Source organism: Streptomyces melanogenes, from assembly GCF_014649795.1.
GTDB lineage: Bacteria > Actinomycetota > Actinomycetes > Streptomycetales > Streptomycetaceae > Streptomyces > Streptomyces noboritoensis.
This window is the reverse complement of the sequence record NZ_BMTS01000010.1, coordinates 1-56,638: the sequence shown is the minus strand read 5'-3', so window position 1 is coordinate 56,638 and position 56,638 is coordinate 1. Positions and strand designations below refer to the sequence as shown.

At 72.4% G+C, this 56,638-nt stretch carries 51 protein-coding genes (1 of these 51 cut by a window edge); 23 read left to right on the top strand and 28 right to left on the bottom strand.

All coding sequences use genetic code 11. From position 1 onward, the window contains the following. The 5 genes from IE252_RS22045 to IE252_RS22025 form a co-directional block, all read right to left on the bottom strand. A protein-coding gene (locus IE252_RS22045; protein WP_229848710.1) for an STAS domain-containing protein crosses the window boundary here: on the bottom strand, positions 1-192 show its 5' portion. Its footprint begins 246 nt before the window's first position; only the first 192 of its 438 coding nucleotides appear in the window; it begins with the start codon at positions 190-192; its stop codon lies off the left edge, out of view. Between the two features lie 119 nt (positions 193-311). Next, on the bottom strand, positions 312-1,037 hold the full coding sequence (locus tag IE252_RS22040) for a GNAT family N-acetyltransferase (RefSeq protein WP_190091172.1): 726 nt from the start codon (positions 1,035-1,037) through the stop codon (positions 312-314). Then, positions 1,034-1,957, bottom strand: coding sequence for an NADP-dependent oxidoreductase (locus tag IE252_RS22035; RefSeq protein ID WP_190091171.1), 924 nt, complete (start codon positions 1,955-1,957; stop codon positions 1,034-1,036). The genes IE252_RS22040 and IE252_RS22035 overlap by 4 nt, the downstream gene beginning before the upstream one ends. A 104-nt stretch (positions 1,958-2,061) precedes the next feature. Then, positions 2,062-2,565 (bottom strand): hypothetical protein, encoded by a 504-nt coding sequence (locus tag IE252_RS22030; RefSeq protein WP_190091170.1) that lies wholly within the window; start codon positions 2,563-2,565, stop codon positions 2,062-2,064. 164 nt (positions 2,566-2,729) lie between these two features. Then, on the bottom strand, positions 2,730-3,515 hold the full coding sequence (locus tag IE252_RS22025; protein ID WP_190091169.1) for a uracil-DNA glycosylase: 786 nt from the start codon (positions 3,513-3,515) through the stop codon (positions 2,730-2,732). Between the two features lie 295 nt (positions 3,516-3,810). Here IE252_RS22025 and IE252_RS22020 point away from each other — a divergent pair, with 295 nt between their 5' ends. After that, a complete protein-coding gene (locus IE252_RS22020) occupies positions 3,811-4,317 on the top strand; it encodes a response regulator (RefSeq protein WP_229848707.1) in 507 nt (168 codons plus the stop codon). Between the two features lie 55 nt (positions 4,318-4,372). On the opposite strand, the gene IE252_RS22015 is transcribed toward IE252_RS22020, so the two are convergent. From IE252_RS22015 to IE252_RS22005, 3 genes are all read right to left on the bottom strand, one after another. Next, positions 4,373-5,770, bottom strand: a complete 1,398-nt coding sequence (locus IE252_RS22015) for a cysteine desulfurase (RefSeq protein WP_190091167.1) — start codon at positions 5,768-5,770, stop codon at positions 4,373-4,375. Then, the gene (locus IE252_RS22010; protein WP_190091408.1) at positions 5,757-7,142 is read right to left on the bottom strand and encodes a family 2B encapsulin nanocompartment shell protein; all 1,386 of its coding nucleotides are present in this window, start codon (positions 7,140-7,142) and stop codon (positions 5,757-5,759) included. Before IE252_RS22010 ends, IE252_RS22015 begins: the two co-directional genes overlap by 14 nt. Before the next feature lie 329 nt (positions 7,143-7,471). Beyond that, entirely contained in the window at positions 7,472-8,581 is a 1,110-nt protein-coding gene (locus IE252_RS22005; protein ID WP_190091166.1) for an alpha/beta hydrolase, read from the bottom strand. Positions 8,582-8,792: 211 nt separating this feature from the next. Between IE252_RS22005 and IE252_RS22000 the strand changes: the two genes are divergently transcribed. Beyond that, on the top strand, positions 8,793-9,413 hold the full coding sequence (locus IE252_RS22000; RefSeq protein ID WP_190091165.1) for an LAETG motif-containing sortase-dependent surface protein: 621 nt from the start codon (positions 8,793-8,795) through the stop codon (positions 9,411-9,413). A 78-nt stretch (positions 9,414-9,491) separates the two neighbouring features. Here the strand turns inward: IE252_RS22000 and IE252_RS21995 are convergent, their stop codons facing one another. Together IE252_RS21995 and IE252_RS21990 are read right to left on the bottom strand one after the other, a co-directional pair. Further along, positions 9,492-11,681 carry a discoidin domain-containing protein gene (locus tag IE252_RS21995; RefSeq protein WP_190091164.1) on the bottom strand — a complete coding sequence of 730 codons (2,190 nt, stop codon included), beginning with the start codon at positions 11,679-11,681 and terminating at the stop codon, positions 9,492-9,494. Between the two features lie 185 nt (positions 11,682-11,866). Further along, positions 11,867-13,210, bottom strand: a complete 1,344-nt coding sequence (locus IE252_RS21990) for an ROK family protein (RefSeq protein WP_190091163.1) — start codon at positions 13,208-13,210, stop codon at positions 11,867-11,869. 199 nt (positions 13,211-13,409) lie between these two features. Here IE252_RS21990 and IE252_RS21985 point away from each other — a divergent pair, with 199 nt between their 5' ends. Genes IE252_RS21985 through IE252_RS21970 form a run of 4 tightly spaced genes read left to right on the top strand, consistent with a single transcriptional unit; the run spans position 13,410 to position 18,004 of the window. Beyond that, positions 13,410-14,726 (top strand): ABC transporter substrate-binding protein, encoded by a 1,317-nt coding sequence (locus tag IE252_RS21985; protein ID WP_190091162.1) that lies wholly within the window; start codon positions 13,410-13,412, stop codon positions 14,724-14,726. Then, positions 14,723-15,754 carry a carbohydrate ABC transporter permease gene (locus IE252_RS21980; RefSeq protein ID WP_373298590.1) on the top strand — a complete coding sequence of 344 codons (1,032 nt, stop codon included), beginning with the start codon at positions 14,723-14,725 and terminating at the stop codon, positions 15,752-15,754. Before IE252_RS21985 ends, IE252_RS21980 begins: the two co-directional genes overlap by 4 nt. Then, entirely contained in the window at positions 15,747-16,604 is an 858-nt protein-coding gene (locus IE252_RS21975) for a carbohydrate ABC transporter permease (protein WP_190091160.1), read from the top strand. The genes IE252_RS21980 and IE252_RS21975 overlap by 8 nt, the downstream gene beginning before the upstream one ends. 35 nt (positions 16,605-16,639) lie before the next feature. Further along, positions 16,640-18,004 carry a GH1 family beta-glucosidase gene (locus IE252_RS21970; RefSeq protein WP_190091159.1) on the top strand — a complete coding sequence of 455 codons (1,365 nt, stop codon included), beginning with the start codon at positions 16,640-16,642 and terminating at the stop codon, positions 18,002-18,004. A 4-nt stretch (positions 18,005-18,008) separates the two neighbouring features. On the opposite strand, the gene IE252_RS21965 is transcribed toward IE252_RS21970, so the two are convergent. Next, a complete protein-coding gene (locus IE252_RS21965) occupies positions 18,009-18,488 on the bottom strand; it encodes an NUDIX hydrolase (RefSeq protein WP_190091158.1) in 480 nt (159 codons plus the stop codon). A 117-nt stretch (positions 18,489-18,605) separates the two neighbouring features. On the opposite strand from IE252_RS21965, the gene IE252_RS21960 reads away from it, so the two are divergent. Next, complete coding sequence (locus tag IE252_RS21960) at positions 18,606-19,775, top strand: phosphodiester glycosidase family protein (RefSeq protein WP_190091157.1); 1,170 nt, start codon at positions 18,606-18,608, stop codon at positions 19,773-19,775. Positions 19,776-19,794: 19 nt separating this feature from the next. Here IE252_RS21960 and IE252_RS21955 read toward each other — a convergent pair whose 3' ends face one another. Then, on the bottom strand, positions 19,795-20,571 hold the full coding sequence (locus IE252_RS21955) for a GNAT family N-acetyltransferase (protein WP_190091156.1): 777 nt from the start codon (positions 20,569-20,571) through the stop codon (positions 19,795-19,797). Between the two features lie 146 nt (positions 20,572-20,717). Between IE252_RS21955 and IE252_RS21950 the strand changes: the two genes are divergently transcribed. Together IE252_RS21950 and IE252_RS21945 are read left to right on the top strand one after the other, a co-directional pair. Continuing rightward, positions 20,718-21,848 (top strand): sensor histidine kinase, encoded by a 1,131-nt coding sequence (locus IE252_RS21950; protein ID WP_190091155.1) that lies wholly within the window; start codon positions 20,718-20,720, stop codon positions 21,846-21,848. A 22-nt stretch (positions 21,849-21,870) separates the two neighbouring features. After that, a complete protein-coding gene (locus IE252_RS21945; protein ID WP_190091154.1) occupies positions 21,871-22,539 on the top strand; it encodes a response regulator in 669 nt (222 codons plus the stop codon). A gap of 11 nt (positions 22,540-22,550) precedes the next feature. Here the strand turns inward: IE252_RS21945 and IE252_RS21940 are convergent, their stop codons facing one another. From IE252_RS21940 to dhaK, 6 genes are all read right to left on the bottom strand, one after another. Next, positions 22,551-22,985, bottom strand: a complete 435-nt coding sequence (locus IE252_RS21940) for a MarR family winged helix-turn-helix transcriptional regulator (RefSeq protein ID WP_229848705.1) — start codon at positions 22,983-22,985, stop codon at positions 22,551-22,553. 91 nt (positions 22,986-23,076) lie between these two features. Beyond that, positions 23,077-23,613 carry a PadR family transcriptional regulator gene (locus IE252_RS21935; protein WP_101386853.1) on the bottom strand — a complete coding sequence of 179 codons (537 nt, stop codon included), beginning with the start codon at positions 23,611-23,613 and terminating at the stop codon, positions 23,077-23,079. Between the two features lie 49 nt (positions 23,614-23,662). Further along, a complete protein-coding gene (locus IE252_RS21930) occupies positions 23,663-25,684 on the bottom strand; it encodes an NADPH-dependent 2,4-dienoyl-CoA reductase (protein ID WP_190091406.1) in 2,022 nt (673 codons plus the stop codon). Between the two features lie 157 nt (positions 25,685-25,841). Further along, entirely contained in the window at positions 25,842-26,294 is a 453-nt protein-coding gene (locus IE252_RS21925; protein WP_190091153.1) for a PTS-dependent dihydroxyacetone kinase phosphotransferase subunit DhaM, read from the bottom strand. Next, on the bottom strand, positions 26,291-26,887 hold the full coding sequence (gene dhaL / locus IE252_RS21920; RefSeq protein WP_190091152.1) for a dihydroxyacetone kinase subunit DhaL: 597 nt from the start codon (positions 26,885-26,887) through the stop codon (positions 26,291-26,293). The genes IE252_RS21925 and dhaL overlap by 4 nt, the downstream gene beginning before the upstream one ends. A 62-nt stretch (positions 26,888-26,949) precedes the next feature. Then, positions 26,950-27,942 (bottom strand): dihydroxyacetone kinase subunit DhaK, encoded by a 993-nt coding sequence (gene dhaK / locus IE252_RS21915; protein ID WP_190091151.1) that lies wholly within the window; start codon positions 27,940-27,942, stop codon positions 26,950-26,952. A 200-nt stretch (positions 27,943-28,142) separates the two neighbouring features. Between dhaK and IE252_RS21910 the strand changes: the two genes are divergently transcribed. Together IE252_RS21910 and IE252_RS43380 are read left to right on the top strand one after the other, a co-directional pair. Beyond that, a complete protein-coding gene (locus tag IE252_RS21910) occupies positions 28,143-29,777 on the top strand; it encodes an amidohydrolase family protein (protein WP_190091150.1) in 1,635 nt (544 codons plus the stop codon). Positions 29,778-29,819: 42 nt separating this feature from the next. Then, on the top strand, positions 29,820-30,869 hold the full coding sequence (locus IE252_RS43380) for a trypsin-like serine peptidase (protein ID WP_229848703.1): 1,050 nt from the start codon (positions 29,820-29,822) through the stop codon (positions 30,867-30,869). Between the two features lie 196 nt (positions 30,870-31,065). Here IE252_RS43380 and IE252_RS21900 read toward each other — a convergent pair whose 3' ends face one another. Beyond that, entirely contained in the window at positions 31,066-32,517 is a 1,452-nt protein-coding gene (locus tag IE252_RS21900) for a multicopper oxidase family protein (RefSeq protein WP_190091149.1), read from the bottom strand. 509 nt (positions 32,518-33,026) lie between these two features. Here IE252_RS21900 and IE252_RS21895 point away from each other — a divergent pair. The 5 genes from IE252_RS21895 (at position 33,027) to IE252_RS21875 (ending at position 36,699) form a co-directional block, all read left to right on the top strand. Continuing rightward, positions 33,027-33,269 carry an NfeD C-terminal domain-containing protein gene (locus tag IE252_RS21895; RefSeq protein WP_190091148.1) on the top strand — a complete coding sequence of 81 codons (243 nt, stop codon included), beginning with the start codon at positions 33,027-33,029 and terminating at the stop codon, positions 33,267-33,269. Positions 33,270-33,330: 61 nt separating this feature from the next. After that, positions 33,331-34,575, top strand: a complete 1,245-nt coding sequence (locus tag IE252_RS21890; protein WP_229848701.1) for an SPFH domain-containing protein — start codon at positions 33,331-33,333, stop codon at positions 34,573-34,575. Between the two features lie 205 nt (positions 34,576-34,780). Further along, the gene (locus IE252_RS21885; RefSeq protein WP_444545956.1) at positions 34,781-35,155 is read left to right on the top strand and encodes a luciferase domain-containing protein; all 375 of its coding nucleotides are present in this window, start codon (positions 34,781-34,783) and stop codon (positions 35,153-35,155) included. A 156-nt stretch (positions 35,156-35,311) separates the two neighbouring features. Next, entirely contained in the window at positions 35,312-35,947 is a 636-nt protein-coding gene (locus IE252_RS21880; protein ID WP_190091146.1) for a hypothetical protein, read from the top strand. Between the two features lie 146 nt (positions 35,948-36,093). Continuing rightward, entirely contained in the window at positions 36,094-36,699 is a 606-nt protein-coding gene (locus tag IE252_RS21875) for a sigma-70 family RNA polymerase sigma factor (protein WP_190091145.1), read from the top strand. Positions 36,700-36,757: 58 nt separating this feature from the next. Here IE252_RS21875 and meaB read toward each other — a convergent pair whose 3' ends face one another. Genes meaB through IE252_RS21860 form a run of 3 tightly spaced genes read right to left on the bottom strand, consistent with a single transcriptional unit; the run spans position 36,758 to position 41,832 of the window. After that, positions 36,758-37,789, bottom strand: coding sequence for a methylmalonyl Co-A mutase-associated GTPase MeaB (gene meaB, locus IE252_RS21870; RefSeq protein ID WP_190091144.1), 1,032 nt, complete (start codon positions 37,787-37,789; stop codon positions 36,758-36,760). 6 nt (positions 37,790-37,795) lie between these two features. Further along, positions 37,796-39,985: a methylmalonyl-CoA mutase gene (gene scpA, locus IE252_RS21865; RefSeq protein ID WP_190091143.1), complete on the bottom strand. Its 2,190-nt coding sequence runs from the start codon at positions 39,983-39,985 to the stop codon at positions 37,796-37,798. Then, entirely contained in the window at positions 39,982-41,832 is a 1,851-nt protein-coding gene (locus IE252_RS21860) for a methylmalonyl-CoA mutase family protein (protein WP_190091142.1), read from the bottom strand. The genes scpA and IE252_RS21860 overlap by 4 nt, the downstream gene beginning before the upstream one ends. Before the next feature lie 274 nt (positions 41,833-42,106). Between IE252_RS21860 and IE252_RS21855 the strand changes: the two genes are divergently transcribed. Genes IE252_RS21855 through IE252_RS21845 form a run of 3 tightly spaced genes read left to right on the top strand, consistent with a single transcriptional unit; the run spans position 42,107 to position 46,004 of the window. Beyond that, positions 42,107-42,793: a FadR/GntR family transcriptional regulator gene (locus tag IE252_RS21855; RefSeq protein WP_190091141.1), complete on the top strand. Its 687-nt coding sequence runs from the start codon at positions 42,107-42,109 to the stop codon at positions 42,791-42,793. Then, positions 42,790-44,178, top strand: a complete 1,389-nt coding sequence (locus tag IE252_RS21850; protein WP_190091140.1) for a tocopherol cyclase family protein — start codon at positions 42,790-42,792, stop codon at positions 44,176-44,178. Before IE252_RS21855 ends, IE252_RS21850 begins: the two co-directional genes overlap by 4 nt. Continuing rightward, a complete protein-coding gene (locus IE252_RS21845) occupies positions 44,175-46,004 on the top strand; it encodes a GMC family oxidoreductase (RefSeq protein WP_190091139.1) in 1,830 nt (609 codons plus the stop codon). Before IE252_RS21850 ends, IE252_RS21845 begins: the two co-directional genes overlap by 4 nt. A 247-nt stretch (positions 46,005-46,251) precedes the next feature. Here the strand turns inward: IE252_RS21845 and IE252_RS21840 are convergent, their stop codons facing one another. From IE252_RS21840 to IE252_RS21825, 4 genes are all read right to left on the bottom strand, one after another. Further along, positions 46,252-47,652, bottom strand: coding sequence for a pyridoxal-phosphate dependent enzyme (locus tag IE252_RS21840; RefSeq protein WP_190091138.1), 1,401 nt, complete (start codon positions 47,650-47,652; stop codon positions 46,252-46,254). Between the two features lie 85 nt (positions 47,653-47,737). Continuing rightward, positions 47,738-48,565 carry a tyrosinase MelC2 gene (gene melC2, locus IE252_RS21835; protein WP_190091137.1) on the bottom strand — a complete coding sequence of 276 codons (828 nt, stop codon included), beginning with the start codon at positions 48,563-48,565 and terminating at the stop codon, positions 47,738-47,740. Positions 48,566-48,618: 53 nt separating this feature from the next. Next, positions 48,619-49,047, bottom strand: a complete 429-nt coding sequence (gene melC1 / locus IE252_RS21830; protein ID WP_190091136.1) for an apotyrosinase chaperone MelC1 — start codon at positions 49,045-49,047, stop codon at positions 48,619-48,621. A gap of 582 nt (positions 49,048-49,629) precedes the next feature. Further along, positions 49,630-50,673 (bottom strand): zinc-binding dehydrogenase, encoded by a 1,044-nt coding sequence (locus IE252_RS21825; RefSeq protein ID WP_190091135.1) that lies wholly within the window; start codon positions 50,671-50,673, stop codon positions 49,630-49,632. 239 nt (positions 50,674-50,912) lie between these two features. On the opposite strand from IE252_RS21825, the gene IE252_RS21820 reads away from it, so the two are divergent. Next, entirely contained in the window at positions 50,913-51,554 is a 642-nt protein-coding gene (locus IE252_RS21820; RefSeq protein ID WP_190091134.1) for a TetR/AcrR family transcriptional regulator, read from the top strand. A 40-nt stretch (positions 51,555-51,594) separates the two neighbouring features. Here IE252_RS21820 and IE252_RS21815 read toward each other — a convergent pair whose 3' ends face one another. Continuing rightward, positions 51,595-52,935 (bottom strand): CAP domain-containing protein, encoded by a 1,341-nt coding sequence (locus tag IE252_RS21815; RefSeq protein WP_190091133.1) that lies wholly within the window; start codon positions 52,933-52,935, stop codon positions 51,595-51,597. Between the two features lie 338 nt (positions 52,936-53,273). Here IE252_RS21815 and IE252_RS21810 point away from each other — a divergent pair, with 338 nt between their 5' ends. Together IE252_RS21810 and IE252_RS21805 are read left to right on the top strand one after the other, a co-directional pair. Beyond that, positions 53,274-54,314: a cytochrome c oxidase assembly protein gene (locus IE252_RS21810; protein ID WP_190091132.1), complete on the top strand. Its 1,041-nt coding sequence runs from the start codon at positions 53,274-53,276 to the stop codon at positions 54,312-54,314. Between the two features lie 101 nt (positions 54,315-54,415). Continuing rightward, entirely contained in the window at positions 54,416-54,616 is a 201-nt protein-coding gene (locus IE252_RS21805) for a hypothetical protein (RefSeq protein ID WP_101386832.1), read from the top strand. Between the two features lie 42 nt (positions 54,617-54,658). On the opposite strand, the gene IE252_RS21800 is transcribed toward IE252_RS21805, so the two are convergent. Further along, a complete protein-coding gene (locus IE252_RS21800; protein WP_190091131.1) occupies positions 54,659-55,078 on the bottom strand; it encodes a CBS domain-containing protein in 420 nt (139 codons plus the stop codon). Between the two features lie 261 nt (positions 55,079-55,339). Here IE252_RS21800 and IE252_RS21795 point away from each other — a divergent pair, with 261 nt between their 5' ends. Then, positions 55,340-56,518 carry an acyl-CoA dehydrogenase family protein gene (locus IE252_RS21795; protein WP_190091404.1) on the top strand — a complete coding sequence of 393 codons (1,179 nt, stop codon included), beginning with the start codon at positions 55,340-55,342 and terminating at the stop codon, positions 56,516-56,518. The last annotated feature ends 120 nt before the right edge of the window (positions 56,519-56,638 follow it).

Here is a 56,638-nt window from a genome sequence, read left to right as displayed (position 1 = left end):
CACCCCGTCCCCGGTGAGGGTGTCCAGGCGCGGCCGCAGCGCCTGGACGGCTTGGATGTCGATCTCGCCGTGCAGCTCGGCGACGGTCACTCCGGCCCGTGTGTGGACCCTCAGAAACGGCCGCTCGTAGTGCGGGCGGGAAGCCTGCACGAGCTCCAGCGGACCGTCGTCGACGTATTCGTCGCGGCGCACTATCTCTCCCCCAAAGGCAGCGTTTTGGTGTGAACGGCCGGGGGCTTGGGCCGCCGGGGGGAACGTTAGACGCTAGCCGGAGCGCGAAAAGTGCAGAAACAATTCACACGACCGTTTCATCACTCGATAGAGTGAAATGATGTTGCTAGGCTTGCCAGTTGGTCGTCCGGCACCCGGGCCTCCATGAACCGGGTGGTACGGCGGAGCCGGAAGCCCAGGGACTCGTAGAGGCGGATGGCGCCGGTGTTGCGCGCGCCCGTGTGCAGGAAGGGCCGCTCGCCGCGCTCCCGGATGTTCGCCGCGACCGCCAGGATCAGCCGGGTGCCCAGGCCCTGGCCCCGGAAGGCGTCGTCGGTGCAGACCGCGCTGATCTCCGTCCAGCCGGGCGGGTGCAGCCGCTCGCCCGCCATCGCCACGAGCACGCCGTCCCTGCGCACGCCCAGATAGGTGCCCAGCTCGATGGTGCGCGGCAGGAACGGGCCCGGCCGGGTCCGCTCCACCAGGTCCATCATCTCGGGCACGTCGGCGGCGGTCAGCGTGACGGCCTCGTCGAACGGACGGGCGGCCACCCCGTCGTCCACCAGCTGCACGCCGTCGGCGTTGAACGTCAACTCCCAGCCCGTGGGCGGCAGATGGCTCATTCCGAGCAGCGGAACCTCGTTGCCGGGCCCGGCCAGCGCGGCGACGTCCGCCCAGTCCTGCGGCCCGGGGTCGTCGGAGAGCGCCAGCCACGGCGTCACCTCGGGCGGATAGCGCAGCACCCGCCCGAACCGCTCGGCGAAGTGGGCGTGCGGCCCGGTGAGGGAGGCGCGGGCCGGGTTGTCCAGGGGGTGGGATGCGCTCACGGCGCCACCTCGATCACGACCTTGCCGCGTGCGTGGCCGTCCTCGACCGCGCGCAGCGCCTCGGGCGCGCGCTCCAGCGGGAACGTCGCCGTGACGAACGGGCGCAGCTCCCCGCCCACCACCAGCCGCGCCACCTCGTCGAGCACCGCGGCGGTGCGGGCCCGCAGCACCGCCGAGCCGCCGAGCCGGGCCGCCCCGGGCGGGTCGGCCGCGGTGATCAGCTTCGTACGGTCGTCGACGAGCGCGGCGACCGTCTCCAGGACCTCACCGCCGACCAGGTCGAAGACCGCGTCGACACCGTCCGGCGCCGCCGCCCGGACGCGCTCGGCCAGCCCGTCGCCCGCCGAGGACACGTGCACCGCGCCCAGCGACTCGACGAACTCCTTCTTGCCCTCGCTCGCCGTACCCACCACCTTGATCCCGAAGGCCTTGGCTATCTGGGCGACGGCCACGCCCACTCCGCCGCCGACGCCGGTGACCAGCAGCGTCGCCCCGGAGGGCAGATCCAGCTGGCGCACGCCGTCGTACGCGGTCGCCCCGGCCACCGGCAGGGTCGCCGCGTCCGCGAACGACAGACCGGCCGGCTTGTGGGCGGTCACCGGGACCGGCAGCAGCGCGTACTCCGCGTAACCGCCGCCCACCGGATTGCCGAAGACGGCGTCCCCGACGGCGAAGCCCGTCACCCCGGGGCCGAGCTCCGCGACCACGCCCGCGACCTCGTTGCCGAACACGGCGGGCAGCTCCGGCTCCGGCGCCCCTGGCCTGCGGAAGCCGTTGCGCAGCTTCCAGTCCACCGGGTTCACCCCGGCGGCCCGGACCGCGACCAGCAACTGGCCGGGGCCCGGGCGCGGCCGGTCCCGCTCGATGAACGTCTCGGTCTCGGGCCCGCCGTTGCGGGTGTACGCGTACGCCTTGGGCATCTGCTGACTCCTCGCTCTCAGCAGCTCCAAGGTCGATCCCGGTGTCGCTATTCCCGGGACTGCGCACTGTTCACACGAGCGCAACGAAGGCCGCGCCATCGCTCCTAGCAATTCGGTACGTCACCGCTGGCCTGCATGAACGCCGCGCTGGCCCAGCCGTGGGCGCCGCTCAGCCAGTACCAGGTGGAGGTTCCGTTCACGTTCGAGCCGTGGGTCCTGCACTCGATGCGGTCCTGGCTGCCCGGGCTCAGGGCGACGACGACCCCGGCGTTCAGGCTCGGGTTGTCGCGGACGTTGAGCTCGATGCGCGAGGTGACCGTGCCCCAGACCCGGCCGCCGTCGTGGTGGTCCCGGTCCCGGCCGTCGCGGTGGTCGTCCCAGCGCCAGTCGCCGCCGTGGTCGCCCCAGTCGCGACCGCTGTTGTGGTCGTCCCGGATCCAGCCGCTGATGTGGGCGTCCCACGACCAGCCGTTGCCCTGGCCGCGGTCGTGGCCGTCGCCCTGGTCGTGAGCCGGGGCCGCCGCTGCCGCGGTGGCGAGGCCGCCCATGGCGAGACCGCACGACAACAAGGTCGCGGCGGCCGCTCGACGTATCCGTCCGGTGTGCATACCGGCTCCTTTCGTCGCTCCCGCCCCTTGTGACCATCCCCTCCCATCACACACCCGGGTCGCGCGGGGTGCGATTTGGGCAGGTGGGAGCCGGTGAAGCGGCCGCCGGAGGCCAGGTTTTCGGTCAAAGTTCAACCAAAGCGGGCGGTTTCAGAGCCTCGACTTCAGAGCCCAGACAGGCGGGCAGCCTCGCCGAAGACCTCGACGAGCATGGGGAGCGTCAGCCGTCCCGTCGACGTGTTGCGCTGGCTCGGGTGGTAGCAGCCGAGCAGATGCAGCGGCGGGCGGCCTTCGTCCGACGCGGCCAGCGTCACCTGGACGCCGTGTCCGAACTTCGGCCGGGGGCGCGGCACTTGCCAGCCCGCCGCGCCCAGCACCGGCAGCAGCGCCTGCCAGCCGAACGCGCCGAGCACGACGACCGTACGCAACCCCGGGCTCAGCAGCTCCAGTTCGGCCGCCAGCCACGGGCGGCAGGTGTCGCGCTCCTGCGGCGTCGGCTTGTTGTCCGGCGGCGCGCAGTGCACGGGCGCGGCCAGCCGTACACCCCGCAGTGCGAGGCCGTCCCCGGCGTGCGTGGCCTCCGCCTGGGAGGCCAGGCCCACCGCGTGCAGCGCGGCGAAGAGGAAGTCGCCGGAGGCGTCCCCCGTGAACATCCGGCCGGTCCGGTTGCCGCCGTGCGCGGCCGGGGCGAGGCCGACGACCGCGAGCGCCGCGTCCGGCGGACCGAACCCGGGCACCGGCCGGCCCCAGTACTCCCAGTCCCGGAACGCCGCCCGTTTGGTCGCGGCGACCTCCTCGCGCCAGGCCACCAGGCGCGGACAGGCCCGGCAGCGGACCACCTGGGCGTCCAGCGCGTCGAGGCTGCGGCAGCGCGGGGCCCGCCGGGCGGGGAACGCGGGGTCGGGCTCCGCCGACGGCCCGCTCGCTTCCGTACCGCGTGCCTCGTCCATGTCCCCACGCTAGGGGAACCGGGCCCGGCCCGCCGTGCCGTCGAAGCACGCAGAAGAGCCAAAAGGGGGAGTCACAACCGGCCGAATTATTCGAACGCGGAGAGCTCCCGGACGCGCGCGGGCGTGGGCGGCGCTTCCGTTTGCGCTGGCGGACGCCCGTAGACGTCCGCCGCCCCGGCACCGGCCCCCTCGGGGGCGGGCGCAGATGCCGTTGGCAAGGTACCAAGGGCCTCCTGCGCTCGGCTCCGGGGCGCACTACTGTGAAAGTCCGGCTGCAGGGGAGTGTGGTTGGGACGTGGACAGTTCGTGGAAGATCCTCGTAGTGGACGACCGCGAGGACAACCTCTTCGCCATGGAGAGTGTGCTGCGTCCCGTGGGCCGCCCGATAGTGTGCGCCCGCAGTGGGGACGAGGCGCTGAAGACCGTGCTGCGCGGCGGCATAGCCGTGATCCTGCTCGATGTGCTGATGCCCCAGATGGACGGCCTCGAAGTGGTCGACTACCTCAAGCGCCTGGACCACACCCGCAGTCTGCCGGTCATCCTGGTCACCGGCCTCGGCCGCGACGACGACCTCGCGGCCCGCGCCTACCACCTCGGTGTCGCGGACTTCCTGGTGAAGCCGGTGGACCAGTGGGCGGTGCGCTCCAAGGTCCGCGTCCTGGCCGACCTCTATGTGGAGAACCAACTGCTGCGCCGCCGCCTCGACTCGGTGGGCGCGCCCCTGCCGCCGCTGCCGACCGTCCCGCCGCAGGCGCATCGACCGCCGTGGCGGTCGGTGCGGGTGACAGACGACAGACACTGAAATCTGTCGCCCGCCACCTGTGACCAGCTATCTGTCAGTTGTCGGCTGTCACCCGTCAGCCCGACGCCAGTTGCAGCTGACGCAACGACGCCACCAGCTGATCCACCTCCTCGGACGTGTTGTAGAGCGCCAGCGAGGCACGGGCCGCCGTCTCCAGTCCGTAGTGGGCGAGCGCGGGCTGTGCGCAGTGGTGGCCCGCGCGGATGGCGATGCCGTCGCGGTCCAGCCACTCGGCGACGCTCGCCGGGTCGTGGCCCGCCAGTGTGAAGGTCAGCACCGCGATCCGGTGGGGTGCGGCCCCGACCAGCTCCAGACCGGGCACCGTGGCCATGGCCTGCTGGGCGTACGCCATCAGCCCTTCCTCGTACGCCGTGATCGCGTCGCGGTCGAAGGAGCCCAGCCAGTCGAGGGCGGCGAGGAGTCCCACCACGCCGCCGATGTTGCCGGTGCCGGCCTCCATGCGGTGCGGGACCGGCGCGAAGGTGGTGAGACCGAAGTCCACCGAGTCGATCATGTTGCCGCCGCCCTGCCAGGGCCGCATGTCCGCGAGGACCTCCGGCTTGGCGTAGAGGGCGCCGATGCCGGTCGGGGCGAACAGCTTGTGCCCGGAGAACGCGTAGAAGTCCGCGTCCAGGTCCTGTACGTCGACCGGGAAGTGGGCGACCGCCTGGGCCCCGTCGACCAGCACCTTCGCCCCGTACCGATGGGCGAGCGCGGTCATCTCCTTCACCGGCGGGACGGTGCCCAGGACGTTGGAGGCGTGGCTGAGCGCCACCAGCTGGGTCCGTGAGGAGAGCAGGTCCGCGTACGCGAACTGGTCGATCTCCCCCTCCGGCGTCAGCGGAACCGGCACCACCCGGGCCCGTGTCTCCTTGGCGATCATCTGCCAGGGGACGATGTTGGAGTGGTGTTCCAGGACCGGTACGAGGATGTCGTCGCCGGGCCCGAGGTTGTCCCGGCCCCAGCTCTGGGCGACCAGGTTGACCGCCTCCGTGGTGCCGCGCACGAACACGATGCTGTCCGGGGCGGGCGCCCCCAGGAACCCGGCGACCGCCGCGCGCCCCGCCTCGTACATCTCGGTGGCCTCGCGGGCCATGGTGTGGGCGCCCCGGTGGATGTTGGAGTTGGCGGCGCTGTAGTACGCGCCGAGCGCCTCGATGACCTGGCGGGGCTTCTGCGTCGTCGCTCCGTTGTCCAGCCAGACCAGCGGGCGGCCGTTGACCGTGCGGTGCAGGATCGGGAAGTCCTGGCGGGCCGCCTCGGCCGAGTAGGCACCGGGCACCGAGGGCCGCCGGGGGAGCCCCGCCTGGCCGGGTGCGGCGGGCTGCTCGGGGACGCCCGCCGGCGCGGGCGCGGGCGGCTGCTCGGTCGGGGCGCCCTGCTGGGGCATCGAGGGCAGTCCCGTGACCGGCACCGACGGCACCTGCCGGGTGGTGAGGTCAGGAATAGTCATGGTAGTTGGACACCTCGACGTTCTGGAGCACGGCGACGGCGTCCTCGACCAGGACGGCCGTGTTGAAGTACGCGGTCATCAGGTACGAGGTGATGCCCTTCTGGTCGGTGCCCATGTTCCGCATCGCCAGACCGGGTTCGACCTCGTCCTGGACGCTCGACGGGCGCAGGCCCACCACGCCCTGCTCGGCCTCGCCCATCCGCATCAGCAGGATCTCGGTGGTGCCGGAGCCCATGCCGCCCGTGAACCGGACCTTGTCCGACGGCAGCAGCGGCACTCCGCGCCAGGTGATGAGCGGGCTGCCGAACCGGGTGTCGACGACCGGGGGCACGCCCCGCCGGGTACATTCACGGCCGAACGCGGCGATCGCCCGGGGGTGCGCGAGGAAGTACCCGGGCTGCTTCCAGACCTTGGCGAGCAGCTCGTCGAGGTCGTCCGGGGTGGGCGAGCCGGTGCGGGACTGGACGCGCTGCCCCGCCGAGACGTTGTTGAACAGGCCGAACTCCGGGTGGTTCAGGAGCGCCGCCTCCTGCCGCTCGCGCAGCGCCTGGACGGTGAGGTTGGACTGGGCGCGGGTCTGGTCGATGGGCCCGTTGTAGAGGTCCGCGACACGGGTGTGCACGCGCAGCACGGTCTGCGCGAGCGTCATGTGGTACTCGCGGGGCGCGTCCTCGTAGTCGACGAACGTCCCCGGCAGGTCCGGCTCGCCCACATGGCCGGAGGACAGGTCCACCGGCACCTCGGCGCCTGGCACCATGTGGTTCCCGGCGGCGTAGTCGTCCATGGCGGCCCGGACCCCCGCGTCCCGGTCGGTCAGGGCGGCGAGCGCGCTGCGCTCCGCGACCAGGGCCACGCCGGGCGTGAGCGCCTGCACGCGGTACGGCATCGGCTCGGACCGGGTCCAGCTGTCGAGGTCGAAGAACTGGCCGTCGCCGATGACTTCGAGCAGCGCCTCCTCGCCGTACCGGCCGGTCATGCGCTTCTCGGCGCGGCCGCGCACGATCACCCACAGCCGGTCGGCCGGGTCGCCGCTCTGCACCAGGACCTGCCCGGACTCGAAGGAGACCTCGGTGAAGGCGCCGGCCAGCTCGGTCAGGAGCGCGTCGTCGGCGTCGCGCAGATACGGCATCTCGCGCAGGTCGCCGGGGACGACGTGGTTGGTGCCGTCGTTGTCCGCGTACGTGGTGATCCGGTCGTCGCCCAGGACGAAGGTGCGGCGCCGGTTGACGCGGTACACCCCGGACTCGACGTCCACCCAGGGCAGGGCGCGTAACAGGTACCGGGGGGTGATGCCGCGCATCTGCGGCGTGGTCTTGGTGGCGTTCGCGAGTTGCCGTGCCGCATCCGGGCTGAGGGACATCCGGTCGTTCACCACAGGAACCTCCTCGAAGACATGAGCGTCGGCCGCTGGACGGCTGTCGCACAGGAACGAGGACCGATCGTCTGCTTGCCACGGGGCATCCACAAGGCGCCATTCACGGGGGCGTGCGGCCGCCGGGCCTGAAACCGTCCATTCAGTCAATGGATTCCTGAAATGGAATGGAGGATTCTCCCGAAGGCCTGCCTGGTGGGTACGGTCCGGGCGCGATCGGGATGCCTTTCCCCGGAATGTTTGAAAGAAATTCAACTCCCCTGGAAAAGGCGCGATATGGCCCAATGGTGACGCTATGAGCTCCTGAAAGGTCCACTTATGCTGGCCATTTACCGCGTAGGCGATCCCCAGCCATTCGGGCACTGCGCGGGTGCGGTTCCGTAGGCGAGCGCCACGAAGTCCTTGAGCTCTCCGGTCCAGTACTGATAGCTGTGTTCACCGGGTCCGGTGCAGTAACGGTGCTGGGTGGAGCGGCTGTCGAGGTTCTCGTGCAGGGTGCGGTTCCAGCCGTGGACATCGGTCTCGCCGGTCCCGTCCGCACCGCCCGCGTACAGGGCGAGTTTCCCGTCGTAGCCGTTGTAGGCATCGTTCAGGGCGAGGCTTACGGGAGTGACGGAGGGCCAGCCGTTCTGCGGGCCGAACACCGTCTCCATGCGGTACAGCGTGTCGCCGGTGACGCGGAAGAACGGATTCAGCAGTCCGCTCCAGCCGATCGCCGCACCCGCCTGCCACAGGGAATCCGCGATGGTCTTCTGGGCGTTGGCCTGATATAGATCCGTGCCCCCGGAAAAGGCGCCGACCGCCGAGAAGAGTTCGGGGTGGCGGCCGCCGTAGCGCAGCGCCCCGTACCCGCCCATGGAGGCCCCGGCGATCGCCCGGCCGGAACGGTCCCTCACCGTGGCGAAGTTGGCGTCGATCCACGGCAGCAGCTGCTCGACGTGGAAGGTCTCCCACCGCGGGGCGAAGTTCCCGTCGGTGTGCCCGGCCCAGTCGCTGTACCAGCCCGCCCGGCCGCCCTCCGGCATCACCACGATCCCGTCGAACGCCGTCCCGGCCAGCGTCGCCGCCACGTTCCCGGAGTCCGACCGCGACCACTGCTGGAAGTCGCCGCCCCCGCCGTGGAGCAGATACAGCACGGGGTACCGCCTCGCCGGATCGCTTCCGTATCCGACCGGCAGATGGATCCGCACCGTGACCGGCACCTGGACCGGGCTGATCCACGGGGTGCCGCCGCGCGGGGTGAAGGCCGCGCCGGTGGTGAAGGTCGCGTCGGCCATCCGGCCGCCGTACCCGGCGACGGCCCACCAGCTCTTGAGGGTCAAACCATGTGAATTCGGCTGCGGAAGCGCCGGGAGGGCGGTCGCGGCCGGTGCCGGTGCCGCGGCGTCCGCCCCGGCCGCCGGGACTCCCAGGGCGAGCGCGGCCGTCGCCGCGAGCACCCCAACTGCCCTGAGAAATAAGGACGTTCGTCTCATTCGGTCCCCCATGCGTGGTGGGTGTGACAACGGTGGCGCGTGTATAGCACGGGGCGACCCGTCGCGAACAGGACAGGTGAGGGGAGTGATGTGGGGGACCGCTGCTCGCCCCTGGGACGGGAGCGGTACTGTGCGCGCACCGTCAATCCGGCGGTGCGGAACAGTGGAGGATTCTGTGACCGTAATCAGAGGAACGGGGCGTCGTCGTGGAGCGCTGATAGGGGCAGCCGCTGCGGGCCTCATCGGCGTCGGCCTGAGCGCGGTGCCCGCGCAGGCCCACACCCCCGTGTGGAAGGTGACCTGCTCGACCGTCACGGTGGACCTGACCAGGTACTCCGACGAAGCCACCAACACGGTGACCATCAAGACGGCGGACGGCAAGGACCTGCTGCCCACCGAGCAGTTCAAGGGCGAGTTCCACAAGAACCTCAAGCTCCCCGCCCACGACAAGGAGCTCACGCTCCACCTCATCGTGAAGGCGGGCGACGGCGACCAGTACTCGCGCGACGAGACCAAGACGTCCCCCGTGTGCGACACGGCGCCGCCGACCAAGCCCACCCCGTCGAGCAAGCCGTCCAAGCCGTCGAAGCCGACCCCGTCGGCCAAGCCCAGCAAGCCCGCCCCCGCGCCCAGCACCTCGGCGCCGGCGGCCCCCGCCCCGGCGCCGAGCCCCAACCTGGCCGAGACCGGTTCGTCGAGCTCCACCCCGCTCGTCGCCGGTATGGGCGGTGCGGTGCTCGTCGCGGGCGCCGGCATCGTCTGGGCCGCGCGCCGGCGCCGCACGGCCCGGCACTGAACCACTCACCCCCGTGGCGGCTGCGCCGGAGACCCGACCGGTCTCCGGCGCAGCCGCGCGTCACGGGGGTAACAGGGTTCAGGGATACGAGACCAGCGTCGACGGCGTCGTCGAGGTGCCCGAGGTCGGCGCCCCGGTGCCGTTGACGACGTGCGCGTACTGCCCCTTGCCGCCGAGCGAGACCACCAGTACGTCGTGCAGCCGCACGCCCGGCCGGTCCGGCACCTGGAAGCCGTGGTCCTGGACGATCGTCGGATCCACGTTGTAGTAGCAGTAGCTGCCCAGCCCCCAGCCCTCGTGGGTGGTCACCGAGTCGGCGACCTTGTACGCGGCGAACCCGCGCACGCCGCCGTTCTGGATGGCGGCCTGGTTGGGCGCGTCGTACGCCTTCTCGTTCTGGAAGAAGACCGTCCGGCCGCGCTCGCCGTTCCACTGGACGTCGTACTTGTTGAAGTGCTCCACGAACAGGCCCGTGGCCAGCACGTCACTGCCGTTGACCGTCAGACCGTAGTCGGCCCGGTTGGTGTCCCAGCCGACGCCGCTGCCGTGGTCGGCGCGCCACAGCCAGGTGTGGTCGACGATCGTGTGGTTGCTGTTGATCTCCATGCCGGTGGTGGCCCGGCCCGCGCCCGCCCCGCCGACCCGGACGAACACGTCCTGGACGGTCGTCGGGTCGGCCGCGTGGTTCGCGCTCGCCCCGGGCGGCCCGACCTGGAGCAGTACGGGAGAGTTCACCGGTCCCGCGTCGATGAGGAGCCCGGCGAGCCGCACCCCGTCGACGTCGGCGACCCGCAGCGCGGTCACGCCGTTGTCCGGCACGATCGTGGCGAGCCCGAGGCCCAGGACCACGGTGTCGGGCCGGGTGACCTCGATCGGCCGGTCGACGTGGTAGATCCCGGGCGTGAACAGCAGGTTGAGGCCCTGGGCGAGCGCCTGGTTGATGATCGCCGCGCTCGCGCCGGGCTTCACCACGTAGAACTGGCTGAGCGGCACCGAACTGCCCGGCGTCGCCCCCGAGCCCCACGAGACATCGCGCGCGTTGGTGCGCTTCGCGGGCACGAACACCTTGTAGTCGTTGCCGTCGAGGTAGAGGAACGGCTTCTCGCGCGAGACCGGTGTGGTGTCGAGCGTCGTGTACGGAGGGTTGGGGAAGCTCTGTGCGGGCGCGCCCCGCACCCCGGAGAAGGTCATGTTCCACACGCCGTTGGTCCAGCCGCCCACCGAGCTGTCGCGGGTGTACCACTGCTGCTGCGAGTACGGGCCGACCGTGCCGTCGATCCTGCTGTCCGCGATGTAGCCGCCGCTGGCCCAGCCGTAGCCGTTCGGCGCCAGGTTCAGCCCGCCCTTCACGTGCATCCGCCGGAACGGCGCGGCCTGCGCGACCGCCCAGCGGTCGGTGCCGCTGACCGGGTTGAGCGCCAGGTTCTCGGCGGAGCGCCAGAAGTTCTGGGTGGCGTTGCCGTTGAACCAGCCCGCGTCCACGGTCACATCGCCGTTGAAGGTCGTGTCGTCGGGGTTGAGTCCGAGCCCCGCTATCGAGGTGTAGAAGCCGAGGTTGGCATTGATGCCGTTGTACGTTCCGGGCTTGAACAGAAGCGCGTAGCGGCCGTCGCCGAACTGCGCCGCCTCCTGCTGCCGGAACACCTGGTCCAGCTTGCCCTGGATGTCGGGCGTCGACGGGTCGAAGACCAGCACGTTGGGCCCCAGGTCCCCGCCGCCGGGCAGCGTGGAGCCGCCGCTGCCGAACACCTGGAACTCCCAGAGGGAGTACCCGTATCCGGTGGCGCGAGCCGTCCCGTACATCCGCACATAGCGCGCGGTGCCCGAGATGTTCAGCGTTTCGGTGCCACCGGGGCCGTTGGCCGTGGAGTACGCCGTGGTCCAGGCGGTGCCGTCGGTGGAGAGCTCGATGCGGTACGCCTTGGCGTACGCCGCCTCCCACTTGAGGACCACCTTGCCGAGCGCGGCCGGGGCGCCGAGGTCGACCTGGATCCACTGCGGATCGGAGAACGCGCTCGACCAGCGGGTTCCGTCGTTCCCGTCGACGGCGGCGGTGGCCGGGGTGCCGCCGTTCTCCTGGCTGGACGCGGTGACGGGCCGGCCCTGGGAGAGAGGCGGCGGATCGGCGTGGGCGGCGGGTGCGGGGGCGAAGAGGAGCAGCGCGGCCACCAGCGCGGCGGCCACGGCGGCGGCGAGTCGCCGGGGGTGGGCGAAGGGTCCGGGGGAGGGTCTGGGTGACACCGGGGAACCGGTGAGGGGAGCGGGCATCGCGCCTCGATCCTGAGTCGTGGGGGTGAGGGACGGGATATCTGAGAGCGCTCTCCGATTGCCACCCAGATGGTTCTCCCGCGTTACCGACACGTCAAGAGTTGTACGCAGAACGGTTGTTGGGGCCGAGGGCTCGGCTGTGCCCGCAGCCCCCCGGGGGGGCGCCCACCCCCCCCTCATAGCCGTCAGCGTGCGGCGCGCTCCTCCACCGAGGCCCGCCAGCCGGGCTGTTCGGGGACGGCGGGCGTCTCGTCGGCCGGTGCGCGGCGGCCGCCGCGCGCGAAGAAGTCGGCCAGTGGCAGGGTCGCGGCGCCGACCGTGACCGCGTCCGGACCGAGCCGCCCGAGCTCGATGGTGACGCGCTCGGCGGGGTGCCGCAGCGCGTAGGCGGTGGCGTGCGCGCGCACCGACTCCAGGATGTACGGGCCGAGTTGGAGCCCGGCCCAGCCGCCGATGAGGATGCGCTCGGGGTTGTAGAGGTTGATGAGGTCGGAGAGCCCGGCGCCGAGGTACTCGGCGGTCTCGTCGAGCACGGCCCGCGCGACGGGATCGGCGTCCGACTCGCCCGCACTCCCCGCCTCCGGGTCAACTCCCGCCGGATGCGCCGCCGCCACCAGCGCCGACACGGCCGCCTCCTCCTCGATGCCGTCCGGCAGGGTGGCGCCCGCCTCCCGCCAGCGCGCGACCAGCGCCTCCGCCCCCGCGTACGCCTCCAGGCAGCCGGGCGCCCCGCACCGGCAGCGGCGCCCCCGTACATGGACGGTGGTGTGGCCCCACTCCGCGGCGCTGCTGTGCGCACCCCCGTAGATCTGCCCGTCGGAGACGATGCACGCGCCGACGCCCGAGCCGAACAGCACGATCACCGCGTTCTCGGCGCCGCGCCCGCCGCCGAACCACATCTCGGCCTGGCCGAGCGTCTTGGCGCCGTTCTCCACGAAGAGGCGGACGCCCGGCGGGAGTTCGGCGGCGAGCGCGGTGCGCAGCAGGGCCTCCAGCGGGACCGCGTCCCAGCCGATGGTCTGCCCGTGCACCACGGCGCCCTCGGCGCCGCTGCGGTCGACGATGCCCGGGACCCCGACGCCGATGCCGAGCAGGCGCTCGGGCGCCGGGGCGGCGTCGCGCAGCACGGCGGCCACGCCGTCGCGGATGAGCCCGACGATGTGGTCCACGTCGTAGCCGCCGGTCTCCAACGGCAGCTCAGCGCGGGCCAGTTCACTCATCACCAGGTCGAACAGCTCGACGCGGACACGCGTCTCGCCCACGTCCACCCCGATGAGGTGACCGCTGTCGCGGGCGACCCGGAGCAGGGTGCGCGGGCGGCCGCCGTCCGAGTCGACGACCCCGGCGTCCTCCAGAACCCCCTCGGCGACGAGCTCGGTGACCACGTTGCTGATGGAACCTGAACTCAACCCGGTGGCGGGGCCGAGCGCCTGACGGCTCGTCGGACCGTCGAAATACAACCGTTGCAATACCGCGGTCCGGTTGTCGCGCCGCAGGTCACGAACGGTTCGTCTGTTCGGCATGGCCATATGGCTCCCTCCCTGCGTGCAACATACCGTCGCGCGGGGCCTTGACGCGACCTTCTCTCGGGTCTTAACTCACGTCCTAAATTAAGGCGTGAGTCTGTTCAGGACCTGAACTCGGCCTGCCCGGAAACCCACCACCTCTGCAACCCACCACCTTCGGCACCCGACCACCTCTGGAACCCCGGAAAGGGGCGATCCCGTCATGCGCAGACTCCGAGCCGCGGCTGCCTTCGCGACCGTCACCGCTCTCGCCGCCACCGCGAGCGCCTGCGGCGGCGGCTCCGACACGGGAGGATCGGGCGGCAACGACTCCCCGAAGTCCCTGACGTACTGGGCGTCCAACCAGGGTCCGAACATCGAGGCGGACAAGAAGATCCTGACCGCCGAGCTCAAGAAGTTCGAGCAGCAGAGCGGGATCAAGGTGAAGCTGGAGGTCATCCCCTGGTCCGACCTGCTCAACCGCATCCTCGCCGCCACCACCTCCGGCCAGGGACCCGACGTACTGAACATCGGCAACACCTGGTCCGCCTCGCTCCAGGCCACCGGCGCGCTCCTGCCGTGGGACCAGGCGGCGTTCGACGCGATAGGCGGCCGGGCCAGGTTCGCGGACTCCGCGGTCGCCGCGGCCGGCGCCCCGGGCAAGGACCCGGCGGCCGTCCCGCTGTACTCGCTGTCGTACGCGCTCTACTACAACAAGAAGATGTTCGCCGACGCGGGGATAGCGAAGCCGCCCGCGACCTGGGACGAGCTCGTCGCGGACGGCAAGAGGCTCTCCAAGGACGGCAAGTGGGCGCTGGGCGCAGAGGGCGCCAACCTCGCCAACAACATCCACCAGGTGTTCGTCCTCGGCAAGCAGCACGGCGCGGACTTCTTCGACTCCGCCGGGAAGCCCACCTTCACCTCGGAGGGCGCGGTCGCCGCGGTGAAGCAGTACGTCGACTTCATGGCCAAGGACAGGATCGTCGCGCCGGGCAACGCCGAGTACGCCCAGAACCAGTCGCTGCGCGACTTCTCCACCGGCAGGACCGCCATGGTGCTGTGGCAGGCCGCCGCCTCCACCTTCGCCGCGCAGGGCATGAAGCCCGAGGACTGGGGCGTCGCCCCGGTGCCCGTCCCGGCCGGGACCCCGGACGCCGTCAAGAACGTGAACTCGATGGTCGCGGGCATCAACATCTCCGTCTTCAAGAACACCCACAACCGCGATGGCGCGCTCCGGTTCGTGAAGTTCATGACCAGCGACGAGGAACAGAGGATCCTCAACAAGACGTACGGCTCGATCCCGCCGGTCAAGGCCGCGCAGCAGGACCCCGCCTTCGGCGCCCCCGACACCTCGGTGCTCAAGGAGACGCTGCTCAAGAGCGCCGCCCCGCTGCCACAGGTCCCCGAGGAGTCCCAGTTCGAGACGGCCGTCGGCACCGCCGTCAAGGGCCTGTGGGCCGACGCGGCGGCGGGCCGGGAGGTCACCACCGAATCCGTGAAGGAGGCCCTCACCAAGGCCCAGCAGCAGATGCCGAAGTGAGCGCCCCCGTGACCCCGCCGACCCCCGCGCCCACCGCCGTCGGCGCGCAGGCGCCACCGGAGCGCGCCGAGCGGTCCGGGCCACCGCGGGCCCGCCGCCGCAGTTCCCGCGCCCCCGGCTGGATCCGCCGTGCGAGCCTGCCGTATCTGCTCCTGCTCCCGGCCCTCGCCCTCGAACTCCTCGTCCATCTGGTGCCGATGGTCATCGGCGTCGTGATGAGCTTCAAGACGCTCACCCAGTTCTACATCCGCGACTGGACCACCGCGCCCTGGTCCGGATTCGACAACTACAGGATCTCCGTCGACTTCTCCGCACCCGTCGGCAAGGACCTGCTCGACTCCTTCGTCACCACCTGCCTGTTCACGGTGGCCTCGGTCGCCCTGTGCTGGCTGCTCGGCACGGCGGCGGCGGTCTTCATGCAGGAGAGCTTCCGCGGTCGGGGGCTGCTGCGCGCGCTCTTCCTCGTCCCCTACGCGCTGCCGGTCTACGCGGCCGTCATCACCTGGGCGTTCATGTTCCAGCGCGACAACGGGCTGGTCAACCACGTCCTGCACGACCAGCTCGGGCTCGGCGGCGACCGCGCGTTCTGGCTGATCGGCGACAACAGCTTCTATGCGCTGCTGACCGTCTCGGTCTGGAAGGGCTGGCCGTTCGCCTTCCTCATCGTGACGGCCGGGCTGCAGAACATCCCCAAGGAGCTGTACGAGGCGGCGGCGATCGACGGCGCGGGGGTGTGGCAGCAGATCCGCCGCATCACGCTGCCGTCGCTGCGGCCGGTCAACCAGGTCCTCGTCCTGGTGCTGTTCCTGTGGACGTTCAACGACTTCAACACGCCGTACGTGCTGTTCGGGCGCTCGGCGCCGAAGGCGGCGGACCTGGTCTCCATCCACATCTACCAGTCGTCGTTCGTCACCTGGAACTTCGGCACCGGCGCCGCGATGTCGGTGCTGCTGGTGCTGTTCCTGCTCGTGGTGACGGGCGGCTATCTGCTCCTGACGTCCAGGGGAAGGAAGTCCGCGGATGTCTAGCCCGAGCCCCACCGCACCGCCCCGCTCCTTCGTCTGGTCCCGGCGGATCTTCCTCACCCTGCTCACCGGGTTCGTGCTGCTGCCGGTGTACGTGATGGCCAGCAGCTCGCTCAAACCGCTGCAGGACGTGTCCGGGCGGTTCCGGTGGCTGCCCAGCGGGCTGACCGTGCGGCCCTACCTCGACATCTGGAAGACCGTCCCGCTCGCCAAGTACTTCGTGAACTCGCTGATCGTGGCGGGCGCGGCGACCGTCCTGTCCGTCGTCGTCGCGGTCTTCGCGGCGTACGCGGTGAGCCGCTACCGCTTCCGCGGCAAGCGCGTGTTCACCGTGACCGTCCTGTCCACCCAGATGTTCCCCGGCATCCTCTTCCTGCTGCCGCTGTTCCTGATCTTCGTCAACGTCGGCAACACCACCGGGGTCGCCCTCTACGGCTCGCGCGGCGGCCTCATCCTCACCTACCTCACCTTCTCCCTGCCCTTCTCCATCTGGATGCTCATCGGCTACCTCGACTCGGTCCCGCGCGACCTCGACGAGGCGGCGATGGTCGACGGCTGCGGGCCGCTCGGCGCGCTGTTCCGGGTCGTCGTCCCGGCGGCGATCCCCGGCATCGTGGCGGTCGCGGTGTACGCGTTCATGACGGCGTGGGGCGAGGTCCTGTTCGCCTCGGTGATGACCAACGACACCACCCGCACCCTCGCCGTGGGCCTCCAGGGCTACGCCACCCAGAACGACGTGTACTGGAACCAGGTCATGGCCGCGTCGCTGGTCGTCAGCTTGCCGGTGGTCGCCGGGTTCCTGCTGCTCCAGCGCTATCTCGTCGCCGGGCTCACGGCCGGCGCCGTGAAGTGACGGATCGTCACCCCCACTTCCCCGAAAGGACATTCGTGACCGAGCCCATCGACCTCGCCGCCCTCCCGAAGGACTTCGCCTGGGGCGTGGCCACCTCCGCGTACCAGATCGAGGGGGCCGTGGCCGAGGACGGCCGAGCCCCCTCGATCTGGGACACCTTCTCGCACACCCCCGGGAAGGTCGACGGCGGCCACCACGGTGACACCGCCTGCGACCACTACCACCGGTGGCGCGAGGACATCGCACTGATGAAGGAGCTCGGCGTCACCTCGTACCGCTTCTCGCTCGCCTGGCCGCGCATCCTCCCGGGCGGCGACGGGCCGGTCAACCGGGCGGGGCTCGACTTCTACTCCCGCCTCGTCGACGCCCTCCTGGAGGCCGGGATCACCCCCAACGCCACCCTCTACCACTGGGACCTGCCGCAGGCCCTCCAGGACCGGGGCGGCTGGCCCGCCCGGGACACCGCCGAGCACTTCGCCGCCTACGCGGCGGTCGCGGCCGGGGCGCTCGGCGACCGCGTCCCGCTGTGGGCCACGCTCAACGAGCCGCTCTGCTCGGCGTGGATCGGGCACCTCGAAGGCCGGATGGCGCCCGGCCTCACCGACATCACGGCCGCCGTCCGCGCCTCGTACCACCTGCTGCTCGGCCACGGTCTGGCCACCCGGGCGCTGCGCGCGGCCGCCCCCGCCGCGCGGATCGGCATCGTCAACAACCTGTCGACCGTCGAGCCCGCCACCGGGTCCGAGGCGGATCTCGCCGCCGCCCGCCGGATGGACGGCCACACCAACCGCTGGTGGCTCGACCCGGTGCACGGCCGGGGCTTCCCCGCCGACATGAGGGAGGTGTACGGGGTGGAGCTGCCCGAGCGCCCCGGCGACCTCGCCGCCATCGCCGAGCCGCTCGACTGGCTGGGCCTCAACTACTACTTCGGGGTGCGCGTCGCCGACGACCCGCAGGGCCCGTACCCCTTCGCCCGCCAGGTCGCGCGCCCCCGGCTGCCGCGCACCGGCATGGACTGGGAGATCGATGCGAGCGGCATCGAGACCCTGCTGATGCGGCTGACCGACGACTACGGCGCCCACCGGATCCTCGTCACCGAGAACGGCTCGGCCTACCCGGACGTGGTCCGGCCCGACGGCACCGTCCACGACCCCGAGCGCGTCCAGTACCTGCGCGAGCACCTGGCGGCCTGTGCCCGCGCAGCCCGCAGGGGCGCCCCGCTGGCCGGGTACTACGCCTGGTCGCTCCTGGACAACTTCGAGTGGGCGTACGGCTACGACAAGCGGTTCGGCCTGGTCCACGTCGACTACGCGACCCAGAAGCGGACAGTGAAGGGCAGCGGACGCCACTACGCCGGGATCATCGAGGGCCATCGCCGCCGGGCCCCGCGCGCGGCCTGAGCCGTCAGGTCCGCCCGGACTCCTGGAGGTGCACGGCCAGCCGGTCGAGGAAGACCCGCTGCCCCGCCACCAGCCTGGGCGACGCGTCCTCGGGCGCGAGCCAGGCGACGCGGTCCAGCTCCGGGAACTCCTGCTGCGTGCCGGAGCCCCGGGGCCACTCCATGGTGAAGGTGCCGGGCACCACGCCCGCCAGGTCCAGGTCGGCCTCGACCGCCCAGACCGTCACCACCTTCCCGTTGGCCTGCCGCGACTCGCCGAGCGGCACCGGCGTGCCGTCGGGGGCGGGCAGGCCCAGCTCCTCCTCGAACTCGCGCAGGGCCGCCGCCTCGGGAGTCTCCTCCGGGCCGTACTCGCCCTTGGGGATCGACCAGGCGGCCTCGTCGCGGCCGGACCAGAACGGGCCGCCCATGTGCCCGATCAGCACTTCGACGCCGGTCGGTGCGGTCCGGTAGAGGAGGAGCCCCGCGCTGCGTTTCTCGGCCATGGCGACCAGTGTGCGGGCTGATTAGGTTCCGGGCGATCGGGCTATAGCAGAAAGAAGGCATACATCCGGGCATTTCGGATGCATGTCCGCCCGGAACCACCTCGGAGAGGGAGCGCCATGGCCCGTCGCCGGCTGCTGCCGTGGAGACACCGCCGCGATCTGACGCCGCCCCAGCGTCGTCGGCGCCGCCTGGCCGTCCGGTCCACGCTGGCGGTGTGCGTGCTCGGCGCCGGGACCGTGGGCTGGTCGGTGGGCGAGGCCCTGACCTATCCGGGTGACGACAGCACGGCGGCGCGCCTGGCGGGCTGGGCCCGCGAGCACGAGCTGGGCTTCGTCGTCGACAAGCTGGAGAACCTCCAGTACGAGCTGGACCCGCCGAAGGTCGGCGGGTCGCTGCCGAGCGGGTCGCTGGCCCGGATGCGCGCGGCGGCCGTCGCCCCACCGGCCGCCGCGCGCGGCGGGGCGCCGCTACGGGCCCCGATGCGGCCGCTGGTCGCCCCGGCGCTGCCGGGCGAGGGCGTCTGGCGCGCACTGGTCTCCGCCCACGGCCGCCCGGTCGTGCAGGGCACCTATGTGCGCCCCGACGCCGCCCACACCTCGTACGAGGCGGCCGTCGCCTGGATCAGCGCCAAGGACTCCCGCTTCGAGCTCCACCCCGGACTGCGTGAGCCGGGCGGGTCCTTCGCCGTCCCGCCCAGCATCCCCAAGGGGCAGCGCACGGGCCTGGTGGCGTCCTGGAACGGCGGCTTCAAGATCACCGACGGCGGCTCCCGGGGTGGCTTCTACCTCGAAGGGAAAACCGCCGGCGAGCTCCGCGACGGCGCCGCCTCCGAGGTCTTCTACCGCGACGGCTCGATCCGCATCGGCGTCTGGGGCCGGGACGTGCGGATGACCCCGGAGGTGGTCGGGGTGCGCCAGTGCCTCGACCTGATGGTCGACGGCGGACGGGTGGTACCCGACATCGACAACGACGCCAAGTGGGGCGCCACCGACCAGAGCAGGATGTACGTGGCCCGCTCCGGCGTCGGCGTCACCGCCGAGGGCGATGTGATCATGGTCGTCGGCCAGGCGCTCTCGGCCCGTACGCTCGCCGAGCTGATGGAACGCGCGGGCGCGGTCCGCGCGATGCCCCTCGACATGAACCGCGCCTGGCCGTCCTTCATGAGCTACGACGGCAGCCGCACCCCGGACGACCCGGTGCCCACCAACATCCTGGACTTCGAGAACCCTCCGGAGCGCTACTACAACCAGGCCACCCGCGACTTCGTCGCCGTCTACGCCCGCTGACCCTCAACGGGCGCCCCGATCAAGGCTGGTAGACGTAGGGCGTGGTCGTGCTGAGGCGGGCGAAGCCCAGGCGGTGCAGGATCGGGGCGCTCTGGTCGGAGGCGTCGACCTGGAGGAAGCGGTAGCCGCGCTCGGCGGCGATGCGGGCGCGGTAGGAGACCAGCGCCCGGTAGATGCCCTTGCCGCGCCAGGCCTCGGCGGTGCCACCGCCCCACAGCCCGGCGAACTCCGTCCCCGGGATCAGCTCCATACGGGCCGCGCACACCGGCACCCCGTCGGCCATCGCCACCACCGCGACCAGGGTGTCGGGGGCCTCGGCGAGCTGGAGCTCCATGCGCCGGGCGAGCCGGGGGGAGTCCTCGCCGAACGCCTGCTCGTGCACCGCCGTCATCAGCGCCACCCCGGCCGGGTCGGTCACCGGCACCAGCTCGACGCCCCCGGGCAGCTCCACCGCGCCCATCTGGTCCTCGCTCTCCGCGACCATCAGGGCCTCGGCGGGCTCGGCCGTGAACCCGGCCGCCAGCAGCCGCTCACCGAGGTCGCCCGGGGTGTCGTGCGCGTACAGCTTCCACTCGAACTCGCGGCCGAGCGAGCCGAAGTGCCGTACCTGCTCGGCGATCTCGTGGTCGGCGCACTCCTCGTCGAGGTCCGACCAGAGGACGCCGTTCCAGACGGGGTCCGGTCCCACCTGCCGCACGACCCGGCCCGCGCGCTCCACCCGGGCGAGGGGGCCGTCGGGCGGCGAGGTCTCGCGCATCTGCCGGTCGAACAGGGCCAGCACTTCTTCGTTGTCCATGCGCCCACTCCAACACCGGCGGACGGCGGTGACAAACGGGTTTCGGAACCGCTGCGGAAGGAGTGGATCCGTCTACAACTCCTGCGGTAGTCCGTGCACCGCGAACGGTTGACGCCGCGTGTCTGACCTGCAATTAAGCTGCGGTAATGCGGATCCGCCCCGTTGCCGCCGATGTGCTCGTCGCGCTGGCACAGACATGTGTCGCCGTGCTGCTGGGCCGGGAGGCCTCCAGCCAGGGGCAACCCCCGCTCGACCTGCTCGGATATGTGCTCGCCGTGATCATCAACATGGCGTGCGCGTTCCGTTCCAAGGCGCCGGTGGGCGTGTGCCTCTTCGTCATCGCGACGTGGACGCTCTACATCGCGCTGGGGAACTGGCCGGTCGTGGGCACGTACGGCGGGATGATCGCGTGCTACACGGTCGCCGCCACCCGCCCCGCCCGAACCTCCGTCAGCTGCGCCGGAGTTCTCGGCGCGGTCTGGCTGTTCGCGGGGTTCCGGGTCGGGAGCGACTCCATGCCGTCCGTGGTCGTCCAGGCCCTCGCCGTCCCTGCCGTCATCTGGCGGTTCGGCCGGGTGGCCCGCCGCTCCACCAAGCTCGCCGACCAGCTCGCCAAGGAGCAGGAGGCCCGGGCCCGGCGCGAAGTGGCCGAGGAACGCGGCCGCATCGCCCGGGAGTTGCACGACATCATCGCCCACCACATGTCGGTGATATCGGTCCAGTCGGGTCTGGCCCGCTTCGTCTTCGAGTCCGACCCGCCCACCGCGCGCGGGGCGCTCGGCACCATCTCGGCCACCAGCCAGGAGGCCCTGGAGGAGCTGCGGCGCATGCTGCACGTGCTGCGCGCCGAGGACCTCGATGGCGAGCCGTCGGCCCCGATGCCGGGCCTCTCACGCCTCTCGGACATGGTGGAGCGGCTGCGGGCGGGCGGTCTGCCGGTGGAGTTGAGGGTGCTGGGGGAGGTGCGGCCGCTCGCGCCCGGCGTCGACCTCTGCGCGTACCGGGTGGCGCAGGAGGCGCTCACCAATGTCCTGAAACACGCGCCCGGCGCACGGACGGCCGTGGAAGTCTGTTACGAGCGGAACCATGTCTCGCTCGCCGTCGTGAACGAGGGTACGAAGGCGAATCCGGTCAGAAACCGATCGGGTAGTGGACACGGGTTGATCGGAATGCGGGAGCGGGCCAAGCTCTACGGCGGCACGATCAGCACCGGCCCGAGGAGCGAGGGAGGCTTCGAGGTCCGGCTGCTGCTGCCGACCTCGGCCCAGCCCGTATGACACAGGGGGAAGACGCGCTGCCATGACCAGGGCACTCGTGGTCGACGACCAGTTCCTCGTACGGGCCGGTCTGGTCGCGCTGCTGAGAGCGGCGGGCATCGACGTCGTCGGCGAGGCGAGCGACGGCGAGGAGGCGGTCGCCCAGGCGGCGCGAACCCGCCCCGACGTGATCCTGATGGACATCCGGATGCCCGGGATGAGCGGCATCGCCGCCACCGAGCGGATCCTCGCGGACGCCGAGGACCCGGCGCCGCGCATCCTCATCCTCACCACGTTCGACCTCGACGAGTACGTCTACTCCGCGCTGCGGGCCGGTGCCTCGGGGTTCCTGCTCAAGGACTCGGGGCCGGAGCGGCTGCTCACGGCGGTCGCTGCGGTCGGCGGCGGCGACACCCTCTTCGCGCCGAGCGTCACCCGGCGCCTGGTGGAGGCCTTCGCGCCGCCCGTCGAGCACGCGCCGCACCTCTCGGCGGACCTGGACGCGCTCACCGCCCGCGAGACCGAGGTCCTCAAGCTCACCGCGCGCGGCCTGTCCAACCTGGAGATCTCCGACCACCTCTTCATCAGCGAGGCGACGGTCAAGACCCATCTGAACCGGGCGATGAGCAAACTCGACCTCGCCAGCAGGGCGCAGGCGGTGGTGCTCGCGTACGAGACGGGGCTGGTCACGCCGGGCGGGGGAGCGCGGTAGCTCCCGGGCCGTCAACTCCCGTCGGGAGCCGTGCTGTTGTAGCGGAGCAGGTACGCGGCGAACCGTTCGAGGTCGCCCTCCTCCCAGTCCGCCAGGCGCTCGTGGAAGGCGTGCCGGCGCAGCACCGCCGCCTCGGCGAGCTTCTCGGTGCCGGCGGCGGTGAGGTGGAGCAGCTGGATGCGGTGGTCGGCCGGGTCGGTGCGGCGTTCGATGAACCCCAGCTTCTCCAGGGCCGCGATCTGCCGGCTGATCGTCGACTTGTCGAGCATGTAGTACGCGGCGAGGTCGGTCGCGCGGCACCCCTGCTGGTCCTCCATGTGGGACAGCAGCGTGAAGGAGACCAGGGACAGCTCCGGGTGCATCCGCGCGGCGGCGGCCCGGGCGCGGCGGGCGAACGCGGTCAGCTCCCGCTGGATGGTGGTGACCGACTGGTCTCGGCTGGGCACGGCTGGTCCTCTCACTGGCTAGTTGCATAATACAACGCCCGTGGGGACGGTGCCCGTCCGCCGTGCGGGGCCGGGCTCACGGGGGCCGGGCTCACTCCTCCCCGTCCACCGTATCCAGCGCCTGCGTCAGCCAGCGGATCCAGAACGTCTCCAGTTCGATGCCGCCGCGCAGCACGAGGTGGCGCAGCCGGTCCTGCTCGCTGTCCCGCTCCGGCGGGAAGTCCCGCCGCTCGATCCCCTCGTACATCTCCAACTGCCGCTCGTGCAGATCGAGATGGCGGCGCAGCTCGGCGGTGAGTCCGTCCGTGCCGACCACCGCCGCCGCCCGCATCCGCAGCAGCAGCGGGTCCCGCATGGGGCGCGGGTCCTGCCCGGCGGCGGCCCACGCGGCGAGCTCCGCGCGGCCCGCGGGCAGCACCTCGTACTCCTTCTTCTGGCCGCGCGCCGGGGCCTCGGACGGCAGTGCGCGGATGGCCCCGGACTGCTCCAGCTTGCCCAGCTCGCGGTAGATCTGCTGGTGCGTCGCGGACCAGAAGAAGCCGAACGACCTGTCGAACCGGCGGGTCAGCTCCAGCCCCGACGAGGGCTTTTCGAGCAGGGCGGTCAGGATCGCGTGCGGGAGGGACATGACCGCATCCTAGATTCCGCCGCCCGGCCCGAGTGCGGCCCCGGTGCCGTCAGAGGGCCGCCGCCAGCCGGGTGCCCTGGTCGATGGCGCGCTTGGCGTCCAGCTCGGCGGCCACGTCCGCGCCGCCGATCAGGTGCACGGTGGCGCCCGCCGCCGCCAGCTCCTCGTACAGGTCGCGACGCGGCTCCTGCCCGGCGCACAGGACCACGGTGTCCACCGGCAGCACGGTGGAGGTGCCGTCGACGGTGAGGTGCAGGCCGGCGTCGTCGATCCGGTCGTAGCCGACACCCGGCACCATCGTCACGCCCCGGTGCTTCAGCTCGGTGCGGTGGATCCAGCCCGTGGTCTTGCCCAGGCCCGCGCCGACCTTGGAGGTCTTGCGCTGGAGCAGGTGCACCGTGCGCGGCGGCTTGGGCCGCTCGGGCGCGCGCAGCCCGCCGCGCTCCTCGTACGAGGTGTCGACGCCCCACTGCCGGAAGTACGTCTCGGGGTCCAGGCTCGCCGCTTCGCCGCCGTCGGTCAGGAACTCGGCGACGTCGAAGCCGATGCCGCCCGCGCCGACGATCGCCACCCGCTCGCCGACCGGCGCGCCGTCGCGCAGCACGTCCAGGTAGGTGAGGACGCTGGGGTGGTCGGAGCCGGGGATCTCGGGGGTGCGGGGCGTCACACCGGTGGCGACGACGACCTCGTCGTAGCCGCCGGAGGTCAGCTCGTCGGCGGTCGCCGTGGTGTTCAACCGGACGTCCACGCCGCGCAGTTCGAGCTGCGTACGGTAGTAGCGCAGCGTTTCCTCGAACTCCTCCTTGCCGGGGATCCGCTTGGCGATGTTCAGCTGGCCGCCGATCTCCGCGGCCGCGTCGAAGAGGGTGACCGCGTGGCCGCGCTCGGCCGCCGAGACCGCGAAGGCGAGCCCGGCCGGGCCCGCGCCGACCACCGCGAGGCTCTTGCGGCGCTTGGTGGGGGAGAGGACCAGCTCGGTCTCGTGGCAGGCGCGCGGGTTGACCAGGCAGGAGGTGATCTTCCCGCTGAAGGTGTGGTCCAGGCAGGCCTGGTTGCAGCCGATGCAGGTGTTGATGGTCTCGGAGCGCCCCGCGGCCGTCTTGGCGACGAACTCGGGGTCGGCCAGGAACGGCCGCGCCATCGACACCATGTCCGCCCGGCCCTCGGCGAGCAGCCGCTCGGCCACCTCCGGGGTGTTGATGCGGTTGCTGGTGATCAGCGGGATGGAGACCGACCCCATCAGCTTCTTGGTCACCCAGGTGTACGCGCCGCGCGGCACCGAGGTCGCGATGGTGGGGATGCGGGCCTCGTGCCAGCCGATGCCGGTGTTGATGAGGGTCGCCCCGGCCTCCTCGATGGCCTTCGCGAGCGTGACGACCTCCTCCAGCGTGGAGCCGCCGGGCACCAGGTCCAGCATGGAGAGCCGGTAGATGAGGATGAAGTCCGCGCCGACCCGCTCCCGCGTACGGCGGACGATCTCGACGGGGAAGCGCATCCGGTTCTCGTACGAGCCGCCCCAGCGGTCGGTGCGCCGGTTCACCGCGCCCGCGATGAACTCGTTGATCAGATAGCCCTCGGAGCCCATGATCTCGACGCCGTCGTACCCGGCGGACTTGGCCAGCTCGGCCGCGCGGACGAAGTCCTCGACGGTCTGCTCGACCTCGTCGTCGGTCAGGGCGTGCGGCACGAAGGGGCTGATGGGGGCCTGGAGCGCGCTCGGCGCCACCAGGTCCTGGTGGTAGGCGTACCGGCCGAAGTGCAGGATCTGCATCGCGATCCGGCCGCCCGCCGCGTGCACCGCGTCGGTGACCGTGCGGTGCTGGGCGGCCTCCGCCTCGGTGGTGAGCTTGGCGCCGCCCTCGTACGGGCGGCCCGCGTCGTTCGGGGAGATGCCGCCGGTGACCATGAGGCCGACCCCGCCGCGCGCCCGCTCGGCGTAGAACGCCGCCATCCGCTCGAACCCGTTCTCGGCCTCTTCGAGCCCGATGTGCATGGACCCCATCAGCACCCGGTTGGGAAGGGTGGTGAAGCCGAGGTCGAGGGGGCTCAGCAGGTGGGGGTAGTCGCTCATCGGGGCGTCTCCAGGTACGGCGGTGTCGTCGCTCCAGTTGTAGAGCACGGGGCGCTCTTGTGCAACAAGTTGCATAAAGGCGCTCCGGCGCTTGTGGGCCGGACGCCCGAGGGCCCGGCGGGAACGTCCCGCCGGGCCCCGGCTCGGGTGCCGCAGATCACACCTTCCGGTAGCCGTACGCCTCCGAGGCCGCCGCCTCCACCGCGTCCAGGTCCGCCCCGGCCGAGGCGGTCACGACGGCCGCCACCGCGCCCTCGACGAAGGGGGCGTCCACCAGCCGCGCCCCCTTGGGCAGCTCGTCGCCCTCGGCGAGGAGTGCTTTCACGGTGAGCACCGCGCTGCCCAGGTCCACCAGGACCGCCACGCCCGCGCCCCGGTCGACGGCGGCCGCCGCCTCCGCGATCAGCTCGGAGCTGGTGCCGAGGCCGCCGTCGGGGGTGCCGCCCGCGGCCGCGACGGGAGCGGTCGTGCCCCCGCCCGCGAGACCGATCGCGAGCGCGGCGACGGCGGCGGCGACCTCCGAGCTGTGGGAGACGAGCACGACCCCGACGAGCCCGGCGGCCTCGTCGGCTTCCGCCCGGCCGCCGGCCCCGCCCGCGCTCCCGCTCACGCGGCGGCCTCCTGGAGCGCCCCGATGAGCAGTGCCGACGAGGTCGCGCCCGGGTCCTGATGGCCGATGGAACGCTCGCCCAGATAGCTGGCCCTGCCCTTGCGGGCCTGGAGCGGTACGGTCGCGAGCGCCCCGGCCTCCGCCGCCGCGCCCGCCGCCGCGAAGGACTCCCCGAGCGCCTCGACGGCCGGGAGCAGCGCGTCCAGCATCGTCTTGTCCCCGGCGACGGCCCCGCCCAGCTGCGCCACCGCCGCCGCGCCCTCGCCCAGCGCGGTGGCGAGCTCCTCGCGGCTCACCTCGGCCCGGTCGCCGAGCGCCTTGCCGGTGCGGCGCAGCAGCGTCCCGTAGAGCGGTCCGGAGGCGCCGCCCACGGTCGAGATCAACTGCCGCCCGGCGAGGGCGAGTACGGCACCGGGCGTGTCCGGCGCCTCGTTCTCCAGGACGGCGGTGACGGCGGTGAAGCCGCGCTGGAGGTTGGCGCCGTGGTCGGCGTCGCCGATGGCCGAATCCAGGTCGGTCAGCCGCGCCGCCTCCCGGTCCACGGCCGAGGCGGTCGCGGTCATCCAGCGGCGGAAGAATGCGGCGTCGAGCACGGGCCCTCCTTGAGGTGTACGGAATCGGGTTGTACGGACGGAACGCTCAGCCGGGCCACGGGTCAGCAACCCCACCGCAGCGCGGGCGTGTTCACCGGCGCGTCCCACAGTCGCAGCAGCTCCTCGTCGGCCTGACACAGCGTCACCGAGCAGCCCGCCATGTCGAGGGAGGTCACATAGTTGCCCACGAGCGTGCGGGCCACCGGGACGCGCCGCTCGGCCAGCACCCGGTGCACCTCGGCGTTGAACCCGTACAGCTCCAGGAGCGGGGTGGCCCCCATGCCGTTGACCAGGAGCAGTACGGGACTCGTCGGCTCGAGGTCCTCCAGGACGGCGTCCACGGCGAAGTCCGCGATCTCCCGGGAGGTCATCATGGCCCGCCGCTCGCGGCCGGGCTCGCCGTGGATGCCGACGCCGAGCTCCAGCTCGCCGGGCGGCAGGTCGAAGGTCGGGCCGCCCTTGGCGGGGGTGGTGCAGGCGCTGAGCGCGACGCCGAAGCTGCGCGAACTCGCGTTCACCCGGCGGGCGATCGCCTCCACCCGCTCCAGGGGCGCGCCCTCCTCGGCCGCCGCACCCGCGATCTTCTCCACGAAGAGGGTGGCCCCGGTGCCGCGCCGCCCCGCCGTGTACAGGCTGTCGGTCACGGCGACGTCGTCGTCGACGAGCACCTTGGCGATCTGGACGCCCTCGTCCTCGGCGAGCTCCACGGCCATGTCGAAGTTGAGCACGTCACCGGTGTAGTTCTTGACGACGAACAGCACCCCGGCCCCGCTGTCCACGGCGGCCGCGGCCCGCACCATCTGGTCCGGCACGGGCGAGGTGAACACCTCACCGGGACACGCGGCGGCGAGCATCCCGCGCCCCACGAACCCCCCGTGCAACGGCTCGTGCCCCGACCCGCCCCCGGACACCAGCCCCACCTTCCCGGCGAACGGCGCGTCCCGGCGCACGATGACCCGGTTCTCCACGTCGACGGTCAACTCCGGATGCGCGGCCGCCATCCCGCGCAACGCGTCGGCGACGACGGTTTCGGCCACGTTGATCAGCATCTTCACGGGTGCCTCCGGGTGATGTCGGCGGAAGTGGCGGCGGGGAACCGCGGATCACCGTAGCCACTGGCGGGCTCCCCGGTGCGGGACGACCGCCGCGTGTCGGCCACACGGGGGCCTGCCGTGCGCGCGTCGGGCGGTTCTGGTGTGCCCTGTAGTGAGTATGAGGACCGGGGGAGGGAGAGGGACAGGGCATGGAGAAGAGAATGCGACGCAGGTGGTCGGTGCTGGCCGGGGCGACCGCGCTCGGGCTGGCCGTGGGCGTGCTGCCGGGGGTGGCGGAAGCCACCGGGGCCGGTGCGGGTGTCATCGGGCAGCGCCCAGCCGAGGCCGGTCAGGGCCAACCGGGCCGCTCCCAGCCCCAGTTGGACCGCTCCACCCCCACCGACCTCCTGCGTGACCTCCCCAAGGGCGGTGACCTGCACCATCACCTCGGTGGTGCCGTCCGCGCGGAATCCCTCATCGGGTACGCCGCCCGCGACCGCAAGTGCGTCGACACCACCACGTACGTCGTCACACCCGGACCCCAGCCGTGTGCCACCGGGCAGCGGCCCGCCCAGGACGCCATGCAGCCGGGGCCGTTCCGCCGTGCGGTCGTCCGGGCCTGGTCGATGCGCGGGTTCGTCCTGCCGCCCGACGGCGACCCGCAGCCCGGGCACGACCACTTCTTCGCCACCTTCGGGAAGTTCGCCGAGGCGGAGGCGGGCCACGACGCGGACATGCTGGCCGAGGTGGCCCGGGACGCCGCGTGGGAGCGGACCGCGTATGTCGAGACGCTGGTGACCGAGGCGGCCGAGCCGCTCCAGCGGCTGGTCGACCGGGTGCATCCGGCGGACCCGGGCCCGTCCGGCCTGGCGGAGTTCCACCGGGTCCTCACGCGGGATCCCCGGTTCCAGGAGATCGTCCGGGAGGCCGCGGCCGCGTACGACCAGAGTTTCCACGACTACCGCAAGATTCTCGGCTGCGACCGTGCGCCCGCGCCGGAGGCGTGTTCCGTCGTCATCCGCTTCGACTACCAGGTCGGCCGCGCCCAGGCCGCCCGCCACGTCTTCGCCCAGCAGATCCTCGGCTTCGAACTCGCCCGCCGCCGGATCGGCCGGGTCGTCGGGGTGAACATGGTCCAGCCCGAGGACGCCCCGATCGCCCTGCGGGACTACACCCTGCACATGAAGATGATCGGCTTCCTCAGGTCCCGCGCCCCGTCCGTCCACGTCAGCCTGCACGCCGGTGAGCTGGTCGACGGGCTGAACGGGGTCGGCGGCCGCGACCTCACCTTCCACATCGCCCAGGCCGTCGACGTGGCGGGCGCCGAGCGCATCGGGCACGGTGTCGACCTCCTCGACGAGCGTGGGTACCAGGACCTGGCCGCCCGGATGCGCGGGCGGCACGTCCTCGTCGAGGCTCCCCTGATCAGCCACGACCAGATCCTCCGGGTCAGCGGCGACCGGCACCCCCTGCACACCTATCTCGACGCCTGGGTGCCCCTCGCCCTGGCCACCGACGACCCCGGCGTCAGCCGGAGCAGCCTCACCGACGTCTTCCGACTGGGCGTCACCGACCAGCACCTGGGCATCGGGGAACTGCGGACCGCCGCCCGCGCCTCGCTGGACCACGCCTTCGTCGAGGGGGCCAACCTGTGGCGGGAGCAGGACCGGTACGACACCTTCGCCGCGCCCTGCCGGGGCGACACCCCCGACCCGGACCGGCGGCCTGATGCCGCCTGCCGGACGTTCCTGGCCGCCAGCCCCAAGGCCGCCCTCCAGTGGCGGTTGGAGACGGACTGGCGGGCGTTCGAGCGCTGCTGCGCACACGACGGGGCGCTCCGGTCGCGCACCCGTTGAGCCTCAGCGGCATATATGGATCATTCGGGCAGGATGTCGGCCGTGAATCTCTTCCGACTGCGGCCGGGGCCGACGGTGGGGCTGCGGCTCGGGCTCACCCTCGCCGCCTCGGGCGCGCTCCTGCTGGCCGGTGGAACACCCGCCGACGCGGCGCCCGGTACGACCTCGCATGCGGGGGAGTGGACCGCTCCCGGCGACGACGGCTGGTCGGACGCCGACGTCCTCGGCTTCTGGAACCCCGGGCGCATCTCCGCCGCCACCGACCCCGGACGCCCCGACGCCGACGGCGTCCCGACCGGTACGCCCGGGCCGCCGGCCGCCGTGCCCAGTATGCCGAGCGCCGAGCACTTCTCCGGGATCTCCTCCGTGGGCGTGCTGTTCACCTCCGCGGGCGCGGACCCCACGACCGGCGAGCTGCGCGCGCACAAGTGCTCGGCGAGCGTGGTGGAGAGCGGCGGGCGCGATCTGATCCTGACGGCGGGTCACTGCGCGGGCGGGCGGGCCGTCTTCGTACCGCAGTACCGCGCGAGCAGCGAGCTGGCCGACCAGCCGTACGGGTTCTACCGGGTCACCGACTGGTACGTGGACGACCAGTACGTCCGCAACAGCAAGGGGGCCGTCTCCGACCTGGACTACGCCTTCGCGCGGGTGGCGGCGGCGCCCGACGGCCGCAGTGTGCAGGATGCCGTGGGGGCCAACCACCTCGTCCGTACGCCCGGATACCGCCAGGACGTGACGATGCTCGGCTACCCCCGGGTGGGGCGCAATCCGGCGGACCAGCCCGTGCGCTGTGCGGCGCGGTCGGGGCCGCTGTCCGGGTTCCGGCAGATGCGGGTCGAGTGCGCCGGGATGTGGGGCGGGGTCTCCGGCGGGCCGTGGTTCTCCGACGTCGACTGGGACGCCGGGACCGGCGAGATCATCGGGAACGTCGGCGGCTTCTACGGCGGCGGCATGGACGTGCCCGAGTCCGACCCCCGCTACCACCAGATCACCTACAGCCCCGTCTACGGCGACCGCTTCTTCCGGCTCTACGCCGACGCCCTGAACGGCAGACGGCCGCACTACGGCTCGTATCGTCAACTTCAGCAGTAGGAAGGGGAGTTGGGCGGACGGCGGGCGGATCCGGTGAACCGGGTCCGCCCGCCGTCCTGGCCGCGCCGCGGCCCGCTGCCATGGGTACCCTCCGGGCTGCCTGGCGGGGGCGCAGGAGCCAGCAGGGGGCGGGGTCGCGACACGGCCGTACCAGGGGCGGGCGGGGACGCGTCCCCGCCCGCGGGGGTGACGGGTGTCAGACGACTTCCATCGTCGCCATCATGCCCATCGCCGCGTGGTCGAACATGTGGCAGTGGTAGACGTACTTGCCGCGGTAGCCGGTGAAGGTGGCCTGCACCTTGATCTTCTCGCCCGGCATCAGCCGGACGGTGTCCTTGAGCCCGGTCTCGGGCCCGGACGTCACCGGGACGCCGTTGCGCTCCAGCACCCGGAACTGGACCAGGTGGATGTGGAAGTTGTGCGGCACCCGCTGGTTGACGTTGCTGACCGTCCACACCTCGGTGTCGCCGTACTTGATGGTGTTGTCGACGCGGGTGTGGTCGTAGACCTTCTCGTCGATGTACCCCATGCCGTCCGCGGAGTTCTCGTCCACCCGCAGCACGACGTTGCGGTTGACCGTCGGCGCCGGCAGCGCGGGCAGCGTCCGCAGCTTCGCCGGGACCTTGCTGTAGTCCGCGGCCGTGCGGGTCACCCGGAACTGGAGCACCGGCGTGGGAGGCACGCCCGCGGGCACGTTCTCCGTGTTGACGATCTCCACGTTGGTGCCCACCGGGTACTTGGAGAAGTCGATGACGACGTCGGCGCGCTCGCCGGAGGTGATCGAGATCTTGTCGGTGGTCACCGGGGCCTCCAGCAGGCCGCCGTCGCCGCCGATCTGCTGGACGGTCGAGCCGTCCGACAGCTTCAGGGTGAAGAACCGCATGTTGGCCGTGTTGTACAGCCGGAAGCGGTACTTGCGCGCCGCGACCTCGAAGTACGGCCAGGCCTTGCCGTTGGCGAGGATGACGTTGCGGCCCCGGAAGTCGTTCATCTGGTAGATGAGCTGCCCGTTGTCGTCGAAGCGGGCGTCGCGGATGGCGATCGGGAGGTCGTACGCGCCGGACGGCAGGCCGAGCGCCTTCTCCGGCAGGTCCATCAGCGTGTAGAAGCCGGTCAGACCGCGGAAGACGTTCTCCGACTCGACGTGGTGCGCGTGGTCGTGGAACCACAGGTTCGCGTTGGGCTGGCTGTTCGGGTACGTGTAGGTCTTCTCGCCGCCCGGCTGGATGAGGTCCATCGGCGTACCGTCGCTGGACTCCGGTACGTGCCCGCCGTGCAGGTGGATCGAGGTCGGCGACGGCAGGTTGTTCTTCTGCGTCACCACCACGCGGTGGCCCGAACAGGCCTTGATCCACGGGCCGGGGAAGTGGCCGTCGAAGGTGCGGACGGTCGTCTGCTTGCCCGGGATGATCTCGGTCTCGACCTCCTGCATCTCAAAGCTGTAGTACGCCGTCGTGCCCGATATACGGTCCGGCTTCAGGGTCTCCGGGACCGGCATCTCCTGGGCGAACTTGGGGATGGTGGTCGGGTCGATGTCGGTGGCCTGAGCCTGCGCCTCGCTGCTCAGGGCCGGAATCAGCAGTCCCGCGCCCCCCACGGCGCCGGTGAGCGCGACGCCGGCCTTCATCGCATTTCTGCGTGTGATCATCAAGAACTCTCCCAGCGAGACATGCTGAGGACGCCCCCGCGGCGTCCTGGCAGTGATCGATCGGGCGGCGAGCGGGCACTCCCGCAGGCGCCGCCGGCCCGTCACGCGGCCCGGCGAGTGGGTCGGCTCGCCGCCGCCTGACCGGCAGTCCCGGGGAACAGCCCCACCTCGTTCATGAAGCTCGGCCTCGGGGTGTCGCATGGTGCTTCGGCGCCCTTCCGGGGTGGGGCCCGGCGCGACGCAGTAGATCTTGTCCCCCAGTCTCCCGGTGGCCATCTGACCGAACAAGACACTCTGGTTTCAGGGTTGTGTCAGATTTCGCAAATTACTTGCCGGTTGTGTAGGGCATCTGGCATCCGAACGTCAGACTCCGTCAGGCACCCGAGGATGGGCCGCGCGGGGGCGGGGAGCTATCGTCAGAAGTCCGGATCGGTCGCGCGTCCGGAACGGGTGGGCGGCCCCGGACCGTAGAGGGCCGGTTCCGCGGCGACAAGGGGGGCGGTCCAGCCATGGAACAGGACGATGCCGTGATCGGCTGCACCGGCGAAGTGCTGATCGGCACCCGCGGCTCCGGCGGCCCCGGCGAGGTCCTGGTGCGGGTCCGGGGCGGCTCGGAGACCTTCCTCGCCTGGTCCGAGGAGCCCCTGCCGCGCGGGGCGAGGGTCCTCGTCGTGGACTCCCGCGGCACCCGCCAGGTCGACGTCATCGAGTGGTCCGACCCGCTGGACGAACTGGGCCTCGGCACCGGCTGACACCCGCCCGGCCCCTCGGACCGCTCATCAGCACCGCAAGCAACAGACAAGGGAGACCCAGATGTTCGGTTACCGCGTGCCCGCCCCGGACGAGGCGATGCTCATCTCCGGCGGCAGACGAGGCCTCGGGGGAGCGCCGTTCCGGGTGGTGACCGGGCACGGCAAGTTCGTGCTCCCGGTCTTCCGCAAGACCCGGTTCCTCACCCTCGCGATGTGCGAGTCGGAGGTCACCGAGACCTGTGTGACCAAGCAGGGCATCGCGCTGACGGTACGGGCCGTCATCGCCTTCAAGGTCGGCAACGACACCGAGAGCATCGTCAACGCCGGTCAGCGCTTCCTCTCCGACCAGGACCAGATGTCGGTGCTCACCGGCCGGATCTTCGCCGGTCATCTGCGGGCGATCATCGGCTCGATGACCGTCGAGGAGATCGTGACCGAGCGCCAGAAGCTGGCCGCCGAGGTGCTCGACACCTCGAAGTCGGAGATGGCGAAGATCGGCCTGATCGTCGACTCGCTCCAGATCCAGTCGATCGACGACGGCGACACCGGCTACATCGAGGCGATGTCGGCCCCGCACAAGGCGGCCATCCAGCGCCAGGCCCAGATCGCCCAGGCGCAGGCCACCCAGGCCTCGGTCGAGGCCGAGCAGGTCGCCGCGCGCAACCAGGCCGAGTACGCCCGTCAGACCGCCATCGTCAAGGCCGAGTATTCGGCCGAGGTCGACCGCGCCCAGGCCCAGGCCGCCCAGGCCGGCCCGCTCGCCCAGGCCCACGCCCAGCAGGAGGTCCTGGCGGCCCAGACCGAACTGGCGCTGCGCCAGGCCAAGCTGCGCCAGCAGCAGCTGGTCGCCGAGATCGTCAAGCCCGCCGAGGCCGAGGCCGAGCGGATCAGGGTGCTGGCCGTGGCCGAGGCCGAGCGGATGAAGATCCAGGCCGAGGCGGCCGCCTCGTACGACCGGGTCGCGCTCGACCGGATGCTGATCGACCAGCTGCCGCAGATCGTCAAGGAGGCGGCCGGCGGCCTCGCGGGCGCCAACGTCAACGTGCTCAACGGCGCCGACGGCCTCGGCGAGATCGCGGCCGGCCTGGTCGGCCAGGGCCTGACGATCCTCGACTCCGTACGCCAGAACCTGAGCGGATCCGGCCAAGTACAGGGCGGACGCGACGGTTCCGTCAAGGGCGGCGGGCTGCTGGAACTGCAGGGCTACCTCGGTACGGCCGGGAAGCCCGCGCGGGAAGAGGGAGAAGCGCCGGGCGAGGGCGGCTCGCAGGCCAGGACCGGCGACGGTCCGGTCACCCTGGACTGATTCCGCCCCACCCCGCTTCGGGCACGGATTGGTCAAGCGGCCCACGAGAAGGGTGAGAGGGGTGTCCGGCGGGTGAATCGTGCGCGAGGATGGGGTTATGACCGCGGCCCATCGCGCCATGGCTCAGTTGGAGACATGGCCGAATCTGGTAAGTGGCCCGCCCCGGTGCGCCGTTGGGCAAGCCTTCCGCACGACGGAGTACGAGGTGGTGCACTTCCACTCCGACTACGCCGCCGATCTGCACCTCACCCACATGGCGATAGAGCGGCTGCTGCCCGAGCTCCGGCGCAGCAGCGCGATCCGGGTGACCCCCGGATCCGCCTGGCTCACCGTGCTCCTCGACTGCGACGCGGACGTGGAGCTGCTGCTGAGCCTGGTGAGCGTGGCACTGAAGGCGCACGGCGACGCCCGGCAGCGCCACCCGGGCGCGCCGTGCGAGTGGTACGGCTCGGCCGTGCCCTCCCCGCGCGCCGCGGTCGGGATGGGGGCGGTGGCGGCCGTCACCACGCCGCACGGCCTGGTCCCCGCCGCCCGGCGGGCGATGGGCCGCCTCATCCCGCACGGCCACCGGCCGGGCTGACGCCCCTGGGCTCCCCCCAGTAGTCGGCGCGAACCGGCGCCGGGTTCCGGCGAGTTGGTGTGGCCTGGATCACGCACCTTTTCAGGGCGGAATCGGCGAATCAATGTGCGAACCCGCCGGTGGAACGCCCGGGGCGGATGCGAGGATGAGCGCGCCATGACTGCCGGAGACTCTTGCCGCACTGTGCGGGCCGCGATGTTCGCGGCCCTCTGTGTGCTGCTCACCGCGCTCGGGCACGTCCTCATGTCACAGGCTCCGGTGCCCTGGTGGGCGCTGGGCTGCGGTTTCGTCGCGACCGGCGCCACCGCGTGGGCCCTGGCCGGGCGCGAGCGCAGGTTCGGACCGGTCGTGGCCTTCGCGGTGGGGGCGCAGGCGGTGCTGCACGAGACGTTCTCGTGGGCCCAGGCCACCGCGCGCCCCGCCATGGCGCCGATGGACATGCCGATGAGCGGGATGTCCACGGGGCATATGAGCCACATGGGCTCCATGGGCCACGACATGGCCGGTATGCCCCTGGGGATGTCCTCCAGCGGCATGCTCGCCGCCCACCTCCTCGCCGCGCTGCTGTGCGGCCTGTGGCTGGCGCACGGCGAGCGCGCGGCCTTCCGGATCCTGCGGGCCTTCGCGGGCTGGCTCTTCGCCCCGCTGCGGCCGACCCTGCTCTCGGCCGCGCCGCCGAGGGCCCCGCGCCCGCGCGCCCGCCGCGACCGCACGGTCCGCGCGCCCCGGCAGCTCTTCCTCGTCCACGCGATCACCTCACGGGGTCCGCCCGCCGGGACCGCTGTCGTCTGACGACAGCCGGTTCCCCGCGGCGTCCCGGGAGTCCCCTCCCCGGCGCCCCGGGCATCGGCCGCACGCCTTCGTGCCGCCGTACCCCTTCACCGGACCCGCCCGTCCCGCGGGCCGTTCCGGATCCCGGATCCCGAGAAGGACACCAGGTGATCACTCCTGCCCTGCCCCGCTCGCGCGACGAATCGACGGACCAGGCGATAACCGCCTGGGCGCTGGCCGCCCGCACCGGTGACCCCGTGGCCGTCGAGCACTTCGTCCGCGCGCTCCACCGCGACGTACGCCGTTACGTCACCTACCTCGGCGCCGATCCTCAGGCCGCCGACGACCTCACCCAGGACACCTTCCTGCGGGCCCTCGGCAGTCTGCACCGGTTCGAGGGCCGCTCCTCCGCCCGCACCTGGCTGCTGTCGATCGCCCGCCGCGCGGTGATCGACAACCTGCGGTACACCGCCGCGCGGCCGCGTGTCTGCGACACCGACGACTGGCAGTCGGCCGCCGAGCGGGCCCAGCCCCGGGGGCTGCCCGGCTTCGACGACGGGGTGGCCCTCGCCGACCTGCTCGCGGCGCTCCCGGACGAGCGCCGCGAGGCTTTCGTCCTCACCCAGCTCCTCGGGCTGCCTTACGCGGACGCGGCCCACGTCAGCAACTGCCCCGTGGGGACCGTGCGCTCCCGGGTGGCCCGCGCCCGCCAGGCACTGATCGAGCGGCTGCACGCGGCGGAGGGCGCGGAGCTGGTGGGCGCCCCGGCCTGAGCGACGCGAAAGGCCCGGACCGTATACGGTCCGGGCCTTCCCGTCACGGGCGGTACGGTCACGCGCCGTCCGGCGTCCCCTGGAACGCGCCCAGGATCCGCTCCGCCGCCAGCGTCGGCGTCAGCTCGCCGTCGCGGACGCGCCGCTCCAGCGCCGGAGCGAGCTCGCGTACCGCGGGATGCGCCCGCAGCCGGTCCAGGAGCTCGTCCTGGACCATCGTCCAGGTCCAGTCCACCTGCTGGTCACGGCGCTTCGCGGCGAGGCGCCCGGTGGAGTCGAGCAGCGTGCGGTGCTGGTCGATCCGCTCCCAGACGGTGTCCAGGCCACTGGACTCGCGGGCGCTGCAACACAGCACCGGCGGCGTCCAGGCCGCGTCCGCCAGTGGGGTCTCCCCTGCTCGAGCGGAGCCGAGAGCTTGGGGATGCATCAGACGCAGCGCGCCCGCCAGTTCGCGCGCCGCCGACTTCGCGTCGCGCTCGTGCGGCCCGTCCGCCTTGTTCACGGCGATCACGTCCGCCAGCTCCAGGACGCCCTTCTTGATGCCCTGGAGCTGGTCGCCCGTACGCGCGAGGGTGAGCAGCAGGAACGAGTCGACCATGTCGGCGACCGTCGTCTCGGACTGGCCGACGCCGACGGTCTCCACCAGGACGACGTCGTATCCCGCCGCCTCCATCACCACCATGGACTCACGGGTCGCCTTGGCGACGCCGCCCAGGGTCCCGGCGCTCGGCGAGGGCCGCACGAACGCCGCCGGGTCCACCGCCAGCCGCTCCATCCGCGTCTTGTCGCCGAGGATGGAGCCGCCGGTACGGGTGGACGACGGGTCGACGGCGAGCACCGCCACCCGGTGGCCGAGCCCGGTCAGCATCGTGCCGAAGGCGTCGATGAAGGTGGACTTGCCCACCCCCGGCACCCCGCTGATGCCGATCCGCCGGGCGTTGCCGGTGTGCGGCAGCAGCTCGGTGAGGAGCTGCTGCGCGAGCGCCCGGTGGTCGGGGCGGGTGGACTCGACGAGGGTGATGGCCCGGGCGACGAACGCCCGCTTCCCGTCGAGCACACCCTTGACGTAGCTGTCGAGGTCGATGCGCACGGGCGGCTACAGCTCGTCGTGGCCCAGCGCCGCGCCGAGCCGCGCCACCAGGTCGTACGCCGCGTCCGGGATGACCGTCCCCGGCGGGAACACCGCCGCGGCGCCCATCTCAAGCAGGGTCGGGACGTCCTGCGGCGGGATGACACCGCCGACGACGACCATGATGTCCTCCCGGCCCTCGGCGGCCAGCTCCTCGCGGAGCGCCGGTACGAGGGTCAGGTGACCGGCGGCCAGCGACGACACACCCACGATGTGCACGTCCGCCTCGACCGCCTGCCGGGCCACCTCGCCCGGCGTCTGGAACAGAGGGCCGACGTCGACGTCGAAGCCGAGGTCGGCGAAGGCGGTGGCGATCACCTTCTGGCCGCGGTCGTGCCCGTCCTGGCCCATCTTGGCGACCAGGATGCGCGGACGGCGGCCCTCCGCCTCGTCGAAGCGGTCCACCAGCGCGCGGGTGCGCTCCACGGACGGGGACTCGCCTGCCTCGTTGCGGTACACGCCGGAGATCGTACGGGTCTGTGCCGCGTGGCGGCCGTACACCTTCTCCAGGGCGTCCGAGATCTCGCCGACCGTCGACTTGGCGCGGGCCGCGTTCACGGCCAGCTCCAGGAGGTTGCCGGTGCCGGAGGCGGCGGCGTTCGTCAGCGCGCGCAGGGCGTCCTGGCAGACCGCCTCGTCGCGCTCCTCGCGCAGCCGCCGCAGCTTGGCGATCTGCTGGGCGCGCACCGAGGAGTTGTCGACCTTGAGGACGTCGATCTGCTCGTCGGTCTCCACCCGGTACTTGTTGACGCCGATCACCGGCTGGCGCCCGGAGTCGATGCGCGCCTGGGTGCGCGCGGCCGCCTCCTCGACGCGCAGCTTGGGGATGCCCGCGTCGATGGCTTGCGCCATGCCGCCGGCCGCCTCGACCTCCTGGATGTGCTGCCAGGCCCGCCGCGCCAGGTCGTAGGTGAGCTTCTCCACGTAGGCGCTGCCGCCCCACGGGTCGATGACCCGGGTGGTGCCCGACTCCTGCTGGATGAGCAGCTGGGTGTTGCGGGCGATGCGCGCCGAGAAGTCGGTCGGCAGGGCGAGCGCCTCGTCCAGGGCGTTGGTGTGCAGGGACTGGGTGTGGCCCTGGGTGGCGGCCATCGCCTCCACACAGGTGCGCGTGACGTTGTTGAAGACGTCCTGCGCGGTCAGCGACCAGCCCGAGGTCTGCGAATGGGTGCGCAGCGAGAGCGACTTGGTGTTCTTCGGGTCGAACTGCTTGACCAGGCGCGCCCACAGCAGCCGGGCCGCCCGCATCTTCGCGATCTCCATGAAGAAGTTCATGCCGATCGCCCAGAAGAAGGAGAGTCTGGGCGCGAACGCGTCGACGTCCAGGCCCACGTCGATCCCGGCCCGCAGGTACTCCACACCGTCCGCCAGCGTGTACGCCAGCTCCAGGTCGGCCGTCGCGCCCGCTTCCTGGATGTGGTAGCCGGAGATGGAGATCGAGTTGTAGCGCGGCATCTTCTGCGAGGTGTACGCGAAGATGTCGGAGATGATCCGCATCGAGGGCTTGGGCGGGTAGATGTAGGTGTTGCGGACCATGAACTCCTTGAGGATGTCGTTCTGGATGGTCCCGGCCAGCTTCTCGGGCGGTACGCCCTGCTCCTCGGCCGCCACGATGTAGAGCGCGAGGACCGGCAGCACCGCGCCGTTCATCGTCATCGACACCGTCATCTTGTCCAGCGGGATGCCGTCGAAGAGCTGGCGCATGTCGTAGATCGAGTCGATGGCCACGCCCGCCATGCCGACGTCACCGGTGACCCGCGGGTGGTCGCTGTCGTAGCCGCGGTGGGTCGGCAGGTCGAAGGCGACCGACAGGCCCTTCTGCCCGGCGGCGAGGTTGCGCCGGTAGAAGGCGTTGGACTCCTCGGCGGTGGAGAACCCGGCGTACTGCCGGATCGTCCAGGGCTGGTTGACGTACATCGTCGGGTACGGGCCGCGCAGATACGGCGCCACGCCCGGGTACGTCTCCAGGAAGTCCAGGCCCTCCAGGTCGCGCCCGGTGTAGAGCGGCTTGACCGCGATGCCCTCCGGGGTGTCCCACAGCAGATCGCCGTCGGCCTTACCGGTGGACTCCTTCACGGCGGTGCGCCACTGGTCTTCGGAGCCGTCGGCGCCGGCGCCCGGAGCCAGCGGCAGCTCCGAGAAGTCGGGGATCGTCATGACGCCACTCCCATGCGGTCGAGGGCGGAGGAGAGCACGGCCACCGCGTCGCAGCCGGCGTAGACACAGCTGTCGACACCGGTGAACTCGCCGCGGCCGGCGAGGTAGACGTGCGTCGCGCCGGCCGACCTGAGCGCGGCGGCGACCGCCTCCGCCTCCTCGGCGTAGAGCGCGTCGCTGGAGCACAGGCAGGCGACGGTGGCGCCGCTGGCGGCGAACGCCTCGGCGGCCGTGGCCGCGTCCACCGACACCGGGTCGTGCACCGGCTCGATGCCGCCCGCCTGGAACAGGTTGGAGGCGAAGGTCGCCCGGCCGGTGTGCGCGGCGGCCGGGCCGAGCGCGGCGAGGAAGACCCGCGGGCGGGTCCCGGTCGCGGCCAGATGGGCGTCCGAGCGGGCGCGCAGCTCCTCGAACGCCTCGTCGCGGCGCACCCTCGGCAGCCCGCCCGAGGGCTCGGCGGGGGCCGCCTCGCGCTCGACGGGACGCTCGGCGAGGTACGGGAACTCGCTGACGCCGGTGACCGGTTCGCGCCGCCGCGCCAGCTTGGCGCCGCGCTCGGCCCAGGTCGCGGCGAGCCGCTCGCCGATCAGCCCGGAGCGCAGCGCGGCGGCCTGGCCGCCCGCGCGCTCGATCGTACGGAAGAACTCCCAGGCGCTGTGGGCGAGTTCGTCGGTGAGCCGCTCCACGTACCAGGAGCCGCCCGCCGGGTCGATCACCCGGGCCAGGTGCGACTCCTCCAGGAGGATCGAGGAGGTGTTGCGCGCGATGCGGCGCGCGAAGGCGTCCGGCAGGCCGAGGGAGTGGTCGAAGGGCAGCACGGTGACGGCGTCCGCGCCGCCGACGCCCGCGGCGAGGCAGGCGACCGTGGTGCGCAGCATGTTCACCCAGGGGTCGCGGCGGGTCATCATCACCGGCGAGGTCACCGCGTGCTGGCGCTGCGCTCCGGCGGCGGGGGCCCCGCTCGCCTCGGCGACCCGCGCCCACAGCCGCCGCGCGGCGCGCAGCTTGGCGATGGTCAGGAACTGGTCGGCGCTCGCGGCGTAGCGGAACTCCAGCTGCGCGCAGGCCGCCTCGACGGACAGGCCCGCCTCGGTGAGCGCGCGCAGATAGGCGACGCCGGTGGCCAGCGACGCGCCGAGCTCCTCGGCGGCCGAGCCGCCGGCCTCGTGGTACGGCAGCGCGTCCACGGTGAGCGCGCGCAGCCCGGGGAACCGCTCGGCGCAGAGCCGGGCGAGTCCGGCCGCGGGGGCCGTCTCCAGCGCCTCGCCGGTGCGGGCCTCGTGGCCGAGTGGGTCGGCGCCGAGGTTGCCGCGCGCGGAGTCGGCGGCGACGCCGCGCTCCTCGTACAGGCGGAGCAACTCCCGTGCGGCGGGCTCGAATGCGGCGCCGGCGTCCAGGACGACGGGTGCGAGGTCGAGGTAGACGCCGTCGAGGGCGCGGGCGAGTCCGGAGACCGGCACGCCGCCCCGGCCTACGGCCAGCCAGAGCGAGGTGACGCCGTTCTCCAGATCGGCCAGCACGGCCTCGTTGACCCGGGCGGGGTCGGTTCCGGCGTGGCGCTGTCGTACGCCCCAGCCGTCCGCCGCGTTGCCCTCGGCCCGGCTTCCCCGGACAAAGGGGGCAAAGCCCGGATAACCGGCATCGGGCGCGGAGTCTCGCGCGGTGTACAGGGGGCGGGTGGTGAGCCCGTCCTCGACCGGGGTGGACAGTGCCTCCTCGGCAGCCGTGCCCGAGACATCTTTACCCGATTTGCGCAGCACGCCTTCCACGAGGCGCTGCCACTGCTCATGGGTTGCATCAGGGAACTCGGCGGCCAGCGAAAGCCCGTCGTCAGGCAGGACCGTCATGCTCAGATGCTAGGGCAGTGGCGCAAAGGTGCAGCAGGGGGAAGGGCTGTGACCTTGCCCTCTCCGGAACGCTCTTGATCCTTTACGGGCGGTGCCGTATCCGGCGCGGACACGGGGGAGCGTTCGTGGTCGCAACGGTCCGTATCGGCCTCTCCGGACGTATCGCCCCCTCTTACGCACACCTCTTGACGGCGCCGGAAGGCCACTGGTTCAGTGGCTCAGCCACTGAGCCACATATGAGCTTTCGGCGCCACCGTCCTGGGGAGGGACCTTCGTGGAGACGCTGCCCCGCGAGACCATCGTCGACGTCCTGGAGAACCGGCTGCGCGAGGACATCCTCACCGGTCGCCATCCGGCGGGCAGCTATCTGCCACCCGAACGCAGCCTCGCCGACGGCTACGGCGTCACCCGCACCACCCTCAAGCACGCCTTCGGCCGACTCGTCCAGGCGGGGCTCCTGGAGACCCGCCACGGCGTCGGCACCCGGGTCCGTGACTACGCCCGCCTGGGCGGCGCCGATCTGCTGCCGATGCTGGTGCGCCACAGCCCGGACTGGATCGGCGAGATCTTCGAGGTGCGCCGCAGCGTCGGCGCGCTGATCGCCGAACGCGCGGCGGCCCGCGCCACCGCCGAGGCCGTCACCGAGCTGCGCCGACTCCTGGACGCGGTACGGGAGTCGGCGGGCGGCGACGCGGTGCAGCTGGCCGACGCCGAGGTGCACCGGGCACTGGCCCGCGCCACCGGCAACCGGGTCTACGGACTCCTCACCAACACCCTCTTCAACGCCTACCTGCCCGTACGGGCCGCGCTGGTCGGGCCGTTCACCGACCCGGAGGCGGCGTACGCACGGCTCGCCCCGGTCGTCGAGGCCGTGGCGGCGGGCGACGGCCGAGCCGCCCACGCGGCGGCGGACGCCTATCTGACCGCCACCGAGCGGATCATGCTGGAAGGCCTGGCGTGAGCGGGCGGGGCACGGAGTTCCGCGAGACGCTGCTCGGTACGTTCCGGCTCGACGGCGAGGGCCGCACCCGTGCGGCCCGCCTCGACCTGCGGGCCTCGGCGGACACCGTCCTGCGCCCGGCCGGGACGACCGAGGCCCGCGTCACCGGACGGATCCGGATCGCGGGATGGGCCGACGACCCGCACCTGGTCGGCGAGTTGGAGATCTCCCCGCTGGCGCGCCGCCGCATCCGCTACCGGCTCGCCTTCACCGCCGACGGGCGCAGGCTCACCCTGGACGGCTGGAAGTCCGTCACACCGCTGCGCCCGGTCCGCTCGATGACGGTCCTGCCCTGCACCCTGTACGAGGAGGGCAAGCGGGTCGGGGCGGGCACCCTGCGCTTTCCCCTGGGCACGGGCCTGGCCCCGTTCCTGGCGAGCTTCCGCTTCCCGCGGCGCGAGGACGCCGACGCCCTGGTCGCCCCGCGCTGGAACGGCGAGCCCGGCCGTACCGAGGTCTGGTACACCACCGCGACCGACCATGTGACCGGCGACGGCCTCTGGCTCCACCACGAACTGGTCGCGCCCACCGACGGCTCCGGCGGTCACGCCCACGGCTGGGTCGCGGTGTTCCCCAAGGACGGCCCGGTCGAGCACGCCCGCTTCGGCCCCGAGCCGTGGCGGGGCGGCACGGACGGCTTCGGCACGCGGGACGTCTCGGTCCGGCCGGGCCGACTGACCGGAACGGCGGGCGCGTTCACCTGGGACCTGACCGAACGGGCCGAGGACGCCCCGCTGTTCACCTTCCCGCGCTGGTCCTGGCGCCGCCCCCTGCTGCCCGCCGCCCAGATCCTCCCGGCCGCCCGCGCCACGTACGACGGCACGGTCACCCACGACGGGCGAACCCTGACGCTGAAGGGCGCGCCGGGCGCGTCCGCCCGTATATACGGACACGGCAACGCCCGCCGTTGGTCCTGGCTGCACGCCGACCTCGGCGGCGGTGACGTCCTGGAGGTCGTGGCGGCGGTCTCGACCCGGCCCGTCCTGCGCGGCCTGCCGCCGCTGGTCTTCCTGCGGCTGCGGCGGCGCGGGCGCACCTGGCCCCGGCGGGCCGAACGCCCGGCCCTGGGATGGGCGGGCGCGGGCAGGTTCCGGGCGGAGATCGGGCTGCCGGTGTGGACGGTGACCGGTCGCTCCGGGCTGCGCCGCATCCGCGTCGAGGTGACCCAGCCGCAGGCGCGCACCCTCACCCTCGCCTACACGAACCCCGACGGCGGCGAGACCGTCTGCCGCAACAGTGAGACGGCCGACGCGGTCGTACGCCTGGAGCGCTGGTGGGGGAGGTGGCGGCCGGAGGCCGAGTGGACGCTGGAGGGCACGGCCCACGCGGAGGTGGGCGGCCGATGAGCGGCTACGGCGGCCTGGTGGCCGCGCTGCTCGCCGACGACGGCACCCGGCCCTGGACGGCGACGGTGCCGCGCAGGCTCGCCGACGTCCTCGCCTCGATGCCCGTACCCGCCCGGGCCGGGCTGCGGGGTGCGGCGGCGGCCGTCGACGCGTACGCGGTCGCCCGGACGGGACGGCGGCTCGCCGCGCTCGGTGCCCGGGAGCGCGAGCGCGTCATGGAGTCGCTCGGCGCCCGCCCCGCCCTCGCCCCGGCCCTCGACCTCCTCAAGGTGCCGGTGCTGCTCGCCGCCGGGACGGAACGAATGCTCCACGAGGGCGGGCGCGGGCCCCTGTTGGCGCCGCCGGACGATCCGCCGCTCGACTGCGTACCGGCCGAGGAGTGGCCCGCGCGGGCGACCGCCGACGCCGTGGTGATCGGGTCCGGCGCCGGGGGAGCGATGGCGGCGCGGACCCTCGCGCGGGCCGGGCTGCGCACGGTCGTCCTCGAGGAGGGGCACCATCACACCACCGCGTCGTTCGGGCGCCGCGCCCCGCTCGACCGGTTCGCCGAGCTCTACCGCGACGGCGGCGCGACCGTCGCGGTCGGCCGCCCGCCGCTGCTGCTCCCGACCGGACGGGCCGTCGGCGGTACGACCCTGGTCAACTCCGGTACGTGCTACCGCACTCCGGACCACGTCCTCGAACGCTGGCGCACGTCCTTCGGCTTCAGCCTCGCCGAGGGCATGCCGGACCGCCTCGACGAGGTCGAACGGACGCTGCGCGTCGCGACCCAGCCGCTCGACGTCCTGGGCAACAACGGCCTCCTCGCGCTCACCGGCGCCGAACGGCTCGGCTGGCGGGCCGCGCCGCTGCGCCGCAACGCCCCCGGCTGCAAGGGCTCCTGCCAGTGCGTGGTCGGCTGCCCGGCCGGGGCCAAGCAGAGCGTGCAGCTTTCGGTGCTGCCGGACGCGTGCGCGGCGGGGGCCAGGATCGTGACGGGCGCGCGGGTGCTTCGCATCCTGGTGGACCCCGACCGGCCGGGCGGGCCCCGGGCCGCAGGGGTACGGGTGCGCCGGGTGGACGGCAGCGAGCTGGAGATCCTCAGCCCACTGGTGGTGGTCGCGGCGGGCGCCCTCCAGTCCCCGCCGCTGCTGCGCCGCTCGGGCCTCGGCTCCCACCCCGGCGTCGGCCGCAACCTCAGCGTCCACCCGGCGACGAGCGTGGCGGGCCGCTTCCCGGAGCCGGTGACGGCCTGGGAGGGCGTGCTGCAGAGCGTCGGGGTGGAGGAGCCGCACGGACAGGGCGTCCTCATCGAGGCGACGGCGACCCCACCGGGCATGGGCAGCTTCGTCCTGCCGGGCGTGGGCCGGGAACTGCGCCGCGAACTCGACGGCGCGGGCCATCTGGCCACGCTGGGCGCGATGATCGCGGACAACCCGTCGGGCAGCGTCCACGGCCGCGACCGCACCCTGATCCGCTACGACCTGTCCCGCCGGGACGGGGGTCGTTTGATGACGGCGGTACGGGCGATGGCCCAACTGCTGTTCGCGGCGGGCGCGGAGGAGGTGCTGACCGGCATCCCGAAGGCCCCGAAGGCGCGGAGCCCGCGCGAACTGGACGAGGCCCTGGCGGGTGTGACGGCCCGTCAACTCCACCTCTCCGCCTTCCACCCCACGGGAACGGTGGCGGCGGGTGCCGACCCGTCCCGCTTCCCCGCGGACGGGGAGGGCCGCCTGCGGGGCGTCACGGGAGTACTGATCGCGGACGCGTCGCTGCTGCCGGGCTGCCCGGAGGTGAATCCGCAGGTGAGCGTGATGGCGGGGGCGCTGGGGGTGACGGGGGGTTGATTTCCCCACCCCGCCCGTTCCCCTAAAGCCCTCGGCCGGGCGGCTTGGTTCTTCGTCTGCGGGCCGTCCCCAACTGGTCGCGCAGTTCCCCGCGCCCCTAGAAATGCCGCTGCGCGGCAACCCCCCGGGCGTCCCGGAGGGGCGCTTTTAGGGGCGCGGGGAACTGCGCGAGCAACCCACCACGGTCCGCAGACGAAGCACCCGGCCGCCCGCCCAGGGCTTTCGGGAAGGGGCGGGGTGGGGGCCGTCACAGCAGGGCCCGCAGGGTCGCTTGCCCCACCACCCCCACCCCATGTCCATCCCGCACCACCACCGCCAACTCCGCCCCGCTCTCCTCCAGCTCGGCCAGCACCGCATCCACCCGCTCGCCCACCCCGAAGTGGGGGAGCGGCGCGCCGAGGTGGTCGCGTACCGGTGTGTCCGGCTTCACCGTGCCGTCCGACAGCGCGGCGGACAGGGTGTCCAAGGACAGGGAGCCCGCCAGCTCCGGTACCGTCGGTGCGCGGTCCGGGCCCGCCGGGCACGGGCCTGCCGCGGCGACCGGCGGCAGGCCGCGGTCGCGCAGGGACCGGAGGACGGCCAGCGCCTCCGCGACCGTGCTGAGCCGGTTCACGTACGGCAGCGACGAGTCCCGTACCGCGTCCCCCACCCGCGCCGCGCCCGGCTCCCCGTCCAGGAAGCCCAGCCGCAGCAGCCACGCGTCGTTGAAGTACTTCGAGAGGTACTGGCGCCCCGAGTCCGGCAGGATCACCACGACCAGCGACTCGGGGCCGAGCCCGGCGGCCACGCGCTGCGCGGCCGCCACCGCGAGACCGGACGAGCCGCCGACCATCAGGCCCTGCTCCCGCGCCAGTTGACGTACCGTCAGCAGCGAGTCGCGGTCGCTCACCGCGACGAGCTCGTCGACCACGTCCTGGTGGTAGGAGGTGGGCCAGACGTCGTCCACCGTCTCCGGGTGGCGCACGTGCCCGGTCGCCTCGACGAAGTACGGACGGCCGTCGCCGCCCGAGTAGACGGACGCCACCGGATCCGCCCCGGTCACCTGGACCGCGCCGCCGCTGACCTCCTTGAGGTAGCGGCCCGTACCGCTGATCGTCCCGCCGGTGCCGACGCACGCCACCAGATGCGTGACCCGGCCGTCCGTCTGGCGCCAGATCTCGGGGCCGGTCGTGGCGTAGTGCGCCCCCGGGTTGGCCGGGTTGTCGTACTGCCCGGCGAGCCAGCTGCCGGGTGTCTCCTCGGCGATCCGCGCCGCCGTGTTGAACACGTTCTCCGGGTCCTCGGCGGGCAGCCCGCTGCGCCGCACGACCACCTCCGCGCCGAACCCCCGCAGCGTGGCGACCTTCTCGGCGCTCGTCTTGTCGGGGACGACGAGGACGGCTCGGTACCCCTTGGCCGCCGCCACCATCGCGAGCCCGGCCCCCGTGTTGCCGGAGGTCGCCTCGACGACCGTGCCGCCGGGGCACAGCAGCCCGTCCCGCTCCGCCTGCTCGATCATGTGCAGCCCGATCCGGTCCTTCACGCTGCCGCCGGCGCTGAGGTATTCGAGCTTCGCGTAGAGCGCCGCCGACCCCTCGCCCCCGGGCGTGCGCAGCCGTACCAGCGGGGTGCCGCCGACGAGTTCGAGCACTGATTCGTGAACGTCCATGCCGCCGAGCTTACGAGGAGCGCGCACCCGGACATGCCGGTGCGGCCCCGGGGCGTGGGAGCCGCCGGGGCCGCACCGGAGCGCGCTACGCGGCGTCGAACGTGTAGAACTTCTTGTGGTCCAGCATGTCCGCCGGCGTCACGTTGTTCCACGGGCGCATGGTCTCGCGCAGGTCCACCACGTTCGCCGTCCCGGCGGCCGGGAGGTACGGCGAGGCCGGGTGGCGCTCCTGCCACTGCGCCCAGAGCTTGTCGACGAACGCGTGGTGCATCCAGAAGACCGGGTCGTTGGGGGAGACGCCGGTGCCCATCTGGCCGCCGACCCAGACGTGCACGCGGTTGTGCAGGTTGACCCCGCGCCAGCCCTCCAGGTGGTTGCGGAAGCCGCCGGTGGACTGGCTGTTCCAGGGGGCCTCGTCATACGTCGTCATGGCCAGGACGCTGTCGACCTCTGCCTTGGTGGGCAGCTGGGGCACGCCCGCGCCGAGCGCGCGGCGCAGGTAGTTGCGGCCGTCCACCCGGACGTTGATGGCCCACTGGCCGCCGGAGGAGGCGAACGGCCCGTCCATCACCTGGCCGTCGCGGCTGCGGCCGGTGCCGCCGAGGAAGTCCGCGGCCCACAGCGAGGAGGTGGCGGTGCGGTCGGCGGTCCAGTCCCAGTAGGGCAGCGCGACGGTCGAGTCGACGGACTGGAGGGCCTGCTCGAACTCTATGAGGAATCTGCGGTGCCACGGCAGGAAGGACGGCGAGCGGTGGCCCACACGGTCGGTGTCGTCGCCGTCGCTCATGATGAAGGCGTTGTGCGTGGTGACGAAGGCGTCGTACTTGCCGTTGCGCTTCAGCGTCAGGAGGGCATTGACGAAACGCTTCTTCTCGTCGGAGGTGAGCGTCGCCTGGTTCTTGCGTACGGTCATGGAAGTGCTCCAGATGGTGGTGCTGCGCGGGTGCGTGTGCGGGGGCGGAAGGATCAGGCGAGCGGGACGAGCGTGGCGCCCTGGAGCTCCACCACGGCCGCGCGGGCCACGGCGCGCGGGTTCGCGAACGTCTCGTAGTGGTTGATCACGCTGATCCAGGTGCCGTCACCGTTCCGCATGACGTGCAGTTCCTTGCCGTCTATTCGCACCTGGTAGCCCCCGTGGTGGCCGCCGTGCGCACCTCCCTGCGCGGGCGCGCCCTCTATGCGGCGGCCCTGGTACACCTCGTCGAACGGGGCGGGCGTGGCGTGCCCCGTGTGGTCCATGCCGCCCGTGTGACCGGTGTGGCCGTCGCCCGCGGCGGGGACGACGCCGTTGGCGGGTCCGCTCGCGGTCGCCGCGTACGCGGTACCGGCCAGGCCGAGGCCGGCCACCGCGGTCGCGGTGAGGCCCAGCGCGCTGCGGCGGGTGAGTCGGGACATGGGTAACCCCCAGTGGTTCGGCAGTGCTCGGTAGTGGTCCAGCGACGTCGTGGGCGCGAGAATGTGAAGACGCGGCCCTGTCAACGTGCTTGACGAGTCGTTGACGGACGTTCGTCCGGCGTGGTCATGGCCGGGACGTCCGTCGGGACCGTCGAGACAAATGCCTACAGCCCGGCAACGGAACGGCAAAGCGTCACCCAAGTGGTTGGGCTCAATGCGGACATGTCCAGATTCGAAGTGCAATGTTGAACGAAGATGATCTTGCTGTCCGTGCCCGCCCGGACCCTCGAAAGTGCAGATCCTTCATGGAATCTGCCGATCCTGTGAAGATTTTGTTGCTGGGGTGGTGAAGGTGTGGCGGCCCTCACGTGAGAAACCTGGCCGGTTTCGCGCCTCGTGATCATGGTGTGACGGGGTGTGGAACGCGCACCGCCGCCCACGCCTGAGCGGCAGGCGTGGGCGGCGGGTTGGGGCCCCGCGGGGACGGGGGATCGGGGGTTCACCGACGGCTGGGGGTGCGTCGGGACGGAGATGTGAAGGCGATGTGGGGCAGGTTGGGATGACGTTACGGGGGCGGGTCGATCAGGGCCGGATGACGATCCGGATCGGGTTGCCCTCCTTGTGCTCCAGGCGGCGCACGCCCTCCGCTATCTCCGGCAGCGGGAGTTCGGCGCTGATCGACCGGCTGATGTCGAGTCGGCCCGCGGCCACCAGGTCGACGAGCTGCTCGATGTGCTCCTTGCGGTAGCCGAGGTGGCCCGTCACCGAGTGCCGGTCGCGGGTGAACGCGGCCAGCGGGCCCAACTCGACCCTGTCCATGGACATACCGACCAGCACCAGACGGCCGCGGTGCCCCAGGGCGCGGTTGGCCTGGGCGATGGTGCCCGCGCGGCCGACCGCGTCGATCGCGACCTTCAGCCCCCGGCCGCCGGTGAGCTCGGTGATCCTGTCGAGGACGTCCTCGGCGGTCGGGTCCAGTGTGTGGTCGGCGCCCAGCTCCAGGGCGCGCTCGCGGGCCGCGGGCAGCGGATCGAGGCCGATCACCGGGGCGGCCCCGGCCAGCCGGGCGGCCTGGAGCGCATGCGTACCGATGCCGCCCAGGCCCCAGACGCCGACGCTCTCGGCCGGGCGGACCGCGGCCGTGTCGATCACCGCCGCGTACGGCGTGGAGACGGCGTCCGCGAGGATCGCCGCCCGCTCCAGCGGGATGGAGTCCGGGACGCGGACCAGCGCGCCGACCGGGACCAGGACGTACTCGGCCCAGGCGCCGTCGTAGTCGAACGCCATGATCTGCACGTGCTCGCAGTCGTCGATCGCCGAGCCCGAGACGCAGGCGGGGCAGGCGCCGCAGGCGCGCCCGGCGTGCACCACGACCCGGTCGCCCCGCTGCCAGCCGGGGACCGGCGAGCCCAGCTCGTCGATGGTGCCGGCGGCCTCGTGGCCCGGGGTGATGGACGGCAGGTCGGTGTGGAAGACGCCGTTCAGGAGGCTCAGGTCGGAGTGGCAGATTCCGCACGCGGCGACCTTGACCAGGGCCTCGCCGGGGCCGGGCCGGGGGACCGGCACCTCCTCGACGCCGAGCTTGCCGGAGGCGGGGTGGAATCGTGCGGCGCGCATGGTGCGCATGGCGGTCTCCTCAGTGCCCAGAGGTGCCCGGAAGCGCCCGGAAGGGGTCCGCACGGGGTGCGGGCTCGGCGGGTGCGGGCGGTGGACGGGTTGCTGGGCGGGATGGTGGGAAGGTCGGCGTCCTTGTTGAGCGATGCTCAATAAATTTGTACGACTGTTGTTGAGCGATTGTCAACAGTGCTGCCCGGCCACCGCCCGGCCCCGGCGCGCGGCGCCCCCACCGCTCGTACACTGCGGGCATGTCCGGAAAGCGCATCACCCGCCTGACCCCCGACCAACGCAGGACCCAGCTGGTCGACATCGGACTGGAGATGCTCGCCGACCGCTCGCTCGACGAGCTGTCCACGGACGAGGTCGCCCGCCGGGCCGGGATCTCGCGGGGCCTGCTGTTCCACTACTTCGACTCCAAGCGCGACTTCTACCGCGCGGTGGTCGCCAAGGAGTGCGCGCGCTTCATCGAAGCCGTGGAGCCGGACCCGGCGCTGGAGCCGGTCGCCTGGCTGCGGTCGTTCATCGACGGGTTCGTCGCGTACGTACTGGAGCACCGGCAGGTCTATCTCGCCCTGGTCAGGGGCGCGTCCGGCAGCCATCCGGCGGTCGCGGACATCCTGGGCGAGACCCGAGAAGCGGTGGCCCGCCATGTCGTCGACGCCCAGCGGCGCATAGGCATGCCTCAGTCGCCCCGGCTCGACATCGCCTCCCGCGCCTGGATGGCGTTCGCGGAGGAGGCGGTGACCGGCTGGCCGCTGGGGGAGCCGGGCGCGCGCGAGGAGCTGGCGGCGTTCCTGGAGTCCAGCTTCGTGAGCCTGCTGGGCACGCTGGACCGCCCGGTGGGGCTGGCGGACATGGCGGACGCGGTGGCCCGGCGGGCGGGCGCCTGAGCCGACCAGGGGCATCCGTACGGTGTGCGGGTCACAGCCCTCAGGCGAGGCCGAACAACTGCGTCCAGTACGTGCCCGCGCGGCCGCCGCCCGCGAAGCCGACGCCTATGTGCGTGAAGTCGGGCTTGAGGATGTTGGCGCGGTGGCCCGGACTGTTCATCCAGCCCTCCACCACCTCGGCCGCCGTGCGCTGCCCGCACGCGATGTTCTCGCCGATGCCCCGGTGCGCGGCCCCGGCCGCCCGGGCGCGGTCCCACGGCTCCAGGCCCTCCGGCGAGGTGTGCGAGTAGAAGCCGCGGGCCGCCATGTCCGTGCTGTACGCCTGGGCCGCCGAGGCCAGGCGGGTGTCGTCGGCCAGCGGGCGCAGCCCGGCCGAGGCGCGGCGGCCGTTGGTGAGCGCGACCACCTCGGAGACCGTGCGGTGCAGCCCGTCCCCGCTGAACGGCCGGGCCCACAGCGCCGTCCAGTACACCTCGCCCGTACGGTCGTCGGTGGCGCGGCCGATGCCCGCCTCGGTGAAGGCGGCGTCCCGCAGCGGGCGCCGGGTGTGGGCGTCCTCCAGGCAGTACGCCAGGAAGTCGGCCGGGGTGCGTGGCCCTGACACCAGGTGCTCGGCGATGCCCAGATACGCGTACCCCCGCGTGGTCACCCGCTGGAAGACGGACACACCGTCCGGGCTCTCCACGCTGAGGCGGCCCTGGGCGGCCATGGTCGCCGCGTGCGCCTCGGCGGCTGAGGTGAGCCGGTCGTCGATCGTCACCGGCGGGGCCCCGGCCCGGACCCGCTCGGCGTTGACCAACCCGCCGAAGCCGTCGTCCTGTTGGGTCCCCGGCCGCCGCGCGGCGGGGACCGGTATCGACGCGGTGGGCACCTGGACGGTGGGCGCGTGCGGCGGCGGGTCCTCGTCGGCCACGTCCACCCCGAAGTCGCGGGCCACTCCCGCGAGGCCGTCCGCGTACCCCTGTCCCAGCGCGCGCACCTTCCAGCCGGTGCCCCGGCGGTAGATCTCGGCCAGCAGGAGCACCGTCTCCCGGTCCGGCTTCGGTGGTGTGAACCGGGCCAGGACCTCGCCGCCGGGACCGCTGAGCCGCAGGCTCGGCACCGGCAGCCGGCCGAGCGGAACGCCCGGCTCGGCGGGGCTGACCACCACGGTCAGCCGGCTGGCCCCGGCCCGCAGCCGGCTCGGGTCGACGGTGATGACGTCGTCGTCGAGGCGGGTGCCGGGCGCGGACGGCTGGTTGTAGAAGACGAAGTCGGCGTCCCCTCCCACTTTTCCGGTGTCGTCGGTGATCAGCACCGACAGGTCGAAGGGGCCCGGGACCCCTATCGTCAGAACGCCGTCCGGAAGGGGCCGGTTGCCCCCGGGAACCAGCTCGCTCATCGACACCACCCCTCCACTGGCCCGCCGCGGTCCGCCACCGCGCCGCGCTGTCCCGCGTTCCGCCGCGCCCTGCTGCTTCGTGCCGCATTTGCCGCGTCGCTGTGGGGAGAACGCGGCGAGCGCGGCGGCTGGTTCCCGGCTCCGGCGTGTCGTACGGGTGACTTTCGAGGTGACATCCGTGGTGGCTTTCGTGGACGCGGCCGCGTGACTGCGTGGTGGCTTTCGCGGACGGGCCGCGCGGCCCGTCCAGGGGCCCGCAGGCAGGCCGCCGAACGGCCGGGACTACGGTTTATCCGGCCCGTCGCCGCCCGGCGGGCCGGGTGAGGAGGCCGGGCCGGATGTCCGCAGCACAATATGTCGTCGAGGTGGCCGCCGGGCAGTTCGGCGCCGCCGAACTGCCACGGCCGACCTGGGGCGACTTCCCCGCGCAGTGGCAGCTCGACCTGCCCGCGCTCGTGCTCGTCGCCGTGCTCGGCGGGCTGTACGGGTGGGGTGTGCTGCGGCTGCGCCGCTGGGGCGAGCCGTGGCCGGTGGCCCGGACCGCCGCGTTCGCGCTGCTCGGCCTCGGCACGATCGTGGTCGCGACCATGTCGGCGCTGGCCGTCTACGACACCGTGCTGTTCTGGCCCGCCGCCGTGCAGAACGTCCTGCTGGACCTGGTCGCGCCGCTGGGGCTGGCGCTCGGCGACCCGCTCTCGCTCGCCCTGCGGGCCCTGCCGGAGCGCACCGCCGGACCCGTCCGCCGCGCCATGACCGGGCGGGCCGCCCGAATCCTGGCGTTTCCGCTGGTCAGCTCGGTGCTGGTGCTGGCGTCCGAGCTGTGCGTCTACTTCACGCCGTACTTCGAGACGGCCTTGCGCGACGGCGCCCTGCACCAGCTCATGTACCTCCAGCTGCTGCTCGCGGGCAGCCTCTTCGTACTGCCGCTGCTCACCAAGGAGGAGCTGCTCCCGTCCTGGTGCGGGCACCCCGTACGGGCGGCCCTGGTGTTCCTGGACGGGCTGATCGACGCGGTGCCCGGCATCGTCGTGATGACCAGCGGCAGCGTGATCGCGGGCAGCTGGTACACCCGGCACGCCCCCGAGTGGGCGCCGGACCTGCACGCCGACCAGCAGCTCGGCGGCGGGGCGATGGTCACGCTGGCGGAGCTGGTCGGGGTGCCGTTCCTGATGGTGGTCTTCGTCCAGTGGGTCCGGGCCGAGCGGGCCGGGACGGCGGCCCTCGACCGGCGCCTGGACGCGGAGCTGGTGCCCGCCCCGGCCGCGCCCGGCCCCGGTCCCGCCCCGGATCCCGGAACCGAGGAGCCCGAGCTCGTACGCCCCTGGTGGGAGTCGGACGGCGGCGTCATCGGCGAGCGGATGCGGCGGCAGCGTCCGTAGGACGCCGCTGAGCGGGCGGGACGGGGGACATTTCTGGGGCGGATGCGTTCTGCGGGGCCGGGTACCAGAATGGAGCCACGCCGGACTAACGAGGAGGCGGCATGAACGCTCAGTCCGATCCCGCGCCGAAGCGGGAGGGGATCACCCCCGACGCACTGCTGCACACAGGAGCGGGCGGTGAGGTCACCGCCGAGGACCTGGTGCTCGCGTCGGGGCGCGACATCAACCCGAAGAACATGGCGTGGGCAGAGCGCCGACTGGCGGAGGACGGCCCCGCGGCGATCGACAAGCTGCTGCCCTGACCCACGCGGAGGCCCGCTGGCGGAGGCCCGGCTCCTCGCGGCTCAGCCCCTCGCGTAGACGCTGCTCGCGAACGAGGCGAACTGGTCCGCAGGGAGGTGCCGGGCCAGATCCGCCTCGGTGATCACCCCGACCGCCTCGCCGTCGTCCACGACGACGAGGCGGCGGATGCGCGCGTCGCTCATCACCCGCACCGCCTCGGCCGCGTCCGCGTCGGCGGAGACCGTACGCGGTCTGCCGTCGGCGAGGTCGCCCGCGGTCACATCGGCCGCGTCCTTCCCGGCGGCGAGCACCTTCACCACGATGTCGCGGTCCGTGACGATGCCCGTCAGCGTGCCGTCGCTGCCCTTCACGGGCAGCGCGCCGATGTTGTGGTCCCGCATCAACTGGGCGGCGCGGTCGAGGGTTTCGCTCGCCGGGATGCAGCGGACGTCGACGGTCATCAGGTCGCGGGCGGTGGTCATGGGGGCCTCCGGGGGCGGTGGTGTTCCTGGGCGTGGTACGCCCTCGCCATGCTGGCCGCGCCCCGGGCGCGCGGCGACCGTAAGGAGACGAACGGGTGACCGCCCGGAGCGACCTCTTCACTCCTCACCGCACCACCCTTCCAGATTCTTGGAACACGTTCTACTGTGTGCCCGCTCGCACGACGTACAGCGATGCGTAGCGACGTACGGCGACGTCCGCCCGACGCGCACCGACGGACCGTGACCAGCCTGGAGGGGCCCGTGCACCTCGAATACACACCCGAGCAGCAGCGGCTCCGCGCCGAGCTGCGCGCCTACTTCGCCGAGCTGGTGCCCGACAACGCGTACGCGCGGTACGCCGACCCCGCCACCCAGAAGCGCTTCTACCGCGACACCGTGCGCCGCCTCGGCGCGGACGGCTGGCTGGGGGTGGGGTGGCCCGAGGAGTACGGCGGGCGCGGGCTGAGCCCGATGGAGCAGTTCATCTTCTTCGACGAGGCCGCCCAGGGCGGGGTCCCGCTGCCGCTGATGGCGCTGAACACGGTCGGCCCGACCCTGATGCGGTTCGGCACGGACGAGCAGAAGGCGTACTTCCTGCCGAGGATCCTCTCCGGCGAGATCGACTTCGCCATCGGCTACAGCGAGCCCGACGCGGGCACGGACCTGGCCGCGCTCAAGACGAGGGCGGTGCGGGACGGCGACGAGTACGTCGTCGACGGCCAGAAGATCTGGACCACCAACGGCGACACCGCCGACTGGGTCTGGCTGGCCGTGCGCACCGACCCCGGCGCGCCCCCGCACAAGGGCATCTCCATGCTCCTCGTGCCGACCTCCGACCCCGGCTACTCCTGCACCGTCATCAACACCCTCGCCTCGCACGACACAACCGCCAGCTACTACGAGAACATCCGCGTCCCCGTCTCCCGCCGCGTCGGCGAGGAGAACCAGGGCTGGCGGCTGATCACCAACCAGCTCAACCACGAACGCGTCACGCTCGCCGCGCACGGCACCATGGCGATCCGCGCCCTGCACGACGTCCAGCGCTGGGCCGCCGGCGCCTTGCTCGCCGACGGCCGCCGCGTCATCGACCTCGGCTGGGTACGCGGCCGCCTGGCCCGCACCCACACCAGGCTCGACGCGATGAAGCTCCTCAACTGGCAGATGGTCAACGCCGTCCAGGAAGGCACCCTCACCCCGCAGGACGCCTCCGCCGTCAAGGTGTACGGCTCCGAGGCCCGCCGCGACGCGTACGCCTGGCTCATGGAGGTCGTCGGCGCGGCCGGCCCCATGAAGGAGGGCTCGGCGGGCGCGGTCCTCCACGGCGAACTGGAACGCGGCTACCGCTCGGCCGTGATCTTCACGTTCGGCGGCGGCAACAACGAGATCCAGCGCGAAATCATCTCCTGGATCGGTCTGGGGATGCCGCGGGTGCGCCGTTAGCCTGGCTGCGACTGGTTACTGCAACGACACTCCGTGACGCGGTGGGCAGCGCGTCGTTGATCACCGTGTGCGCGGAGGGGTAACTGACGGTTGGTCAGGGTTGTTTGACGACTTCGTGGC

What these genes read in the sequence shown, in the direction of transcription:
- IE252_RS22035 (WP_190091171.1), bottom strand. Translation starts at nt 1,957, where the DNA reads ATGCCCAAGGCGTACGCGTACACCCGCAACGGCGGGCCCGAGACCGAG.
- IE252_RS22030 (WP_190091170.1), bottom strand. Translation starts at nt 2,565, where the DNA reads ATGCACACCGGACGGATACGTCGAGCGGCCGCCGCGACCTTGTTGTCG.
- IE252_RS22025 (WP_190091169.1), bottom strand. Translation starts at nt 3,515, where the DNA reads ATGGACGAGGCACGCGGTACGGAAGCGAGCGGGCCGTCGGCGGAGCCC.
- IE252_RS22015 (WP_190091167.1), bottom strand. Translation starts at nt 5,770, where the DNA reads ATGACTATTCCTGACCTCACCACCCGGCAGGTGCCGTCGGTGCCGGTC.
- IE252_RS21995 (WP_190091164.1), bottom strand. Translation starts at nt 11,681, where the DNA reads ATGCCCGCTCCCCTCACCGGTTCCCCGGTGTCACCCAGACCCTCCCCC.
- IE252_RS21990 (WP_190091163.1), bottom strand. Translation starts at nt 13,210, where the DNA reads ATGGCCATGCCGAACAGACGAACCGTTCGTGACCTGCGGCGCGACAAC.
- IE252_RS21985 (WP_190091162.1), top strand. Translation starts at nt 13,410, where the DNA reads ATGCGCAGACTCCGAGCCGCGGCTGCCTTCGCGACCGTCACCGCTCTC.
- IE252_RS21975 (WP_190091160.1), top strand. Translation starts at nt 15,747, where the DNA reads ATGTCTAGCCCGAGCCCCACCGCACCGCCCCGCTCCTTCGTCTGGTCC.
- IE252_RS21965 (WP_190091158.1), bottom strand. Translation starts at nt 18,488, where the DNA reads ATGGCCGAGAAACGCAGCGCGGGGCTCCTCCTCTACCGGACCGCACCG.
- IE252_RS21960 (WP_190091157.1), top strand. Translation starts at nt 18,606, where the DNA reads ATGGCCCGTCGCCGGCTGCTGCCGTGGAGACACCGCCGCGATCTGACG.
- IE252_RS21955 (WP_190091156.1), bottom strand. Translation starts at nt 20,571, where the DNA reads ATGGACAACGAAGAAGTGCTGGCCCTGTTCGACCGGCAGATGCGCGAG.
- IE252_RS21950 (WP_190091155.1), top strand. Translation starts at nt 20,718, where the DNA reads ATGCGGATCCGCCCCGTTGCCGCCGATGTGCTCGTCGCGCTGGCACAG.
- IE252_RS21945 (WP_190091154.1), top strand. Translation starts at nt 21,871, where the DNA reads ATGACCAGGGCACTCGTGGTCGACGACCAGTTCCTCGTACGGGCCGGT.
- IE252_RS21935 (WP_101386853.1), bottom strand. Translation starts at nt 23,613, where the DNA reads ATGTCCCTCCCGCACGCGATCCTGACCGCCCTGCTCGAAAAGCCCTCG.
- IE252_RS21930 (WP_190091406.1), bottom strand. Translation starts at nt 25,684, where the DNA reads ATGAGCGACTACCCCCACCTGCTGAGCCCCCTCGACCTCGGCTTCACC.
- IE252_RS21910 (WP_190091150.1), top strand. Translation starts at nt 28,143, where the DNA reads ATGCGACGCAGGTGGTCGGTGCTGGCCGGGGCGACCGCGCTCGGGCTG.
- IE252_RS21900 (WP_190091149.1), bottom strand. Translation starts at nt 32,517, where the DNA reads ATGATCACACGCAGAAATGCGATGAAGGCCGGCGTCGCGCTCACCGGC.
- IE252_RS21895 (WP_190091148.1), top strand. Translation starts at nt 33,027, where the DNA reads ATGGAACAGGACGATGCCGTGATCGGCTGCACCGGCGAAGTGCTGATC.
- IE252_RS21890 (WP_229848701.1), top strand. Translation starts at nt 33,331, where the DNA reads ATGTTCGGTTACCGCGTGCCCGCCCCGGACGAGGCGATGCTCATCTCC.
- IE252_RS21880 (WP_190091146.1), top strand. Translation starts at nt 35,312, where the DNA reads ATGACTGCCGGAGACTCTTGCCGCACTGTGCGGGCCGCGATGTTCGCG.
- scpA (WP_190091143.1), bottom strand. Translation starts at nt 39,985, where the DNA reads ATGACGATCCCCGACTTCTCGGAGCTGCCGCTGGCTCCGGGCGCCGGC.
- IE252_RS21860 (WP_190091142.1), bottom strand. Translation starts at nt 41,832, where the DNA reads ATGACGGTCCTGCCTGACGACGGGCTTTCGCTGGCCGCCGAGTTCCCT.
- IE252_RS21845 (WP_190091139.1), top strand. Translation starts at nt 44,175, where the DNA reads ATGAGCGGCTACGGCGGCCTGGTGGCCGCGCTGCTCGCCGACGACGGC.
- IE252_RS21840 (WP_190091138.1), bottom strand. Translation starts at nt 47,652, where the DNA reads ATGGACGTTCACGAATCAGTGCTCGAACTCGTCGGCGGCACCCCGCTG.
- melC2 (WP_190091137.1), bottom strand. Translation starts at nt 48,565, where the DNA reads ATGACCGTACGCAAGAACCAGGCGACGCTCACCTCCGACGAGAAGAAG.
- melC1 (WP_190091136.1), bottom strand. Translation starts at nt 49,047, where the DNA reads ATGTCCCGACTCACCCGCCGCAGCGCGCTGGGCCTCACCGCGACCGCG.
- IE252_RS21825 (WP_190091135.1), bottom strand. Translation starts at nt 50,673, where the DNA reads ATGCGCACCATGCGCGCCGCACGATTCCACCCCGCCTCCGGCAAGCTC.
- IE252_RS21820 (WP_190091134.1), top strand. Translation starts at nt 50,913, where the DNA reads ATGTCCGGAAAGCGCATCACCCGCCTGACCCCCGACCAACGCAGGACC.
- IE252_RS21815 (WP_190091133.1), bottom strand. Translation starts at nt 52,935, where the DNA reads ATGAGCGAGCTGGTTCCCGGGGGCAACCGGCCCCTTCCGGACGGCGTT.
- IE252_RS21810 (WP_190091132.1), top strand. Translation starts at nt 53,274, where the DNA reads ATGTCCGCAGCACAATATGTCGTCGAGGTGGCCGCCGGGCAGTTCGGC.
- IE252_RS21805 (WP_101386832.1), top strand. Translation starts at nt 54,416, where the DNA reads ATGAACGCTCAGTCCGATCCCGCGCCGAAGCGGGAGGGGATCACCCCC.
- IE252_RS21800 (WP_190091131.1), bottom strand. Translation starts at nt 55,078, where the DNA reads ATGACCACCGCCCGCGACCTGATGACCGTCGACGTCCGCTGCATCCCG.